At 35.0% G+C, this 57671-nt stretch carries 38 protein-coding genes and 1 pseudogene (1 of these 39 running past the window's edge); 3 read left to right on the forward strand and 36 right to left on the reverse strand.

Translation table 11 applies throughout. The annotated features are described in order from the left end of the window. Positions 1–308: 308 nt before the first annotated feature. From ACZ0AH_RS12525 to ACZ0AH_RS12585, 13 genes are all read right to left on the reverse strand, one after another. Positions 309–1106, reverse strand: coding sequence for a carbohydrate kinase family protein (locus ACZ0AH_RS12525; protein ID WP_463476130.1), 798 nt, complete (start codon positions 1104–1106; stop codon positions 309–311). A gap of 129 nt (positions 1107–1235) precedes the next feature. After that, positions 1236–2792, reverse strand: a complete 1557-nt coding sequence (locus tag ACZ0AH_RS12530) for a glycoside hydrolase domain-containing protein (RefSeq protein WP_463476131.1) — start codon at positions 2790–2792, stop codon at positions 1236–1238. A gap of 21 nt (positions 2793–2813) precedes the next feature. After that, positions 2814–4211 (reverse strand): DUF4960 domain-containing protein, encoded by a 1398-nt coding sequence (locus ACZ0AH_RS12535; protein ID WP_463476132.1) that lies wholly within the window; start codon positions 4209–4211, stop codon positions 2814–2816. A 20-nt stretch (positions 4212–4231) separates the two neighbouring features. Further along, a complete protein-coding gene (locus tag ACZ0AH_RS12540; RefSeq protein WP_463476133.1) occupies positions 4232–5923 on the reverse strand; it encodes a RagB/SusD family nutrient uptake outer membrane protein in 1692 nt (563 codons plus the stop codon). Positions 5924–5943: 20 nt separating this feature from the next. Continuing rightward, complete coding sequence (locus ACZ0AH_RS12545) at positions 5944–9048, reverse strand: SusC/RagA family TonB-linked outer membrane protein (protein ID WP_463476134.1); 3105 nt, start codon at positions 9046–9048, stop codon at positions 5944–5946. An 18-nt stretch (positions 9049–9066) separates the two neighbouring features. After that, positions 9067–10674 carry a glycoside hydrolase family 32 protein gene (locus tag ACZ0AH_RS12550; RefSeq protein ID WP_463476135.1) on the reverse strand — a complete coding sequence of 536 codons (1608 nt, stop codon included), beginning with the start codon at positions 10672–10674 and terminating at the stop codon, positions 9067–9069. Continuing rightward, positions 10637–11995, reverse strand: coding sequence for a sugar porter family MFS transporter (locus ACZ0AH_RS12555; protein WP_463476136.1), 1359 nt, complete (start codon positions 11993–11995; stop codon positions 10637–10639). The genes ACZ0AH_RS12550 and ACZ0AH_RS12555 overlap by 38 nt, the downstream gene beginning before the upstream one ends. 230 nt (positions 11996–12225) lie before the next feature. After that, complete coding sequence (locus ACZ0AH_RS12560) at positions 12226–14964, reverse strand: substrate-binding domain-containing protein (protein WP_463476137.1); 2739 nt, start codon at positions 14962–14964, stop codon at positions 12226–12228. 424 nt (positions 14965–15388) lie between these two features. Next, positions 15389–16915 (reverse strand): alkaline phosphatase family protein, encoded by a 1527-nt coding sequence (locus ACZ0AH_RS12565; protein WP_463476138.1) that lies wholly within the window; start codon positions 16913–16915, stop codon positions 15389–15391. A gap of 37 nt (positions 16916–16952) precedes the next feature. Then, positions 16953–18014 (reverse strand): deoxyribonuclease II family protein, encoded by a 1062-nt coding sequence (locus ACZ0AH_RS12570; protein ID WP_463476139.1) that lies wholly within the window; start codon positions 18012–18014, stop codon positions 16953–16955. A gap of 105 nt (positions 18015–18119) precedes the next feature. Beyond that, positions 18120–19556, reverse strand: coding sequence for a hypothetical protein (locus ACZ0AH_RS12575; protein WP_463476140.1), 1437 nt, complete (start codon positions 19554–19556; stop codon positions 18120–18122). Between the two features lie 35 nt (positions 19557–19591). Then, entirely contained in the window at positions 19592–24181 is a 4590-nt protein-coding gene (locus tag ACZ0AH_RS12580) for a molybdopterin cofactor-binding domain-containing protein (RefSeq protein WP_463476141.1), read from the reverse strand. Positions 24182–24512: 331 nt separating this feature from the next. Continuing rightward, positions 24513–25076 (reverse strand): hypothetical protein, encoded by a 564-nt coding sequence (locus ACZ0AH_RS12585; protein WP_463476142.1) that lies wholly within the window; start codon positions 25074–25076, stop codon positions 24513–24515. A 179-nt stretch (positions 25077–25255) separates the two neighbouring features. Here ACZ0AH_RS12585 and ACZ0AH_RS12590 point away from each other — a divergent pair, with 179 nt between their 5' ends. Continuing rightward, positions 25256–25660, forward strand: coding sequence for a helix-turn-helix domain-containing protein (locus tag ACZ0AH_RS12590; protein ID WP_463478109.1), 405 nt, complete (start codon positions 25256–25258; stop codon positions 25658–25660). Positions 25661–25735: 75 nt separating this feature from the next. Here ACZ0AH_RS12590 and ACZ0AH_RS12595 read toward each other — a convergent pair whose 3' ends face one another. The 13 genes from ACZ0AH_RS12595 to ACZ0AH_RS12655 form a co-directional block, all read right to left on the reverse strand. Further along, a complete protein-coding gene (locus tag ACZ0AH_RS12595) occupies positions 25736–26563 on the reverse strand; it encodes a hypothetical protein (RefSeq protein WP_463476143.1) in 828 nt (275 codons plus the stop codon). A 304-nt stretch (positions 26564–26867) separates the two neighbouring features. Further along, the gene (locus ACZ0AH_RS12600) at positions 26868–27674 is read right to left on the reverse strand and encodes a DUF2490 domain-containing protein (RefSeq protein ID WP_463476144.1); all 807 of its coding nucleotides are present in this window, start codon (positions 27672–27674) and stop codon (positions 26868–26870) included. 135 nt (positions 27675–27809) lie between these two features. Then, positions 27810–29810 carry an alkyl/aryl-sulfatase gene (locus tag ACZ0AH_RS12605; RefSeq protein ID WP_463476145.1) on the reverse strand — a complete coding sequence of 667 codons (2001 nt, stop codon included), beginning with the start codon at positions 29808–29810 and terminating at the stop codon, positions 27810–27812. Positions 29811–30069: 259 nt separating this feature from the next. Continuing rightward, positions 30070–30780 (reverse strand): DUF1826 domain-containing protein, encoded by a 711-nt coding sequence (locus ACZ0AH_RS12610; protein WP_463476146.1) that lies wholly within the window; start codon positions 30778–30780, stop codon positions 30070–30072. Between the two features lie 155 nt (positions 30781–30935). After that, positions 30936–31442, reverse strand: coding sequence for a PRC-barrel domain-containing protein (locus ACZ0AH_RS12615; protein ID WP_463476147.1), 507 nt, complete (start codon positions 31440–31442; stop codon positions 30936–30938). Between the two features lie 27 nt (positions 31443–31469). Continuing rightward, entirely contained in the window at positions 31470–31703 is a 234-nt protein-coding gene (locus ACZ0AH_RS12620) for a hypothetical protein (protein ID WP_463476148.1), read from the reverse strand. A gap of 288 nt (positions 31704–31991) precedes the next feature. Continuing rightward, the gene (locus tag ACZ0AH_RS12625; RefSeq protein ID WP_463476149.1) at positions 31992–32375 is read right to left on the reverse strand and encodes a nuclear transport factor 2 family protein; all 384 of its coding nucleotides are present in this window, start codon (positions 32373–32375) and stop codon (positions 31992–31994) included. A gap of 156 nt (positions 32376–32531) precedes the next feature. Beyond that, a complete protein-coding gene (locus ACZ0AH_RS12630; protein WP_463476150.1) occupies positions 32532–34151 on the reverse strand; it encodes a sensor histidine kinase in 1620 nt (539 codons plus the stop codon). A 5-nt stretch (positions 34152–34156) separates the two neighbouring features. Beyond that, positions 34157–35170: a SpoIIE family protein phosphatase gene (locus ACZ0AH_RS12635; protein ID WP_463476151.1), complete on the reverse strand. Its 1014-nt coding sequence runs from the start codon at positions 35168–35170 to the stop codon at positions 34157–34159. Then, the gene (locus tag ACZ0AH_RS12640; protein WP_463476152.1) at positions 35163–35594 is read right to left on the reverse strand and encodes an anti-sigma regulatory factor; all 432 of its coding nucleotides are present in this window, start codon (positions 35592–35594) and stop codon (positions 35163–35165) included. The genes ACZ0AH_RS12635 and ACZ0AH_RS12640 overlap by 8 nt, the downstream gene beginning before the upstream one ends. Next, a complete protein-coding gene (locus ACZ0AH_RS12645) occupies positions 35560–35958 on the reverse strand; it encodes an STAS domain-containing protein (RefSeq protein WP_463476153.1) in 399 nt (132 codons plus the stop codon). Before ACZ0AH_RS12645 ends, ACZ0AH_RS12640 begins: the two co-directional genes overlap by 35 nt. 15 nt (positions 35959–35973) lie before the next feature. Then, positions 35974–36810: an STAS domain-containing protein gene (locus ACZ0AH_RS12650; RefSeq protein ID WP_463476154.1), complete on the reverse strand. Its 837-nt coding sequence runs from the start codon at positions 36808–36810 to the stop codon at positions 35974–35976. Between the two features lie 320 nt (positions 36811–37130). Further along, on the reverse strand, positions 37131–37964 hold the full coding sequence (locus ACZ0AH_RS12655) for a M57 family metalloprotease (protein ID WP_463476155.1): 834 nt from the start codon (positions 37962–37964) through the stop codon (positions 37131–37133). Positions 37965–38521: 557 nt separating this feature from the next. Between ACZ0AH_RS12655 and ACZ0AH_RS12660 the strand changes: the two genes are divergently transcribed. Then, the gene (locus tag ACZ0AH_RS12660) at positions 38522–41236 is read left to right on the forward strand and encodes a S8 family serine peptidase (RefSeq protein WP_463476156.1); all 2715 of its coding nucleotides are present in this window, start codon (positions 38522–38524) and stop codon (positions 41234–41236) included. Positions 41237–41338: 102 nt separating this feature from the next. Then, a complete protein-coding gene (locus ACZ0AH_RS12665) occupies positions 41339–41842 on the forward strand; it encodes a hypothetical protein (RefSeq protein WP_463476157.1) in 504 nt (167 codons plus the stop codon). Positions 41843–41949: 107 nt separating this feature from the next. On the opposite strand, the gene ACZ0AH_RS12670 is transcribed toward ACZ0AH_RS12665, so the two are convergent. The 10 genes and pseudogenes from ACZ0AH_RS12670 to ACZ0AH_RS12715 all read right to left on the reverse strand — a co-directional run. Next, complete coding sequence (locus ACZ0AH_RS12670) at positions 41950–42141, reverse strand: cold-shock protein (protein WP_056194237.1); 192 nt, start codon at positions 42139–42141, stop codon at positions 41950–41952. Between the two features lie 316 nt (positions 42142–42457). Further along, positions 42458–43882 (reverse strand): SusD/RagB family nutrient-binding outer membrane lipoprotein, encoded by a 1425-nt coding sequence (locus ACZ0AH_RS12675; RefSeq protein ID WP_463476158.1) that lies wholly within the window; start codon positions 43880–43882, stop codon positions 42458–42460. Between the two features lie 12 nt (positions 43883–43894). Next, on the reverse strand, positions 43895–47086 hold the full coding sequence (locus tag ACZ0AH_RS12680) for a SusC/RagA family TonB-linked outer membrane protein (RefSeq protein WP_463476159.1): 3192 nt from the start codon (positions 47084–47086) through the stop codon (positions 43895–43897). Between the two features lie 766 nt (positions 47087–47852). After that, positions 47853–49100 carry a crotonyl-CoA carboxylase/reductase gene (gene ccrA, locus ACZ0AH_RS12685; RefSeq protein ID WP_463476160.1) on the reverse strand — a complete coding sequence of 416 codons (1248 nt, stop codon included), beginning with the start codon at positions 49098–49100 and terminating at the stop codon, positions 47853–47855. Between the two features lie 38 nt (positions 49101–49138). Next, positions 49139–49837 carry a 4'-phosphopantetheinyl transferase family protein gene (locus tag ACZ0AH_RS12690; RefSeq protein WP_463476161.1) on the reverse strand — a complete coding sequence of 233 codons (699 nt, stop codon included), beginning with the start codon at positions 49835–49837 and terminating at the stop codon, positions 49139–49141. Positions 49838–49985: 148 nt separating this feature from the next. Then, complete coding sequence (locus tag ACZ0AH_RS12695; protein ID WP_463476162.1) at positions 49986–50165, reverse strand: hypothetical protein; 180 nt, start codon at positions 50163–50165, stop codon at positions 49986–49988. A gap of 535 nt (positions 50166–50700) precedes the next feature. After that, entirely contained in the window at positions 50701–53082 is a 2382-nt protein-coding gene (locus ACZ0AH_RS12700) for a penicillin acylase family protein (RefSeq protein ID WP_463476163.1), read from the reverse strand. 163 nt (positions 53083–53245) lie between these two features. Next, positions 53246–54898: a cyclic peptide export ABC transporter gene (locus ACZ0AH_RS12705; RefSeq protein WP_463476164.1), complete on the reverse strand. Its 1653-nt coding sequence runs from the start codon at positions 54896–54898 to the stop codon at positions 53246–53248. A gap of 124 nt (positions 54899–55022) precedes the next feature. Beyond that, complete coding sequence (locus ACZ0AH_RS12710; RefSeq protein ID WP_463476165.1) at positions 55023–55745, reverse strand: thioesterase II family protein; 723 nt, start codon at positions 55743–55745, stop codon at positions 55023–55025. 31 nt (positions 55746–55776) lie between these two features. After that, positions 55777–57671, reverse strand: a pseudogene (locus ACZ0AH_RS12715) (TonB-dependent receptor) (it continues 480 nt past the right edge of the window).

The following is a 57671-nucleotide window of genomic DNA, read 5'->3' on the forward strand; positions in this document are numbered from 1 at the left end:
TCAAACATACAAAACACTGACAGTAATAATCTTACATAATATTTAGAGTTCGTTACAGCATTTTAAGAATGCTTTGGTTTTTTGATGCCTTTTTTTTATTATTCTTAATATTCTAATTCCCAAAATAATGGTTGAATCTAAAATCCAAACCAATATTTTGGTAATAATCATGTAAATGAACTCTGAAAATAATTTAAAACCTTTTCATTTATAATTAAAAAGCCCAATACCAAAAAGGTATCAGGCTTCACTTCAAAAAAACAAATTATTCAATTTTTGAATAATATGAATTCTTCCTTAAAACAAAATTAATTTTTAATTCCAGACATTAACTTTTCAATTTTAGAATACGAAATTTCAGGATTAGCTCCTGGTGCCTCGGCTACTAAAGCTCCTATTGCACAGGCAAAGTCGATAGCATATTGAGGTTCTTTTCCGGTAAGCAATGACGTAATCAAAGCTGCTAAAAATGAATCTCCTGCACCTACTGTATCGGCAACTTTAACAGGATAGCCTGCATTTTCAAAGATCTGGCCATTCCACATTAACAAAGCTCCATGTTTGCCTCTGGTAACGCACATTGCCGTTACTTGGGTTCTTTTTGCAATAAAATGCATATTGTCTTCTAAACTGGTAAACGGTGACTTCATCGTTGCGGTAATCTCTAATAATTCTTCATCATTAAACTTAATGAAATCCGAAGAGTGCATTAATTGCTCCAGCATTTCATAAGAATAATGCGGCTTTCTTAAATTAACATCAAAAACCTTATAGGCTTTTGTCTGCAGCAATTCTTCCAAAGATTCCCTTGAAACTTTGTCTCTGCAAACCAGGCTTCCATAAATTAGAACATCGTTATCCAATGCTGTTTTCTTTGCAAAATCATTTAATACAATCTTATCCCAAGCCGATGGATAATTAATTTCATAACTTGCTGAGCCGCGTTCGTTTACGGTTACGTTTACCAAACCAGTTGGGAATTCCTCTGATTTTATAATTGCAGCTGTTTCAAGACCTAATTTTTTTACCTGATCTATAATTGCATTTCCATCTTCATCATTTCCTACACAGCTAATCATGGCTACTTCACAGCCTAATGTTTTCATGCGCAGTGCTACATTGAGCGGTGCGCCGCCAATCTTTTTTTATTGGCAAAAACATCCCAAAGCACTTCTCCGTAGGCCACCGCCTTAAGGTTTTTTCCGTTATTCATTCTAAAATTATTTATATTAATGTTATTCTGGTGTTGTAATCTGAAGATTAGAAAAAGTACTGTTTTGCCCTTCTGCAATTAATCCCCATTTGTTTTGATCTCTCCCGTAAATACGATTCGTTAAAGCTGCTATTCCGTTTATGTAAACTACTGCAACGCTTCCTTCGGTAATTATTTCAATCGCATATTTGGTATTGGTCTGAAATTGAAATGGCATTCTCGTTACTTCCTGTGCCGCTGAATTATACCCTGTAATTTTACCTTTTGCGATATCAAAAACAATCTTATAATAACTTCCGGAATCATTGGTATTGAAAACAAATCCTGTGGTTCCTGTATTATTTGAGAATGTGACTTCTGTTTTTATTTTGGCTTTTTTACCTAACGATTTAAAAGTCACTATTGCTTTTTCTGTTGTGCCTGACAAAATATAAGTTCCATTATTTGCTGTTACATTTGCTGTCATTGCATCAACTTCAAAATTACCGCTTTTTTTAGAAAATAAATCTTTAACAGATTGTGGTGCATGAGTTCCTAATGTTCCATCGGTATTCTGAAGTAGTTCATGAATCACCATATTCCCTGCCCAATCTTTATTTCCTAAATCATTTTCGGGTGTTTTTCTGGCATTCCATCCAAAAACATATCTTTTGTTTCCGTCAGATGCGGTTTTACCGGCGTAAAAGTACTCTCCGTCAATCTTATCATTTTGCGGTTTGATCCAAGGTCCGTTAATAGAAGTTGCCATTCTGTAATGCGTTCCTTTATCAGTACTCCAGTTTTCAGAGAAAATCAGATACCAATAATTACCCATTTTAAAGATATCGGCACATTCCATCATCAAATAATTATCCTCTGGTGTTGTCGTATAAATTGGTGCCTGCACATCCCATTTTCCTGATGCCGGATCAGCACTTATAAAATGCAGTAAAACCGCTTTTCTTCCTGGTTCAGTTTGTGTGCTTACTAGCATTGAATACTTTTTCAACTCATCATTATAAAACACATGCGGATCTCTAAAATCATAATTATAATATCCAGTTGGAGCTGTAATTTTGAATGAAGAGACTTTTGTCCAGTTTTTTAAATCAGGACTTGTGGCGCACAAAACACTTTCTCTCGCATTTGATTGTACAAAAGCAGGCGTTTCATTATGTCCTGTATAATAAAAATAGTAAAGAGAACCCACTTTTACAACTGATCCTGTGCCAATGGCAAAATCAGGATCAGTCGTTTTTCCGTATGGAATCATTTGCCCTTCATAGGTAAAATGTGCCAAATCGGTGCTTAAATATTCATGGATATCGTGAAAACCTTTCCCTGCAGGTTTGTTCTGTGCATCATGAAGAAAATAAATATGAAATTTTCCGTTGTCGAAAAAAGGCATAATATCTCCTGTATAACCCGCACTGTAATACGGATCACTTGCCCCCATCCATTGAGCGGGCGGAACGGGAAAGATGCTTGAGATCTCAGAATTTCCTCCTGAAACAGAACCTCCAATATAGGCGTCATCCTGACTGCAGGAAACAAGCGAAAAGAAAACGGAAGCTACAGTTATTATATTTCTATATTTCATTTTTGTTGAATTCAAGGTAAATTAATTTTTAGCCAAATAGTTGATACTGTTTTGCGTCAGGAGCTTGATATTATTGATAAATTCATTGGCCTGACTTGGCACACCGCTGCTATTGGTTTCATTATACCAATCATAGGCTCCCATCGAAATTACTACCACATTTTTATTGGTTGCGGTGTTTGGAAATTCTGCAATGGTAACTCTTCCGTCAAGATTATCATCCCAGGCCTCACTGGCTAAATTAGTTCCTCCGGTTTGGTTTCTCCAGCCTTCTCCGTTAACATAACCTCCCCATTCCGGCACAAACCACCATCCGGTATGATTTAATCTAAAAGTTCCGCCTTGCAGTAAATTAGCTTTACCAGTTTCATAAGTTGTTAAACCTTCAAAAATGGGATGATTTTCATGCCCTTTAAAAGACATTCCCCAAGAGTTTGCATCTACAAATCCGTTTGGAGGAAAATCTCCAAAAACATTATTTGGGCCTTTTCCTGAAGGAACAATTCCTAAAGCATCTACATATTGAGAGGCAAAAGACGTTAAAAGTAAATTTCCACCGTTCGCTCTAAAATTCTTTAAAGCGGTAGTAACAGCAGGTTTGTAGGCAATTGCAGGTAAATTAGCAGCCGAATCAAAATGCCACCAGATTACATCAACATCGCTTAAATTGGCACCGTTTTCAACACTGCTGAATGAAATGTATTTCGCTCCGCTAAAAGTAGAAAAGAACCAATTGGCAGCTGTAATTTCATCCATATTGGTGATTTCGGCTCTCGTTGCAGCAGTTCCTAAAAAAGCAACCACTAAACCTGTTACGGGAACTCCAATATTCGCGGTATAATTCACACTTTTTCCGTTAGAGGTTATTACAAAAGTTACGGCATTTGTAAAATCAATTGTCGCACCGGAAGCAGGCGAAACAGAAACTCCTTCTGTTACTTCGATAACTGGTTTTAAGGCGGTTAAATTAGTGTCTTCCGGTAAGGTCATGGTAATGGTTTTATTAGCATCGTTTATGGTTGCTGCAACTCCATTAATGGTAAAACTCTTAATTGGACTCAAAACGACTGTCGTAACGGTGTAGTCTTTGTACAAATTGCCATTTACAACTCTAAACTTTACAGGATTTGCAAAATTAGCCGGGACTGTTATATCTAGATTTGATGTTGCGCCTTGTTCCAGTATCATTTCAGGTTTTACTGCTGTGATATCAGATCCATAAGGCATCGTGATATTAATTTTTCCTGTTTTCTGATCAATTTGACCCGCTACTCCATTTATTTTAAAAGAAGTAACATTAGATGGTGAATTGACATCAAAACCGCCATTCTCAAAACTGTTTTCGCAGGCCGTGATCATAAAAAACACTGGCAGTATCAAAGACGCTTTGGTCCAATTTTTATATATAAATTTTCTCATGTTGATGTTCTTAAAATTGATTAATAACCAGGATTTTGTTTGTATAATCCCTGACTGAAATTAATTTGCTTCAACGGAATTGGACAGTACTCTTCTTTATGTGCATCAAAAAAGGCATCCTGATAATAGGTACGTTTTGTTTTTTCGCCTGCATAAAAGTCATTCAGTACCTGATCTGTTACTCCCCAGCGAACTAAATCAAAGAAGCGGTTTCCTTCCATCGCTAACTCTAAACGACGTTCAAAGCGCATGGCTTTACGGGCAAAATCCTGTGTCCAATTGCAATTAACCCCATCTACATAAGTATTGATTTTAAAGTTATTTACATACGGAAGTCGTCCTGTGCTTTGAGCAGCTCGTTCTCTAATTTGATTGATTAAAGGCAAAGCTTCGGCTTGTCTTCCTAATTCAATCAGGGCTTCGGCACGCATTAAAATCACATCGGCATAACGAATCTGGATTCTGTTTTTTGAATTTCCGTAAAACGGATCAATATTTACCACGCAACTGCAGCTTGGCGCCACGTTTTCTTTTAAGGATGCAAAATAGCCGTAAGTTCCCGGAGATCTAACCCAAGCTTCCACGTATAAAAATTCCGGATCATATTTATAAGGTAATCCCGGCATGGCAACGGTATGATACAATCTTGGATCAACCGTATTAGCATCTATATTTTTATAATCAAAATCCTGATTGTTATAAGTGTCAAATTCCGGTAAGCCGTTTGTGCCTGTTTTAAAGGCATTTACCAGGTTTTGACTTGGTTTATGAAAATCACAGCATCCTAAACCTTGTGGTGTCGACAATACATCTGAAAAATTTAATCTTCCGTATAAAGTTCCGTCGTTATCTGAAAATTGAATAGAAAAAATCGACTCAACTCCATTTTCATAAGTTCCCGGTAAAAAGTTATTTGCAAAATCTGGCTCTAAGCTTGCTTTGCCAATTACTTTATCGGTCGCATCCATTACTTCCTGCAAATGCTGCTGATTGATTCCTGTTACTTTATATGTTTCATCCTGCGTATAAGCCTGATACAAACGTGTTTTTGCCAGATAAGCATAGGCTGCTTTTTTAGTCGCACGGCCAACTTGTGGCTGCGTTTCCGGCAATGCATCGGCGGCAGCCTGAAAATCTTCCGCAATTTTATTCCAAAGTTCTTCGTTTGAAAGTGCTTTGTTTGAGATGGTTTTATAATCTTCAATCGCGATATCTTCTGTGATGTAAGGAACATTTCTAAACATAATTTTCAGCATAAAATAAAAATGCCCTCTTAAAAAACGCATTTCGGCCATGCGGGTTTTCTTTAGCGGATAATCGGCTTCTGAAATTTGTTCTAATGCTTTCAAAGCTTTATTGGCTCTGGAAACCCCAACATAACTGATGTACCAAAAAGAGTCTAATTCACCAAAATCAGGTCTGATATTATTAGAAACTTCAAAAAAGTGAAAATCCTGAATATCATTAGTTCCGCTTCCGCCTTTGTAGGCATCGTCAGAACGAACATTTCCAAAAGGCCACAAACTATAAGGCGAATCATAATGATCATTTCCTAACTGTGCATAAGCTGCATTCATAAATCCTTCTACCGACTGAGGCGTTACAATATCTTCTTCAGACAACACACCACGCGGATCATTTTCAAGAAAATCAGAACAGGATGCCATTATTCCCAGCACTAAAAACCCTGTTATATATAGTATTTTTTTCATTTTTTTTGATTTAATCTTTATTATAAAGTAAAATTAAGACCAGCCGTGAAAGTCGTTGGCTGCGGATATCCAAATCCTGCATTTTCCGGATCTACACCCGTGAAATTTTTGGCATCAAGGATCAGTAAATTTTGTCCGCTGATGTACAATCTAAAGCTGTCAAAATTCATTTTTTTCAACAAATCTTTTGGCAGGCTGTATCCAAATTGTAAAACACGCAGTTTAAGATAGTTTCCGTTTTCTACATAATAAGTTGAAAATCTTGACTCTGCATTTCTATCGACTGTAGTTAAAGCCGGAATAGTAGAATTTGGATTATCCAAAGACCAGGCATTAAGCAAACGTGTTCCTTTGTTAGAACCTACGTCGTCAACACTCCAAAAATCGGTTTGATATTTGGTATTGTTAATCACATCAACATCACTTGCTCCTTCCCAGAAAGTGGTGAAATCCCAATTTTTATATCCTAAGCCCAGATTAAATCCGTAAGTCAGTCCCGGGTTTGGATTTCCAATCCAGGTACGGTCTTTATCAGTTATAGTTCCGTCGCCGTTTAAATCTTTGTAGCGAATTCTTCCAAGTCCTTTTCCTTCCTGAATAGCCGAGTTGTCAACTTCGTCCTGACTTTTAAATAAGCCATCCGTTACATAACCGTACATCGAATTAATTGGGCGTCCTAAAATATTATCATTTAATCCGTCTCCTCCGTAATTATTTTTCACTTCATCCGGCAACTGTGTAATCTTGTTTTTGTTTGCCGAAATATTAGCCGAAATGTCATATTTTAATCCAAATGAGGTTTCATCATGATATCCTAAAGAAACTTCCCATCCTTTATTTTCCATCGAAGCACCGTTTACCCAACGATTTCCACCTTCGCCAATTACGCCTAAATAAGGAGGTAAAACCAAAATATCTTCTGTTTTCTTGATATAATAATCAACAGAACCGCTTAACTTTTGTTTGAATAATCCGAAATCTAAACCAATGTTGGTTTGCGTAGTAGTTTCCCATTTTAAATCATCATTTCCGGATTGCGTTGCGATAAAACCTGACGGAAGCAATCCGTTTCCGTTTCCTGCAATATCATACGCGGTTCCGTAAGACGTTGCCCAGGTTGGACTTCCTCCTGCATAACTTGCCAAATACAAACTATAAACAGCCGTATTGCTAATTTCCTGATTTCCGGTTTGTCCCCATCCTGCACGAAGTTTTAGATCCGAAAAAACAGGTGCGTTATTTTTGATGAAATTTTCATTAGAAATTCTCCATCCTGCTGAAACTGCAGGAAAAGTTCCGAATTGATTGTTTTTTCCAAATCGCGAAGAACCGTCACGACGAATGGTAGCCGAAACCAAATAACGATTATCAAATTCATAATCCGCTTTTCCAAAATAAGAAAGCAATGAATATACGGTTGAAGTTCCGCTTGTAAACGATTCTCCTGTTCCCGCATCCGGATACATATAATCCGGCGTTTCGATCAAAAAGTCGTTTTTACGTAAAGTTGTAGTATCAAAAGCATCTTTATACATCTCGGTTCCTGCCATTAAATTCAAATTGCTTTTTCCGAAATTAAGGCTGTAAATTGCTGTATTAGTCCACGTCCACTTATCACTTAATGACTGGTCAATTGTAACCGATGTCTGATCGTTTTGCAGATATCCGGACTTGTAACTTCTTTGAAGCGTACGTTTTTTATAAGACCCGTAATCAATACCAAAACTACTTTTGATATGCAGGTTTTTGATAATCTCTAAATCCGCATACATATTTCCAAAAAGACGTAAATAATCGTATTTATTGTCTTTGTTATATTCTAAAAGACGAACCGGATTTTGTCTGTCATTCATTCCTCCAACAGGTCCGCCCCAGCCTTTTCCGTCAACAGTTCGTACCGGAATAATTGGCAAAGCACGAAGCGCAGGATCTAAAACTCCTGGATCTGTAACTTCATTAGTACGTGTCATGGAGAAATTTTCTCCGATAACCAGTTTTCCTTCAAAATATTTATATGAACTGTTCATTCTGGCAGAAATTCTTTCGAAATCAGTTGTTTTTACGACACCTTCATTTCCATAGTAGCCCAAAGAAAAAACATAATTTCCTCTCTCTGATGCATTCGAAACGGACAAATCATAAGATTCTGCAATTCCGGTTTGCGAAATCGCGTCGTACCAGTCTGTATTGGATGCTTTCAGCGTTTGATCTGCATCCAAATATTCAGGAACCAAAACTTTGTTTAATTGTGGTTTATTATTGTTAACTGACCAATCAAATTGATAGCGCAGGTTATTATTATTCGGATTTAATCCGTCGTTGATATTCGCCTGCCATAAAGCCTGACCAAATTGATTTGCATTTAGCACTTCCTGTTTTCTTGAATAATCAGAAATTGAAGTATAAGTGCTAAAATTGATTCTCATTTTACCTTCTTTTCCTTTTTTGGTAGTGATGATAATTACTCCATTTGAAGCACGCGAACCATAAATACTTGCCGAAGAAGCATCTTTTAAAACCTGAATACTCTCAATATCATTCGGGTTCAATTCGTGCATTCCAGATTTAGTCGGCATTCCGTCAATAACATACAAAGGATCTGTATTGTTTAACGTTCCTACTCCTCGAATTACCACTTTTGTGTTTGATCCGCTTGGAGAACCGTCAGACGAAACTTTCACTCCGGCTACCCTTCCTTGTAACGCTTTAATTGGATTTGGTTCAGGTTGTTTCATGACTTCCTTCATGTTTACAACAGCAACTGCTCCGGTAATATCTGTTTTCTTTTGTTTCGAATATCCTGTTACAACCACTTCATTTAGTTGATTGTTGTCTACTTTTAAAATTACATTGAATGTTTTTTGCCCTTTTACGGAAATGGATTGTGGCGCATATCCAATAAAAGAAACAACAATTACAGCATCTGAATTTATATTTCCAAAGGAAAAATTGCCGTCAAAATCTGTAACTGTACTGGTATTTGTACCCGATATAAGCACGGTTGCTCCCGGAAGCGGCATTCCGTCATCTGACGAGATTACAGTTCCTTTAATTCCGCTTTCCTGCGCTGTCAAAATCAGCATTGGAAAGAAGAAAAATAGAAAATAAATAATTTTACTTTTCATGAGGTTAGTGGTTTTTAGTTAGTTTATATTTAGTTGGTTAATTACGAGGTTGCTCATTTCAACTCCTTCGATTGAAGAGACTGACAGAGATGTAAAGGGCTGGTTTGTGAAAAAGATTTCGGTGATTACTTTTTCGCCATTGTTGTAAAATATTTCAATGGATGTTTTGTCTAAAATGATTTTAAAAACTCCCTCGTTTTGATTTCCTTCTAAAGCTGCTTTGGTAATTGTTGAAGCAAATTTTTCTGAGAAATCATTTTTTCCTGCTTTCGAACGATCCAGAAATAAATAATGGTCTTTATTATTTAATCCGAAACTTAAAGATTCACCGGCTGCATTTGAAAGTGTAAAAGTATACATGTCCTCTTTTAAGTTTTTTACATTAAAACTGACAATTGCCTGAGTCAAATCGATTTTCTCTGCTTCCGGAATTGAAATTTTTCCTTTTCCTTTCAGATTTTTTCTTTTGATGGTTTTAGCAACATATTTGTTAATTTCTTTTACAGGATTACTGATCAGACTATAATTATTTCCTTTTTTTATCAACTGAATTTCGCGGGCAATTGTAGTGCTGCTTCTCCATGCAAATGTTGGAACATCTTGCGCGTATTCCCAATTAGACATCCACCCGATAAATAATCGTCTTCCGTCAGCACTTGGAACATTATTCCAGGTCACTCCGGCATAATTATCTTTTCCGTAATCGATCCAAACGGCTTTTTCCTGTTCTACTTTTTTTGCAAAATTAGGATCCATCGTAAACGTTTTTCCATCAAAATCGCCAATAAAATATTGTGTCCCGGAACCGCCGTTTGCTCCACCGGGATTTAAACTCTGAATTAAAACCCATTTGGTTTCATTGGTTCCTTTAACTTTTATTGGAAAGAAATCCGGACATTCCCAAACGCCTCCGTGAGCTCCGATATTCTTTCCAAAATCAGATAAATATTCCCAGTTTTTAAGGTCATTCGATTTATAGAACTGCGCTCTGTCCTGGGCGGCTAAGACTAATATCCATTGTTTGTGGGTTTCATCCCAGGTCATTTTTGGGTCACGGAAATCACGAATCCCAGGGTTTTTTATGACAGGATTTCCTTCCTGAAATTTCTGCCATGTAAAACCATTGTCGTTCGAATAGGCAATATCCTGCTGTTCTACATCAATTTTGTTTTCTTTTTCCTTTGTCATATTATGCAAAGTATAAATTGCAACAATTGGGACAGTTTTTCCCTTTCCTAAACCCGAAGTATTGTTTGGATCTGCAACAGCACTTCCTGAAAAAATATATTTGTCGTTATCCGGATAAATCGCAATTGGCTGTTCCTCCCATTTGATTAAATCTTTGCTGACTGCGTGTCCCCAATGCATTGGTCCCCATTTATTTCCGTCAGGATAATGCTGATAGAATAAATGATAATATCCGTTTGCGTAGAACATTCCGTTGGGATCATTCATCCATCCTTTTTTTGGTGTAAAATGAAAATTAGGACGGTACATTTGTTCTTCTGAAGGAATTGAAACTGAAACAGAAGTATTTTGTGCAACAGCTGAATATGGTTTACAGCCTGCTATTGATATTAATAGTGCGCTATAAAATGCCAGCGGCAGATGTTTCTTTGATTTCATTTTTTTTGATATTTTTTTTGGTTAGATTTTCACTTAAAACTTCTAATGATATTCCTTTGGTTTCCGGCATTATAAAAATGACAAACAGTAATTGCAGGACCATCATAAGGGTAAAAATTAAGAATACGACTTCTGGACCTATTTCTGAAAATAACATCGGAATTAAAGATGGAATTATTGCTGCCAAAACCCAATGTACGGAACTCCCAAATGCCTGACCCGATGCGCGAATGTGGTTTGGAAAAATTTCTGAAATAAAAACCCAGATCACGGCTCCCTGACCAATCGCGTGAGAAGCAATAAATAAGAAAAGGAAAATAGGTACTGATAATCCTCCCCAATTGAAATAAAATGCAGCAGAAACCAATCCTAAAGAAATAATATATCCAACTGAACCAATGTACATTAACAACTTTCTTCCTAATTTGTCAATTAATGCTACTCCGATTAAGGTAAAGATAAGATTGGTAATCCCGATTCCGATACTGCTCAATAAAGCGGTGTTTTGTCCTAAACCTGCTTCTTCAAAAATTCTTGGTGCATAATATAAAAAGGCGTTGATTCCTGAAAACTGATTGAAAAAGGCAATTAAAAACGCCAATATTAACGGGAAACGGTATTTTTTCATGAAAATGTTTTCATGTTTGGTAATGCCATTTTCTCTCGAATCGTCCATTATATCTGTAAGATTTGCTGTCGGATCAATTTTGAATAATACTTTACGTGCTTCTTCATCACGGTTTTTAGACAGTAACCATCTTGGACTTTCCGGAATTGTAAGTATAAAAAGTATATAAATAAAAGATGGAATAGCCTGAACTCCAACCATCCAACGCCACGCATTTTCTCCAATATCTTTTAAAAAGTAGTTTGAGATAAAGGCAATTAAAATTCCCAGTACAATATTAAACTGGTACAACGCTACCAGACGACCGCGTTTGGCTGCCGGGGCAATTTCAGAAACATAAGCGGGTGCGGCAATTGTAGAAGCACCAACTCCTAAACCACCAATAAATCTAAAGGCAGCAAATACAAATGGATCATTTGCAAAAGAAGCGCCTACAGCCGAAATGAAATATAAAATCCCAATCCAGAATAGTGTTTTTTTACGACCTATTTTATTGGTTGGGATTCCTCCAAAAATAGCACCTACAACTGTTCCCCAAAGTGCCATTGCCATAACAACAGATCCATGAAAAGCATCAGATGAATGCCATAGAAGCTGTAATTGTTTATCAGCTCCAGAAATAACTACGGTATCAAAACCGAATAGAAAACCTGCCAGTGCAGCAGTAACAGACCAAATCAATATCTTGTTCATTGTAGATGTATTAAAAACTTATCGCTAAGATATCCGCAAAAAAAACAACTTATTTTTAATGATGTTACAATTTAATTCTATAAATACTGATAGTTTGATATTTAAACAACAAAAGCCTTATTTACAAGGCTTTAGACAATTTAAAATTTATTTACGAAAACCGTGTAGTTTCGATTTTGTTACATTAAGTTCAAAATTGATACCTGGTTTGTATCAATTTTGAACCAATATTAATTGGAAGATTTGTATTCCTTTGGTGAAATTCCAAATTTATTCTTAAAAGCTGTAGAAAAATAGTTGGGAGAAGAGAATCCCAGCGAGTACGCAATTTCTGAAATATTCATGTTATTGGACTTTAAAAGCTCTGCCGCTTTCTCTAATTTTACATTATTAATATGATCACTAATATTGATTCCGATAATGGCTTTTACCTTTCGGTATAGCTGAACTCTTGAAACCCCGAGTTTATCGGCTAAATCTTCAACCGAGAATTTGGGATTTTCAACATTTCTCTTGATAATATCATTCATTTTCGTAATAAAGGACTGTTCCTGATTGCCAAATTTAGACTCAGGCTCAATTCGATAAATGTTATTGGTGTAATAATAACGAAGTTTTTCTCTGTTGAAAAGCAAACCCGAAATAGATTGTTTTAAAATCGAAAGGCTGAAGGGCTTGGTAAGATATTGGTCAACACCGCTTTGCAATCCTTTTAAAACAGATTCTTTATTACTTTGAGCCGTTAAAATAATAATCGGAATATGTGACGAACGTAAATCCTTTTTCAATTCTTTACTAATTTCATAACCGTCTTTGTCAACCAAATTTATGTCACAAATGATAATATCGGGAACAATTTCCATTGCTTTTTCTGTCGCGTCACTTCCGTCAGAAGTATGCACTACATATTCATTTGATAGTTTCGCTTTCAAAAATGTGACCAAATCGATATTGTCTTCTATTACTAAAAGCGTATGTTTTTCTGATTCAGAAACTATATTTACGGTGTTTGATTCAGTCTCGATATCTAAATTATCTGCTATTAAATTTGGTGTTACATCCAGATTCTCCCCTTTATTAATCATTTCAGAAGGTTGTAAATGACTGACTCCTTTTAATAAAGTAATTACAAATTCGCTTCCTTGTTTTGATTTTAATTCGATTGTTCCGTGATGCAAAAGCACAAATTCTTTGGAGAGATGAAGCCCAATTCCTGAACTGTTTTTATTATTATTTGAAGCCCTGAAAAACGGATTAAAAACATTCGATAATTCATTTTCGGGTATTCCAATTCCGGAATCTTTAAAACTAATTTTAACGGTATTGTCCTGATTTTCTGCAATCGAAATCGTGATTTTGCCGTTATCCGGCGTAAATTTAAAGGCATTAGAAAGCAAATTAAAATACACTTTATCCATCAATCCTTTATCGATAAACAATTCGAGGTTTTTATTTTTGCAGGTCAGCTGAAAATCAATATTTCTGCGCGCAGCTTCGCCTTTAAAGTTGGTCATTACTTCGTTTGTAAAATCATAGAGTTTAGTATTTGAAGCTCTCAAGGTAAATTTTTGTTCTTCAATTTTTCTAAAATCCAGCAATTGAATTATTAATCTGAGTAATCGGTTTGAATTTTTATGAATTAGTTTTACTTCATCAATAAGGGCACTGCCTTTAATTTTTTCATTTTCAATTAATGATTCCACATAACTCATAATCAACGTTATGGGTGTTTTAAATTCATGTGAAAGTCCGGTAAAGAAATTCAATTTTGCTTCATTGCTTCTTTGGGCAATTTTAGACATTTCCTGAATCTCATTATTCTGATCAATTACGGTTTGATTGATTCTTTCAAGTTGTTTTTTCTTTCTTGAAATAGAAATAGTCGAATAAATACTATAGATGGTTAAACTCAAAATAATCACTAAGAAAAAACTCAATAAACGAACGAGATTATTTTGCGAAGCATATTCTCTTTCCTGTACATTTATTGCTCCTTGTTGTGATTCGATAACGGCTTGCTGCTGATCGACCTTATCCATTTGATTTTCGATAATTTCAGCATTATTCTGATCAATCACAATGGTATTCAGTATATTATTTTTGGCGACAGGTTCTTTATTGTATATTTTCAATGCTAATTTCAACGCTTCATTTCCCCCCGTGGGATATAAAATTGTTCCGGCTAAAACATCACTCTTTACGAGGTCTATTCCGCCATTTAGCGTATTTAATCCGTCAACACCAATAAATTTTATTTTATTTTCTAATCCTACAGTTTTAGCTGTTTCCCAAGCGCTTAAAGCCATACGGTCGTTATGTGAAAAAATATATTCAACGTTAGGGTTTTGTAAAAGAAATGCTTTTAAAGGTGCTTTAACCGATTCTCCTTCCCAATCGCCCTGAATTGTGTTTTCTATTTTGAAGCGTTTGTTTTCACTTATAATCTGACTAAATCCCAGACTGCGCTCATACGCGGGTGATGAACCTTTTGCTCCTGTAATTTCGATAATTTTGCCTGAACCTTTGCTGTGTGAAATGATATATCGTGCGGCGATTCTGCCAATTTCGATATTATCGGCGCCAAGATATGCCGTATAATTTTCGCCATCAATTTTTCGATCTACAACAAGTACCGGTATTCCTGCTTTTATTGATTTTTCGACAACGGCAGTTAAAGGTTTAGACTGGATTGGAGATACAATAATAACATTTACTTTATTAGAGATGAATCTTTCGATATCTTCTATTTGTTTTTCGACATTATTATTGGCATCACTAATTTTTAAATCAACTTCAGGTCTTAAAGAAGCTTCAATCTTTATAGAACTGTTCATTTGCTTGCGCCAGTCGTCAGTCGTCATAGCCTGAGAAAATCCTACTTTTATTTTGTCGCCCTGTTTTTGTTTACAGGATACTAAACTTAAGGATGCCAAAAGAAGCATCAAAATATATTTTACAAATTGATACATGAAAATTTTGAGTTATGTAAATAAAAAATAAGCACTTAAAATGCATTCTTTATCGCGTTTGTCTAAATAATTAGGAAGGATTATTTTAAAATGACAAGCAAGAAAGCTGTATAGTTTAAAAAGTAAAATTAAACTTTTATTTCATGTACACAAATGAGCAAATGATATATCTGATGTAAAATAATGAAAATACGCATATTCATTTACGAAAAATTGTTAGTATAACTATTTTTACCATTTAAGATTTAAAAATCTTACCAGACAAAAAGTTAAAAAAAATCGTAAATAAATCGGGTATTATTTTGATTTTAAAATACTTAAAATCATAAACAGGGAATGTTATTTGTAGAAAAAGAGTCTATATCTACCTATAGTTTAAGGAATTCTATTCATTAAAATGCTGCAATTAAGCATTCGGGAATAATCAATTATTCCCGAAAAGCTTTTTATAGTTTATTTGAATATATTCCAAAATTTGACTGGATGAAGGTTTTGGATTACCAGTCATGTCTTCGAGAACATCTGCTATTAAATGATGCAAGTCATTTACATGCAATTCACCTGCTTTCAAATTCCATTCTAATGGTTTTACTGTTGGAATATCATCTTTACGGGCATATTCCAATTCTAATAACGATGAAAAATCTGGTGCCGCTTTATCTCTTTCAGTAAGATAACCTTCAAGATTAAAACAATTTTGAACAGTTTTAATAATAGAGGAATGATCAAATGGAGTATAGCCATCTGGTCTTGCTATAAGCCCTTTTTTGATGTATGGATTAATGACTACACAGGGAACACGAACACCAAATCGATTGAAAAGAAATCCATCCTGGCCGGCACGCTCATCCTCGTAAGGATTTTTTGCTCCACTAGGCGGAGAAACATGATCATAGGTTCCGCCATGCTCATCATAAGTAATAATAAACATAGTTTTATCAAAGGCTGATGACGATTTTATCATATTATAAATGTCAGCAATAAGCTTTTCGCCAGCTCTGATATCGGTAGGCGGATGTTGGTCATTCTGTCCTTCTCCACCATAATTTGGTTCTAAGAAAGAGTAGCTTGGCAGGTTTCCGCTTTTGCATTTTGCTTCAAAATCAGTCAGTGTTCCAAAATTATTGTCGAATTTTGAATCATGCAATTGAGTCATAATAAGTCGGGTAAGCGAAAAATGATCATTTCCAAATTCTCCGTCCTGATCTTTAGAACTGGCAAAATCATTGTTGCCAAAAATCCCCCAGCTAAGATCGTTTCTTCCACTGTCGATAGCATCCTGCAGCTGATTAAAGATGGTTTTTGCATCACATTGCGCAATTGGATTGTTATTGACATGTCCTGTAGAAGTTGCGGCGTGAACAAAGTCCCGATTAGGAATAGTCTGGCTTGGTACAGAGCAATGATAATGATCACAAACAGCAAAACTCTTAGCTAATTCGCTTAATACAGGGGTTTGTTCAGGAGTATAACACTTCATTATAGCGCGTGGGTTTGTTGGGTCATCACCATAACTAAAGGTTCCGTACAACATTGCATTTTGATAATTTTGAACAAATCCCATATTAATAGCCGGCGGAGCATATTGCTGTGCCACATCATATTTTAAATATAACTGGTGATTGGTATCTTTAAAACCTTCTCCCGGATCTGGGTTTGGAAGGGTAAAATCTACTGGATTTGGGATAAATTCGTCTCTCTTTTTTTTGGCCTGACCATTTTTTTCAATCATCACTTTCTCAATAAATGGAATACCATCTGAATCTATATTGTCGAGCGGATTCCACAGGTCTTTTGTTAGCCCTTCAAATTGCTGATTATGAGGCGGAATTTCATCAGCGTACAACCAACCTAATAGATTATCAAAAGATCTGTTTTCTAACATTAACACCACGATGTGCTTAATTGTATTTTGTAACTTTTCTTTATCAGAAGTGAGATATTGGTTCATATGGGTTAGGTTTTTTTGATAAAAAATCAGGTGTTGTTTAGTGTGTTGCCTTGATTAAGTTCTGTGCATCAACTCTTGAGTGTCCTGGTGGTGCAACAATAAGGTCTGTTTTTGATAAAGCAGTCCATAATATATTGTCCTGAAATGCGATTGTAGCGCCTCCTCGTTTTTCCTGAGAAACCATACGATTGATATCTCCTACGCAAACCCAGTCTGAGTCAACAGTAATCGCCCATTTAGCATGGTCGTGTGTTTCCGGCCAGTTCCAGGGAACTCCAAGCGGACTCAGGTCAATATATTTTACATCGAAGGTTTTGTGAATACCGTCACTGTCTAATGTTGGCGGAATTTTGCCTCTAATCCAGGTTTCTACATTAATATCTGCTCCAAGTGTAGGCCCAACTAAATCATTCCAGAAATCCTTGTTCCATTTTTCATTTTTTGCGATGACTTTAAAGTCAAATCCACCTCGTGATTGATAAGACAATACGTCTGAATCTCCTACCGGATTTGGATTTAAAGGCTGACTTAAAACATAAAGCGGATCGTTTTTATCTAATGAATCAGGTATACGGGGTATATATACTTGCGGAACCTGATGGTTTGACATCTGAGCTGCAATTTTGCTTGCTGTTTCAATGTCTATCGAGATACAAAGATACGTTTGCCCATAATCTGGTGTAGGCATCGATGTTGCTCCTGCATCTGCATATTTAGGCCAGGAATGAAGTACCCATAAAGCTGTTTTCGAATCAGTATCAAAAGCAAGTACTCCTTTGGTATGACCAAATGTACTGCTGTCCGTTCTATTGGCATCTGCAGGCATTTCGTCATTGTAAAGAATCCATCCTGTGTTTGGCGATGGATTATCGAAAATGGCCTTTAATGTTAGATCAAGTGCTCCTTTTCCATCGGTTAGTAAATTAGGAGACTGGACCACTTTTTTAATATTAGGGTCATAATAAATATATTCGTAGCCAGTAGCTGTAGGGTCGTTTACTGTTTTTGCAAGTTTAGGAACTTTATAAGCAAACCACCAGTCAACCGGCTGTCCGCTTTCATCTAATGCCGAAATTCTATTATTGATCGTATTTTCCATTTTTTATTTTAAAGTTTTGGTATAGGTGTAGCTGATAGTTATACCGATTCAAATTTTGATCACTTGAATCGGCATACTATTTATGAAGTTTGGTGTTGCTAAAGATTATTTATTAGGAGCAATATCCCCACGTCTGATAGGTACTCTGACAACTTTGTATTCGGAAGCAAAACTTCCTTTTTCTTCTGCTTCTTTAGCTGTAAAAAAGTTTTGTAAAGCAATTGCGACCTGGAAAGAAAAATCAGTTGAATACACCGTTGGATCCATAGAGGTACCGCAATCTAAGTTTTGAAACCATTTCATCCATTCTGCATTACCACCGCCTACTGGAGGAGCTTGTCCGCCATCTGGTGCTGCGTTTGGCGGAACAAGAGATGTTTTTGCCGGATATTCTGCAGCATTATGACATGACATACATGAAACTGTATTTAAATCGGCTGGACCATCTAATCGGCCATTCCATCCAAGATGTTGAGGAGGAAGATTTGGGCCTTCAAAAATTACTGTTTCTTTAAGGTCTTTGTTTACTTCGGTTTTAACCGGAGGATATGGCGATGTTTTGTTGATTTTGTTTTCCGGATCATTGCCCCATGTCAGACCCACAGGTACAAGGTTCATTAATTTGTTTTTCTTATTTAATTTTCCATTGTAACAAAAAGTTCCAAATATCCAGCCAGTTCCCTGAGGATTGCTAGGGCTTCTGTCTGCTCTTGAATCGCGAACAGAAATATCCATTTGTAATAAATGCACATCTGAAACCACTCTTTTGTTTGATTTCCAGAAATTTTCAGTAATGTAGGCTTTCCATGTCAATGGATTTACAAGATAATCTACAAAGTCTGTTCCTTTAGGAGCATCTGTAAAGAGTAATTTAACAAAAACAGTTCCTACTGGAAATCCACCATTGTTATAACGTTTATCCAATACTTCTATATTAGGATTTTGTGGATCTTTCCACATTTTTCCCATTGCATAACCGGCTTTATCGTTAATCAAAGTAATTGCATATACAGAATAATCACCATCAACTCCTTTAAGTCCTGGCCCTAATTGAAAAGGTCCAACCGGAGCTTCTTTAATAAGACCGTGAAAACCTTCTGTTCCCCCGTTTGGCGGATAGGCACCTTCTCCTTCAACGCTTGGATGCAGCCATGGAATATGATACCAATTGCGGATTTTATTTTTAAAAGGATCCCATTCTTCTGTATTTCCCTCAAAACCATAATCACGAACGGCTTCAATATATTTTAAAGGTTCTTTTTTGAAGTCAATATCAAGAAAAGCAGGCATGTCTTTAGGCATTTCTGTTGGAAAATCAGCTTTTAGACGAAATATGGGCTGGTCAGAATATTTTTCCTGATATTCTTGGGCACTTACCATATAACCGAAGTCAGGAAATCCGTTTTCCTCAAAGTTTTGGCTCTCTAATGCAGCTAAAGCATTGGGCATTTTTTGGGCAGCCGGAGTTTCATTTTCATTTTTTTCCTTGCAGGAAACAACAAAAATGGAAGTTGCAATAATAAGTAGTTTTAAATGTTTCATTGGTAGCTTTATTTTTGGTTAGTATATATTTGTTATTATTTTCCAAGATCTTTGACGCTAACTTCACACGCTCTTCGCACTTCCTGAACTGTTGCAGGAGCATCTAATTGAAACAAAGCTGATAACCCGCGTTCTTTTCTTGAAGCACGTATTGCTGCCTTGATCGCAAAAAAGACACTATTGGCTAATACCAAAGGCGGTTCACCAACTTCTTTTGCTGAAAATATTTGGTTCGAATCCTCCGGAATGCTTTGCACCGATTCCTCATCTCTCGGAAAAAGGAAAGTGTTCATTTGTAACGGAATAGTAGTTATAGCAGGAATTTTATAACGCCATGTATTAGTAGAATTTAATCGACCGATATTTGGACCATCCGTTTCTGATACTAGTTTTTCAGTCAGCAAGTATCCGATTCCCTGAACAAATGCACCTTCTATTTGCCCTATGTCGATAGCCGGATTCAAACTCCATCCCATGTCATAGATAATATCAGAACTAATAATTTTAACTTCTCCGGTAAGAATATCAACTTCTGTAACCGAGCACGCTACGGAATAAGTAAAGCCTACAAACGAATCAACACCACCGCCAAGTTTTGCATCTTTCATACGGTCTATGCCCGGAATATTAGGCTGATCTGCTTCCGTTTTAAATGTCATGGCTGGTATTTGAGCTTCTCCGCCTTTTATTTTAGCATTAAAAGAAGCAATAAGATTAACTCTTTGTGATGCGGCTAAACTCACTAAATGCTGCCAGACCATTAATTCATTTCCTTCACTGATTTTGATTTTTTTTGCCCAGCCTTTATTTTCTCCGGCGCCATAATTCCAAAAGTCTATGTTTTTGGCTTTGCACCAGTCTTCGCCATATTCTTTCAACATTTGGTAGCCAAATTCCATAAGTCTGGCACGCATTTCTTCACAGGTTTGTTTTACTGCTTCACATGAATAAGGTGTACCTGTAGACCCGCCCGTACTTGTTGGGTTTGGAGTAACACTCGTATTTACATTGTCAATGAATATCATTTCCATTGGTATTCCTAAAACGTAGGATGCCACTTGTTGCGCCTGGGTAACTAAGCCTTGCCCAATTTCAACTCCGCCCTGATGAATCACAACAGTACCGTCATTTGGATTTATAACCACAATAGCAGCCGATTGTTCTAATGCAAGTAAATTGTATCCTGAACCATATTTTACGGGTATCATAGAAATACCTCTTTTATGCCATTTGTTTTCTGTATTGAATTTTTCAACTTCCAGATACTTAGCTTCGAAATTCGAAACTTTTTTTGCATAAGCCCATACTTGCTTCATATAACAATAAGTAAGCGCTTGTCCAAAAGGAGTAACATCTCCCCGATCGTAAAGGTTTTTTTCACGCAAGTCTTCTGGTCTCATATCTAACGAGATAGCAGCATCATCGATAGAATTTTCTACAATATTCTTACCTTGTACATCTCCAAAGGCACGCATTGCGGTACTTGGAGCCGTATTGGTTCTGCATACATCTATCTGGCTTTGAAAATTTTTGATTTTGTATGCGTTGTCTGTTCGGAGTTGAATACAATTGGATACGATAAACGAGCAGTCATAGAAAGCACCGCCATCTCCCCACATTTTCAGTTGAAATCCGTGAATAATTCCTTTGTTTTTTTCATTATGCAAACCAGTGTCAACGGCAATTTGATATTCGCCATAATAAGCATGACGTTTTCCAATCATTGCAGTATCCTCATCGCGTGGAACAACAAGTCGAACAGGCCTTTTGGTTGCTTTTGCAGCAACAGCAGTTGGTCCGGCAATAAAGCGGGTTTGTTCTGTTTTTCCTCCAAATCCTCCGCCTACCGGTGGTACTTCGACTTCTATTTGATGATGATACATCCCTAATGCCGAAGCAACAGTATCGTGCATTCCTCCCGGACTTTGCACAGATGGCTGTACCTTCATACGATGTTCATCTACAGGAGTTACGATACAGGCTTGTGGTTCCATATAAAAATGGGCCTGACCGCCACAAAGCTGTGAGGAAGTAACCACAACACAAGGAACGCTTTCAACGGTAACTTTTTCAGTATTTATTTTGCCTCGTAAAAGATCTTTCGGAGTTGGCGTATCATCATTCTTTGCCCAATCAAATTGGCTGCCCGGACGGGTTATTTTCCAAATATGAGAAGCAAAAGAAGCCGAAACCGGCGCATCAGGAAAAATACTTCCTTTTTTGATGGCATCAAGAAAATCGATAATGGGTTCACTCCATTTTCCTGTCCATGGGGTTCCTGGTTTTGTGTAATGAACGCATTTTTTAGAAACGTAAGCCGCAATTTTGATTGCATCCTGCTCGTTTGATGCAAGTATCATCGCGATAGACTGCCCTACATAACTAACCAATTCTTCTGCAAAAAGGGGCTGGTCACTTCCCATTCCCTGATAATTACGACCTCCGTTTTTAATGCTTTCAGCAGTAATAATATCAGTAAAGGCCGGAAAATTATTTTTTAGGAATATTTTTAATTTCGGTATTGAAATATTGCTTTTATCCTCTGGATTAATAAAGGAGTAATTCATAAGTGCTTTTTCACTTTGTACAAATGCCCCGTTTAAAGTAAGCGGCGGTACAGAAAGCTCATGCGTATAATGCGTTTGCCCTGATGTTTGGTACATGGCCGTAACCTTGATATAAGGCTGTGCAACAGGAGATTTGTAATCTTGTGTTTTATAATTTTGAACTCCATCGCTTACAGGCCAGTTGCCCCATTTGTTTTCTGTTATTGAATTCAGGTTTTCCGGAACAGAAACTCCTTTAGCCACTAAAGCATTTACAATTGATTTGTAAAAAAAAGTAACTGCCAGCTGTATGCGATATTCGGAAGTAAAACCTTCATCAGGAACTTCTTTCATACGTTTTGCCTGAGCCTTAAGTTCTTCAGAGACTTCTTTTTTTAGAATTGTTGAAAGATTATCGACATCTTTTAATGTCAATTTGATGTTTTTCATTGCTTTTTCAGTTGCTATTGCTCGCCACGGATACGGAGCAATACCACCAAATACAATTATTGCGGATTTAACGGTACAATCATCGTTAATATTAAAATTTGTAGTTGCATTTACGATACTATGAGCATTTACTTCACGAAGGGCAACTTTTTGGGCAAATGCCACAGCATTAGAATCTTTTAATGAAATATCATAAGAAACAAGGATAATTTTGTCTGCCAGTTTAGGATCAGCTATAATTGCTGCGACAAGTTCCTGAGCTGTATTTATGTTTTGTTTAAAACTGTCGTTTTTGTCCAGTACTAAATATGTAATTTCTGCTTCTACAGCAAACAGAACCGTAAAAAGATCTGATGGAAAAGGCTCTCCTTCGCCTATTGGAATATGCTTGAGCACCAACATCGTGTTACCGCCAATTGTTGCAGCATTACGAACAATACGACCAGCAGTCCGGCGCGCCATATAGTCTAATGCTTCTAAAATTGTAATATCTGATTTAGGTACTTTTTTAGTATTTAATTTGGCATTCTTAATACCTGTGGCAAGTGTCTCAATTAATTCACTATAGGTACTGCCGGCGGATATTTGAAGGTGATCCTTTGTAACTATATTTTTTGTATTCAGCTCTGGTATAAGGCGAATATCAGCATAAAAAGTGGTGTCTAAAAACTCATCTTTGTAAATTCCGTAAGAAGTGTTTCCGTGTACAAGCCTAACATTTTTGTTGTTTTTAAAAATTTTGGCCAGTTCTGTTAGTGTTTCCGGAGCCACCCAACGATCTGTAGAAACACCGGAAGGAGATTGTTGTGCTTCTTTAGGAAACGGGATTTCAACATTGGCCGGAAGCTGGGCTTTTCCAACAGGATCCAGTTTACAAGGCATTCTGTTTTTTTCATCTGTAGCATTCCAGTCAGATGCAAAGGTTTTCATTCCGGTAAGTATAGATCGATAACCTGTACAACGGCATAAGTTCCCGTCAAATGCTTCTTCTATTTCTTTTTTAGTTGCTTTTGGTTTATTATGTATAAACTCAGACATATTCATTACAAATCCCACACTGCAATATCCGCACTGGCTTCCGTTGTTTAGTGCCAGCTGATAGGCTATCGGATTCATACCCAAATGCGTTTCTTCTGACGGAAACTCTGAGACTTCTTCTATAATTTTTAATTCAGCGGAACAATTTCCGGTTTGAACATTTTTAGCAATTGCTTTCTGAACCGCCACTAACTTATGTCCGGCTTCTTTCATTGCAACATCCAATACCGGAGATTTGTCATCTTCAATAGGAACATAAGCGCGGGTCGAACTGGTTTTTTGTAAAAGAAATTCAGCATCAGGTTTACGGGCTGCACCCGTTCCTTCAACCGTAGTAACCGAAAGTCCGCCTATGGCACATACTGGTCTTAGGCACGAATTAATAGCCAAATGACTGGCTTTATTTTCTTTATCGTTCCATTCAGATAAAATAACGGTGCAACCGCCGCAGCCACCTTGTCCACATGGTTTTTTGGGACCGGAAAGACCCACTTCCGGTGATCGTAAATAATCAATTAAAAGTAAATCAGGCGAAGGATTTTCTATGGTCGTAGCTTTTCCGTTTAGAAAGAAATTTACAGTATTTTTCATATTAGTAAGTGGGAATTGATTTTTGTTTTTATTTTTCTTTAACTTTTACAGAATAAATTGATCGTTATTCAATTTATCAAATAATTGCAGAGTTGTAAAAGCTTGCGATACACAAAACAGCTATCTTTCTTAGCTTACATTTTAATCCTTCTTCTAAGATTTACTAAATCTGTCTTTTTGAAAGATTACAACATATCCGGCTTACTTTAAAACATCACGTTCTAGAACTACTACATAACAAATATAATGTGGTATTTTAAACCGATACCACGTAATAATACCTGTTTTTAAGATTAACCTTATGAAAAATATTCTTTTTTAAGAATATCAATTATCTCATTTCTAAGTTAATAGCAATCTGTCGGGTTTTCTTGATTTTCTCCACACCCCTTTCTCTGATTAATTCCGCTGCATCGAGCATTTTGATTACATGAATATATGGCGTCAGGTCCGCATCAGGATTTCCGGTAAAGGGAGACAAGGAAAACTCTACAATTTGACATAGAAATAATTCAAATTCTTCAGGCGTTTTTGCATCAAATGCTTTCTGAAAAACCATAAAAGGATCATCATATTCTTCTTTCGTCAGTGAAGAAAGATGAAATACGCTTTCAGAGCGCAAAGACGGTGTAACTTTCCATTTTTTGCTTTTCTTTTGCAGGCCGTAACAGACTTTTAAAAAAGAATTCATAGCAGTATAAAGTACAAAAGCATTAGAGGGATTATCGTGTTGGCAAACTTTTGTTTTATAGCTGTAAAGTACCGCTTCGGTTAAATTTTGTTTATAATAATCGAGAGGTGCAAAGTCAAAAAAAGCATCGATTGCCTTAAAGGGATTTCCTGCCGCAAACTCTGCCCAAAATTTAGTTTCGCAGGATATTTTATTCTTTTTCATTGTACGGAAATTTAAATTCACAAGCTAAATTCCATTCTTTGCAAAGGATAATCTATTCAGAATACGGATATAATATTCTGACAAAAGGATGTTTTACGGGATATTTTTTTATCTTTGAAATTCAGGATTTTTATCCAAATGGCTTTATCTTTGAGCCTTTAGAAAAATTGATATTCATTATGGAACAGAAAATACATCAGGGAAGAAACGTAAAACGCTTCAGAGAAATGCTTGGCATCAAACAAGAAGCATTAGCTTTTGATCTCGGAAATGACTGGAATCAGAAGAAAATTTCTATGCTGGAGCAAAAAGATATAATTGAAGATGATATACTTAATCAAATCTCACATGCGTTAAAAATTCCTGTTGAAGCTTTTCAGAATTTTGATGAGGAACAGGCGGTGAATATTATTTCTAATACTTTTGATAATGGTGCTATTGGTTATCAAAAGAATGATAGTTGCACATTTAATCAAATTGATCAATTGGTTAAACTACACGAAGAAAAAATTGCGTTGTATGAGCGTATGTTGAAAGAGAAAGATGAAATGATGGTTAGGCTTGAAAAATTATTTGGGAAATAATTATTTATAAAGATATATTAATTTTAAAAAGAGACTTTCGAGTCTCTTTTTTGTTTGATGTATTGTAGGACAGTTTTACTCTTCTAGAATTTTTTTAATTTTTCCTCTAAAAGATTTGTTACTACTTGAAGGAATAATTCCGTAACCTAGCATTGTTCCATTCCCGAATCTAATTTTACGTTTGTAAAGTTCAAAAATTTCTGTGGCAAATAAATTTTGACGTTTTGAAAGTTTAGCTTCAAAATAATCTTTTATAGAACCAATTATTAAGTCACTGAATTGTAAAAGTGGACTGTGATTACATTTTGCAAACAGAAGTGAATGAAAAAAATTACAATCCGACAATTTACCACATCTGACTGGAGTTCCAGCAGAAGATTTTCCTTGATGAAACAATCGATAATACGCTTGTACTAATGGTTGAGGATTTCCGTCTGGTGGCCAATCTACAATAACATAAGTTTCGTAATCCTTGTTCATAGCATCAATTCCGATACGCATTAAAAGATTTTCAAATGAATATTTTAGAAATTCAGGTTTGTTTTTTTTTGCCAATTTCGTATCATCTGAAAAACTTTCAATGATTCCACAAACTATTGTATAATCTAATTCAAGAGAATTTTTAATTATTTCTTTGCGCCAAGAATTTGAGTCGGCCAGCATAACTTTATATTCATCAAGTCTCTTGAATTCCTGGAATTTATCTTTTATTACCGTGTCCTTAAAATTCCATTTCATCGGTAGATTTGGATGCGTATATTTGGATTTAGCATTGCTTATGATTTCAAGCAACCTAGTTTCGTCACTTTTGCTAATTAAAATGCCACCGAAAAGATGAATCCGATGGGTTTTATCGGATTTGTCCGATTTGCAGTATGTGTCATCAGCATAAAATGTTTTCATATATCCAGATAATTGCTACTAATGTCGATTTAGCTTAATATTTCTCAATACTACACTAAAAAACAGAGATAAAATTACGGTTTTCCATAAAAAATCTTAAAGTTTAATAGTGAAATTTGTTTATGACATAATTTAAACCGACTTACGGATTTGTAATCTGTGACCATAAAGTATAACCCAACATATAAAAAAAGAAAATCCAGTTTTTATTAATATTTGGAACGGGCACGAAAGAATTTCCGCGCTATTGTTATGCATATATGAGCGATTGGGTTTCAGGTCTTTTACTTCTTTAAGTTTAACCTTAATCTGCTCCACCATCAACACTATCAAATGTCTCTCGTTCCTTTGGTTTTATCGTATATTTTACCGACACCATTGGACCGTAATAAATATCAAATTGAGTTCCATTTGTACGCAGCTGCATCTGTCCAATAACGCCTGCCAAAAAATGAATATTTGGTGTAATTCCTGCTGTATAATATGCAGAAAGCCTAAAAATATCAAAATTTTCCTTGGCATAATCTTTAGAAGCAAATTTCAGCATTAACTCTGCATAATAGCCAATATTTGGAGCCAGAAAAATCGGTTTGCTTTTACTTTGAGTAAGAAAATGGTTTACACCAAACCTCATTCTGATTCTGGGTACGGTTTGATGAACTCCATTGCGATCATCAAAAAATTTAGTTTCAAAACGAACTTGTTCAAAAATATTTCCTTTGGGCATATTCTGAGAAAATGTACCCATTATGATTAATCTGTTTTCTAAAGTCTCATAATTACCCATTTCTGCTACTGCATACTTTTGATTGTGTGCATATCCCAACCATAATTTAATATTTTTAAAACCAGAATATACAAGCCACGGCCTAATAACAACACGCTGTGTATATTCAAAAGGATTTTTGGTGTCATAAGATCCCTGAGTTACTAATTGTACATCGGCCTGACCGCTTAAGTTCCATTTTTCATATATAGGGAAAGCAATATCTCCTTCTGATATAGAAGCCGGAATAAAACCAACCGCATAAGGAGGATCTAACTGCGCTCTCGCCACTTGTACAACTAATATAGTACATAAGGAGATTAAAATTTTCTTGAATGGGTTCATAATTAAAGTAGGTGTAAAAAACAGATGAAAAGAAAAAATCTGTTACATTATTTTACGATCGGATAAGTAAAAAGAGACTAAATTATTGGTTCAGTCTCTTTTGTATTTATTTCTGTAGACCAGATTTGATAAAAATCAAGGTTCAACTATATTAAACCAGAAATTGAAACTGTCTATTTTTCCTAAAAATGTTGTAAAAGCATTTTGATCTCCATCAATTTTTATTGCTTTTGATTTTAATAAATCAGCAAAAGAGGCTTCTTTCAAACTTACTTTATTCAGGTCACTTCTGTTAATCGTAATAGTTGCAGTAACATTGTCTTTTACACTTCCTCCAATTCGGGGATTTACAACTCCATTTTCTACAATTAAAGCCACTTTTTCGTTCACATCCGGAAGAACAATATTAAAATTGTATTTCATAGCCGCGGCATCAGCATCTGTTCCTTTAAATTTCATGGCCAGGAAATTAAAGAATAAATCTGTGCTCATACCTCTCACCATATCAGGACCTGCCGTATCAGGAGAAGGCAATACTTTAACCCCATTTCTCAATTCTGTGGCTCCCGATAAGTAAAAGTTTCTCCACGGACCAGATTCAGCTACATAACCAAGCTGTTCGTAAGCATCTGCCAAAAGATTTCTTCCATCCTGATTTTTTGGGTCTGCAAAAACTAAATGGCTCACAACCTCGGCCACCCAGCGATATTCGCCTTTATCATACGATTTTTTAGCATTTGACAACAAATTTTCTGCTCCGCCCATAAATTCAACATATTTTTTTCCGGCATCTACAGGTGTCAGTTTATTTAAATTTGAAGGATTTCCATCAAACCAGCCAAAATATAATTGATATTGTGCACGTACATCATGACTTAAAGTTCCGTAATAGCCTCTACTGTAAAACTCTTTATCCAATGATTCAGGAAGTTTTAACATCTCGGCAATCTCAATTGGAGTATAGCCTTCATTGGCTAGTCTTAAAGTCTGGTCATGAATAAAACGATATAAATCGCGTTGCTTTTCCCAATATGGTTTTATGTTTTTATTGTCCCAGGTTGGCCAGTGATGCGAAGCAAAAGAAAACTCGACATCATCCCCCCATTTGGCAAGAGCCAAATCAATATAAGCACTCCATTTTTGACCGTTGCGCACCTGTGCCCCTCTCAAAGTATAAAGATTGTGAAGGGTATGTGTTATATCCTCAGACTGGCAAAATGCTTTGAGTTCAGGAAAATAGAACATCATCTCCGCAGGTGCTTCAGATTCTGGAGTATAAATAAACTCCACTTTTAGGCCATCTACCGTTTTCTGTTCACCGGAAAGTTTACTAATCTTAACCGTACCATCGAGAATTCCGGCCAAACCGGTAGAAGTGGTCTGACCTAAACCTGTTCCTAATGTTCCTTTTGGATCTTTTGGAAGTAAATTTCCGTACATATAAGATGCTCTTCTTCCCATTGTATTTCCTCCCATTACGTTTTCACTGATAGAATGATCGAAAAAACCTTCTGGTACAAAAATTGGAACTTTTCCACTTTTGACGTCTTTTTCATCCACAACACCTCTTATGCCTCCAAAGTGATCGATGTGACTGTGTGTTATGATAACTGCAGCAACTGGTCTCTTTCCTACCTTTTCATTTGCTAATTCTAATCCGGCTTTAGCTGTTTCCGGAGATAAAAGAGGATCAATAATAATCCATCCTGTTTTACCTGCGATTAAAGTCATGTTAGCAAGATCTAAACCTCTGATTTGATAAATGGATTCCTTTTTTACTTCAAATAAACCATTGATACTATTTAATTCACTCTGACGCCATAAACTTGGATTTGTCGTTGCCGGTGCAGTACCTTTTATAAAATCATACTGTTTCATATCATACACTACATTTCCTTTCGCGTCCTTTATATTTCCTTCGGGAATTGTAGCAATAAAACCTCTTTTTGCATTCTCATAATCTGTTTTGTCTGCAAAAGGCAGATAGGATAACAAATCATTATTTGCTTTCTGGGTAAAACTAGTTGCATCTTTTTGATTTTTATCTGTTTGTATTTTTTGTGAATATGTTTTTGCCACAGCAAATAAACTTATTAATGATAAAAACCTGACTGTTGTTTTTGATACTCTTTTCATAATTTTAGATTTAAAGTTAAATACAGGTAATTTAAAATTAAGTCTATTTTAAAAACAGAGAAATTTCGTAAAGAGAAAAGCTGTTTCATATTATAATTTGCAACCAAAAAAATAGAGTATTACTGTATTTTTTAACTTTTAATATATTATAAATTAAAAATTCTTTAAAAATTAATTAATTTTAACAATTAATCTTTAATATCAACGGTATACAAGATATCTTATTATTAAATTCCGATCACACCGATTGGCATTCCCCTCAACAAATCAACAACAACCGATACTCCCCTTCATTTTCTATTGGAGCTCTGTGAATACAAGGCATTACTTGTTGTTTTGGATGATCTACGGCAAGTCGCCAAAGATGCCCTAAACCTAAATTAACAGGTTCTGCATCTTTATGTAGCTGATAATGCAAATCAAAATAATTTTCCTTCAAAAAATCTTCGAATTCTTCCGGTGGTCCTTCATGCAGTTCTTTTAGCTTTGCCCGGATTTCCGGAATCAGGATTTTTTGCTTTGCCTGCGCATTAGCAATAATATCACTTGCGGCTCCGTGATACGTACATAAAAAAGTATCTGTTGCAATGGGCGAACGATCAACATGAAACGAATACACATCGGTCGAAATGAAATCAAATTCATCGTCACGTTCATAACATTTCAGTAAATTAAGAGCCGGCGAAGCGCCAAAATCTGTTAATAATTGTAAATCATTCAGGATTATTTCTCGTGCTATATTTCCCTTTTCGGATAGTTTTAGTGCGATTAGATCTTCAGGATGAATTTCTGTTATATTTTCTGCTAAATTTTCTTTTATACTGAGTTGGGTTACAATCTCGTTAAAATCACCATCTAAATTTCTGTACCAGCATATGGCATTCATTTCTCCTTTAAAATCGGTATGTACAAGATCAGAAAAAGTAGATACTGTTGCGATTTGGCTGTTGTCAGAAAATGTATTGTTCATGTTGTAATTTAAGAAACTGGTTAATTCGTGCGTTACAAAATTATGTAATAGTAGTTAGTTTCGGGAGATTACTCAAAAAAAAAGATCAAACCGTATGAAACGTTTGATCTTTATATAGTGCTTATCCCTGGTTTAAGATATTCCAATCGCTAATATTAGCGGTTTTCAAATTCTCTGCGGTTGTAAAAAGCATCGTCATTACTGTCATAATTTGGATCGTTTTCGGGATAATATGATTTCATTACCCTTCTTTCATATTCTCTGTCAAAATTATGCTGAGTATTGTATCTGCTTGTGTTTCTAAAGGTATCATAGCCTATACTGTTTGCCATAACAATTTTGGTATCTGTATTTATGTTCACAGATCCAATTGGAATAATAATATGGCTGTCTCCTTCTTTATAAACAAACTCTTTTCCGCTGTCGTTTGCTATAACGTCACGCACTTCATTATGATGGTCTTCAATTAATTTTTTATCTAATTTTACATCCAGATAAACCACGCGCTGCATGTCTTTATTTACCCAAAGGTTATCAATTTTACCAATAGTATGGTTTTCTGAGTCTACTATCTTCCATCCTCTTACATCAGAATAATTTGATGCTACTTTGTAATCAGAAAGCTCGTCCAGTCTGTATAAGTTTTTGTCTCTATTTTCCATAATTTTTTTAATTAATGTTTATTTACTTTATACAATAGCAACACTTTTATAAGCTCTGGCAATCGTGCCGTTACTTTCTGTAATTGTCTTATTATTGGGTATTGTATTTGCAGCACCATTCGTATTTTCGATTTTTGTATCGGTTTGGTTATCATGCGTATTATCTCTGAAATAGATAAAATATATAACGGCTGCTATGAGCAGTATAGCGATAATCCAAGGCCATACCACTTTCTTTTTCTCAATTTTAATCTCTGCCATAACGTAATTTTTTTTGATTATAAAATAGTTTTAAAATACAATTAAAGATACAAATGAGAAAAAGACTAAGAAGTATTTAATTTCGGCAGGATGTTACACAATTCCCAGTAGATTGATTTGGAAGATTATTTATGATTATACATTTTCTGGTAATAAAAAAATGCTTAACCTATCTTCATATCATCGCAACGAGTGTGCTTTAACCAAAAAGTTCGCAAAGCTTTTATGATTTAGCTTTGCGAACCTTATGTTTTCTGAGTTACGAAATTGTCCGGTTCCTCTTATTATTTAATTGGATTGCCGGGACAATTCAGCTTCGGTATGCAGTACACAAACCCAATTATTATTTTCTTTAATCCAGGTAGAAGTGCAGGCACATTTCATAGGGGCTTTTTGTTCATCATCCGTTATTCCTAATTCTATTGCGTATGCTATTACTGCAGTATTTTCGGCAATTAATTGCGATTCGACATCAGAAAAATTCAATACTTTTATTTTATTGCCATCACCTGATTCAAACATTTTTTTAAAACTTGCCTCATCTACAGTTTGTACTCCATTTTTGCCAGCGATTATACAAGGAAAACGAGTAAGATTTTTTACTGTTTCATAATCGTGATTTTCCATTCCCTGCCAATATTTTTTTTCCAGTTCAATAATTTGCCTTTCCATAATCATCAATTTATTAATTAAACATTTTTTACAAAGTTCAAATTAATATTAAAATGAAGGAACATTTTTAACATAGATTTAATTATCAGCATATTAAGAAAACATACTTTTCCTGAATTTGATTAAAACTATTGTTTTTGTCTGAATTATAATTTCTTATTTCCTGGGTAAATAAATCCAAAAAGTAGTTCCTTCTCCCAGTTTGCTTGTAAAATCAATAATCCCGTTATGGTTTTCAATAATGCGTCGGCATAAAGCGAGGCCTATTCCGTTTCCTCCGTATTGATCGCGTTCGTGCAGGCGCTGGAACATATTAAAGATACGGCTTGAATATTGGCTTTCTATCCCAATACCATTATCCGTAATAGAGATAATATCGTAATTGCCTGACGAAGCCAATTGATTGTTGCCATCAGGCATAAGAGTTGCAGAAATGGTTACAGACGGTAAAGAAGTATTAAATTTAAGTGCATTATTAACAAGATTATAAAACAATTGACGCAACTGCGCGCTTAGTCCTAAAACTTGCGGTAATGGTTCTATATTTATTACAGCATTTTTTTCTTCAATAATCATGCTTAAATCACCCAGAATTTCGGCCGTTATTTCATTAAGGTCTACTTCTTCAAAAAATTGCTTGTTATTGTCTATTCTGGAATAATTAAGAACATCTGTAATTAAATCTGATAATCGTGTTGCTGATAATATAATCCTGTCAAAATAATAATCCTTTTTTTGCTCTTCGGATAAATGCTGACTGGCGCGTGAAATCATGATCATAATTTTACGGAGCGGCTCCTGAAGATCATGACTGGCAATATAAGCAAACTGCTCTAACTCTTTATTTTTAAAGACTAATTTGGAATTGGCACTTTCTAATTCGCTTTGGATGATTTTTAATTCCGAATTATCTTTCAGTGCTTCAACGATCATTTTTTGCGCATTTATATCTATAAAATAAACGAGCCAGCTGTTAAAAGAACCGTCTTCTGATTTATTCGGAATCATAGTAACAAGATGCCAAACATACGAGGAATTATTCTGAACACGGATTTCTCCCGAAAAAGAAGATCGGTTTAATTTTGCTTTATCCCACCCTTCCAGAATTATTTCAATATCTTCCGGATGAATAAAATTCATCAGATTTTTTCTTTCGAAAGTTGGAGGCGGTACTTTTAAATAATTCAATAATGATTCATTATATAAAAGTACTTTATTGCGTTCATTGACTTCGCAAATCAAAATCGGAATTGTATTGGCTAATTTTCTGTATCTGTTTTCGCTTTCGGTTAATTTTTCTGAAAGTGCAATCAATTCAATATTTTTCTTTCTGATCTCATCATATGGCGATAACGGCGGCTCAAACTTAAAATAATCAATGAGCGATTTTATCTTTGTTTCTGACAGAAGTCCGGGAGATGGAACTGGCTGACTTATCTTGGTAATAGATTGATTTCCTTTAAAACTATATTCTATATCGCCGGAGATTTTAGAGGCATAATTATACGCTTCCGGATTGTAGCTTTTTAAATCGACACTATCTGTAATTATGGCTACAATTTCTTTTTGCGTTGCCTTAATACTGTTAATGCAGAGCACGAGCAGTGAGTTTTTGCCTTTTGCGATCGAACATCTGGCAATTTCAGAAACTGCTGTAGAAAATCTTGTTTGAAAAGACGATTGCATACCACACATTTCGGCAATTTTCATGGAGCGCTTGTGGGCAAGAATCAAATCCATTTCATTATCAAGATTTATTTTTATGATCTCTTTCATCGCGCTTACATTATTTTACCTACAAGAATAGATGCATCATCAGTTCCTCTAATATTTTCCTTAAAGATAGCTGATGCAATTATACCAGAATGTTGTTTTACTATTGAGGTCATTTCATTTAAATTCCATCTTGTGCGCAATCCGTCACTGTGCATTACAATAATCTGATGTTTTTTGTAAGGAACAGTTGTGCTGTTTAAAGTGCGGGGGATATTATGGCCTATGATTCCGTTATACGGCGTATAGGTTTTATTATCTAATCCGTCATAAATACGTGTACTTATATTGCCAATACCGCATATAGTCCATGTTTCTGACTGATAATCGACAGTTGCTATAGTTCCAACAAGTCCTCTGCTCTTTTTTACTTTTGCATGGATGTCCCTTAGAATTTCAGCAGGTTCTGTTTCTATTGACTGTCGAAAAGCTTTAATGGCTAATTCTACTGCTTCATTAGCATTTTGACCATGACCTAAACCATCTCCTAAAAAAATTTGAAAACCTTTTCTTGATGATTTAACATGATAGCCGTCTCCACAAATTTTTTCGCCAGGATAGTTAACTGCAATTGCGGCATAATTTAAACCACTTTGCAAAGAAGGCAAAGACAAATCAGACTTTTCCCCAATTTTGATGTACTGGACACATCCCCAATTTTTCATGGAATAAATCTGAAAATCATTGCTAAGCCTTTTTATAGAGCCTAATCCGTGTCCTAGTGTATTGGATGAAGAATAGCCGTCATTCATTATTTTTGCAAGGTTTTCGAACCCAACACCTTTATCCAGACAATATATTTCGATTATATTATGTTCATCCTCTGCATTAGCTCTGTATAAAAGCTCTCCTCCTTTTGCATATTTAATAAGATTAGAAGTTAATTCTGCCACTATAATGTCAGTTTCGGCAGCTCGATGTGGTGAAAATCCTATATGAAGTGCAAGGTTGTGTATTTCTCTTTTTATAAAAGCGATCAAACTGCGATCGTCAATTTTATAGCTGGAAAACGTATTATCCATTTTTCCATTTTGTTATAGTAACGGTTGTACCGTTGCCAAGTTCTGTTTTAATATCAAATTCATTGACGAGTCTTTTGGTTCCCGGGAGTCCTAAACCTAAACTTTTTCCGGTGCTGTATCCGTCTTTCATAGCCAATGATACATCGGCTATTCCGGGGCCTTTATCAATAAAAGTTACGCGCACGCCATTATCACGGCCATTACTGACCGACTCAATGATGACTTTGCCGCCACCGCCATATTTAAGGAGATTACGAACAAGTTCGCTTGTTGCCGTAATTAATTTGGTTTGATTTAAAATGCTCATTCCAATTTTTACGCCATACTCTTTTACGCGGTTGCGTAACGGCACTACATCTTGTTCTCTTATAATTAAGGCTTCTTCTTTACTATTCGTTATCGTCGTCATAATCCTGCTCTTCATTATCGCTAGTTTGCATTTTTGAGCGCAGTAGATCCATGCCTTTTTCAACATTCAGGGCACTTATAACTCCGTTTAAGGACAATCCAAGTTCAACAAGTGTAATGGCTACCGCAGGCTGCATTCCTACAACAACTGTTTGTGCATCCATTATTTTAGACATCACGGCTATATTTCCTAAAATCCTTCCCATAAAGGAATCGATAATAGAAACAGCCGATATATCAATTAACACTCCTTTTGAACTATTTTTGCTTATGGTGTTAATTAAATCCGATTCAAGATTTTCTGCAAGTTGGTCGTACAAATCTACTTGTATGGTAACAAGCAAAAAATCGCCCATTTTTAGTATAGGAATTCTTTCCATATCAATTATAAAATCTTAAACTAATTTTCTTTTAACAACAGTAAGCTGCAGCATATCAAATGCTGTTTTAAGAGCACTCGCAAGTGATGCTTTTGTAATAATACCTGTAAGATCTATCCCTAAATGTACTACTGTTTGTGCAATTTCCGGACGAATACCGCTAATGATACATTCAGCTCCCATTAAACGCGTTGCGCTAACAGTTTTGATAAGATGCTGCGCTACAAGCGAATCTACAGCCGGAACACCAGAAATATCAAGAATAGCAATAGAGCTCCCTGTATCAACGATTTGCTGTAATAAATTTTCCATTACAATCTGTGTTCTTGAACTGTCTAAAGTTCCAATAATTGGTAATGCTACGATACCTTCCCATACTGTAATAACAGGAGTCGAAATTTCGCTGATTTCATCCACTTGTCTTGATATAACATCTTCTCTGCCTCTCATGAAGGCCTCAAATGTCATAATAGTCATGTTATCTATAATTGCATTCAGTTCTAAATTAGCCTGATACAAATGCTCAGAATCTGTAATTAGTTCAGAAAGAATTTGCGAAGAAGCTTGTTTGAAAGTTGTAAGATATTGTGCGTTTTCTCTTGGCGAAAATCCGCGTTTTCCTCTTGAAGTTGAAATTCCAACAATAAGGTCCTCAACTTTTTCAAATTCAGGAGAATCCTGAAATCTGCCATTTAATGTTGTCAGTGCGCTTAAAAAGAGAGAAGCAAATTCTTTAGATTCTTCTTCTTCAACTGCCCCATCATCAGAACCACTTTCGATAAGAAGTTGTGACCATATTTTTAGTAATTTATTTTCGTGCTCTTTTAAGCCCCCTAGGAAGTTGTCTTGCATGTGGTATGATTTTGTAATTTCTCTAACAAATATAGGATTTAAAATTTGAAAATGAGAAATGAAGTATTAAAATAGAAAAATAGCTGATTTTAAAAAGTTTTTCTAACAAAACAGCTTTGATTTTGAAATTATTTGCGGATTTATTAAGAAATTAAAAAAATAAATATAAAAAATTCCGGCAATTCAAAAATTCGAAAAAAGTACCATTGGATTTGATATGTAAATAAAGTTTAAAATAAAAACAGAGGCTGTTTCACAATTGTGAAACAGCCTCTTATATTTTGTAAAGAGCACACTAATTTTTATTCAGCTTCTAATTTCTAATATAAATAATTAAGAGCTGTAATATCATTTGCATTAAAAGCTCCAGTTTCGCTTCCGCTGAAACATGCTCTCATGTATGAAGTAGCATCATATCCTGAAGGTGTTCCCGGAATTTGGATTGCTCCAACGCCAGCTGTTCCTTCGCTAGAATTTTGTCCACAGCTTTGACGGCTAAACCAATCTGTATGGCGTAAACCAATACAGTGACCAATTTCGTGTGCAGCTACGTGTGCGTTTACTCCAGTTGAATACGTATCTAATCCAGAATATAAAGTAACTGAATTAAAAGGATTTCCTCCTGAAGGAAAACCTGCTACCCCACCGGCAGACCCGGATTGTCTCCGGACAACGATGTTTGCACCAGAAGTACTTGAACTAAAAGTCAGCGTAAAATTAATAGACAATCCCATGTTATTGTATCTATTAATTGCAGCTTGCAATCCAGCACGCATATTTGTAGACAGCGCTGTTGTGCCAGTTCCTGTTAATCCAACAACTTTAATCGTTTTTGGAGTAGAAACTAAATTAGTAGTACGGTATTGTTCTGTAGTAATACCTCCGTGAAGATCCATTTTGTTTAATTGATCCTGAGTAATAATAATATCACCTTCTACCAAAAATGCATCTTCAATAGTACCATCTGTTTTAGTATTCTTAATTACCTGAACATCTGTATTATTTAGTGAAAGCGCACTAAGTTTATTTAACACTTCTTGTGTTACTTTAAGAGATCCCTGATCGGATTGAGTTGTTGTCTCTTCTTCTTTATTACAAGAAAATAGCGTTAGCGCTATGAAGGACAAGGCCATAATTGATTTGATTGTTTTCATAATAATAGGTTTTTTGGTTGTAAAAATTAGCTGATAAATTAGAGGCTTTCACAAAATATTGTAATATTTGTAACCAAATTTATATAATTTTTAATCTTAAAATACTTATAAAATAATTATTTAACAAATTTAACATTTTTTGTTATATTATTTTATATCAGTTTTTAGTTACAATTATCAGTGCGCCCAGTAAAATCAATAACTCAATACAAATCAATCTATTAAGTATAATATTTACTATTTAAATATTTTATTTGTTTTGCAGCTGTTAAGAAATGATTTAGAAACTTATATGAGATTTAAAAACAAATACAGTTATAAAAAAAGAATACTCTAAAAGGTTTTGAAGATTTTGCAGGAAATAAAAAATCATATTTTTTTTACAAATAATTTAATAACTTTGACTTTACCTACAACGCATAAATATTTCAAATAGAAATTATTAAGCATAAATTTCAACTTTTGATGGATCTGATTTAAGAAGTAAAAAAAGCTGTAATAGTCAATTTTTAAATCATTAATAAGAATGTTTATAATAGCCCTAACATCTGCAGTAAATGAAGAAACGAATTACTTTTCTCCTTTTTATAATAACGACAATCAGTTTCTCACAAAATTCTGAGAAATGGAAACTATACATCAAAAAAGAAAACGTAACAAAATTTGAGAAATACTATTTTACATCTTTAGAAAATGCACATCACAACAACTACAAAATTGTAAAAAAACTGGACAATACTTTTTGTATTGTCGAAAATGAAAGTTCAAAATCCAATCGGGTTTCAAAAAATATTCAGCCAGTAAATAGTTTATGGAAATTACCATCCAATTTTTCAAATCATTCCGAAGACAAACCCTATATAATCTCAACTGATACGATCCAAACCTTACTTACAGATTTAAAATCCATACACATTTCTGACATCAAAATATTGGATAATCATCTTGTAATGATAAAAAGTGATTCCAAAAAAATTAGGGATGAAATTATTCCTTTAAACAGCGTAACTTCTGTTTCCCAGGAATCGTTTCAGCCAAAAGCGGAATCTAAAATAACAGATCAAAATTTTACGATCAATTTCATCAATAAAGCCCATACTAATTTTCCGCTTGCAACAGGCGAAAATCAAATTGTGGCAATCAAAGATGATTTTTTTGATGTAAATGATATTGATTTATTGAATAAACACATTCCTTCACAAACAGAATCGGCTGTAGTATCAAGCCACGCAACGGCTATGGCAACTATAGTTTCCGGATTGGGAAATAGTTCTGCATTAGGAAAAGGTGTCGCGCAAAAAGCTAAAATCCATTCCTCTGACTTCTTGAATATTTATCCTGACGAAATCGCAACTTTGCAGGGCGTTTTTACTCAAAATCATTCTTACGGTACCGAAATTGAGAATTTTTATGGTTCGCTCGCAAATGCTTATGATTCCCAATTATTCTCAAATCCTGATTTAACGCACTGTTTTTCGTCTGGCAACACCGGACTTAACGGTTATAAATCGATTACAGGTAATTTCAAACAATCCAAAAATAGTATTGTAATAGGCTGCATCGACCAAAATGAAGTAATTATGCCTTTTTCTTCAAAAGGTCCGGCGTTTGACGGCCGAATAAAACCGGAGTTAGTCGCTTTTAGTACACAAGGAACTTCAAATGCTGCAGCAGTTGCCACAGGAATTATTACGCTTATGAAACAGCATTATAAAACAATAAACAATATCGCCTTGAGTAATACACTGACAAAAGCAATTTTAATAAATAGTGCCAAAGATTTAGGCAACGCAGGTCCTGATTTTACCTATGGTTATGGCAATATCAATGCTGATAAATGTTTAAAAACGATCAGCGAAAACAGAATTATATCCGGCAATTTGACCTCTGGACAGACAAATTCTCATACTATTATGCTTCCTGCAAATGCAAAAAACTTAAAAATCACCTTAGTCTGGAACGATTTGCCCGCTGCAATCAATAGTAATATCAGTTTGGTAAACGATTTGGATCTGGAAGTTATTTCGGTTGATAATACCGCTTTTTTACCCTGGATTCTTAATCCGGAATCTCCTGAACAGCAAGCTTTAAGAGGAAAAGATAAAATAAATACCGTAGAACAGGTCACTATCGAAAACTTAGCATCCGGATCTTATACCGTTAATGTTATGGGTTCGTATATTTCGAATGCTTCTCAGGAATACAGCATCGCTTACGAATATGAATTGGAAAATCAATTTGAATGGAATTACCCAATCAATACTGATAATTTTCCTTACGACGGCAAAACTATTTCGCCTTTCAAATGGAATTCTTCGTTTTCTGGTATTTCCGGACAATTGTCTATTAGTTATAATAATGGACAAACCTGGGAAGTTATTGGAAATGAGATAAATCTCCAGAATGAACAATTTACTTACAATCCTTTGGAACAAAAATTTTCAAAAGCAAAATTAAAAATGACCATCAATAATGTCGATTATATCTCTGATTCTTTTACGATTTCTTATGATTTAAATATCAGCACGAGTTTAGTTTGCGATGGCACAACAGAAATTAATTGGGACAAACCTGCCGATGTTTCTTCTTTTAATATTTATCAGCTTACAGGAGATTATTTGGAATTTAAAGAGCAAACCACAAACACAAACTATATTTATAATGATGGGAAAATTTACACGATTACTCCTGTTTTTGATACTAACGAAGGAATAAAAAGCGAGTCAACATTACAATATGCCCAAAACTCAAATTGCTATTTTGAGTTGGCTTTTGCCGAAGTTTTTGAAGAGGATAAAGTAAAGATTGATGCGAGTCTTTTCAGCTTATATAACATCAAAAGAATTGAGTTAATCAAAATAAATAATAATGGCGAAAGTGTTATTAACACTATAAATAATCTCAATTCAAAAACATTTTCTTTTGTAGATTTAGATCCTGTAAAGGGCAGCAATACCTATAAAATCAATATCATTTTAGAAAGCAATATTATAATAGGTTCTTCGATTCTTAATGCTAATTATTTAGGCGATGATTTGTTTTTTGTTTATCCCACATTATTAAGCAAAAATGAGGAATTAAATATTGAAGCAAAAAAAGAAGGAAACGCTACTTTTTATTTGTACAACATTAGCGGACAAAATACGCTTACTTCGCCTTTGCTTTCTAAAACGAATAATATCAACCTAAAAAATACTGCTTCGGGAATTTATATCTATAAAATAATTACAAGTTCAGGTGAAATGCAAACTGGGAAAATTGCCGTTTTTTAAATGACTATTCAGATCCGGATCCTGCAAAATCAAAATATTATTATGTAATAGAATAGGCGAACAGAAAACCTAAATTTGAGTTGATCTTATAAAAAAACAGTTATGAAAAATTTCTCAATCCTTCTACTATCGATTTTCTTTTTCTCATGTCAACAAAAAGAAAATACTAAAACTGCTGTTGATGTTGCCTCAGATACAACGCTCACAACGAAAAGCACAACAAAAACTACAGAAGAAAGCAAACCAGAAAACATAGAAGAGAACAAACAAACAGGCGACACTATCGTCATGAATTATACAGATGAAAAAGGCCTGTTTACAGCTCAGGGTACTATAGATTCGATTCATTCGAGAGTATATGTCAAATTTAAAAATGAAAATATAGGCGAATTAAAAGGAAATATTGTTCCAACTACAGGAAAAGGAAACATTCGTTTTAATCAAGTTATTTTTCCCGATAAATCTTCAGACGGACCTTTTGGAATGGATTTAAAAATTCCCCTTAAACAAAAAGGAGATTATATCTTAGTAATTGGACATTCTCAAATGGCTGATAATCCTTATGTTGGTGAATTTAAGGTTCAATTGGAAAATAAAAAACAATAATGATGACGCTTCATAATTTGATTTCAATTCAACCAAATTAGCATCCCGATATAACAAAAAAACACCTGCAATTTGCAGGTGTTTTTATATACATTCATTTAAGTATATTAAGCTACTACTACGTTAACAGCGTTCGGGCCTTTTTTGCCTTCTGCCACATCGTAACGTACTTCATCGTTCTCACGAATGTTTTCTGATAAACCTGAAACGTGAACAAAAATTTCACTTCCACCGTTTTTTGGAGTAATAAATCCAAAACCTTTTTCTTCATTGAAGAATTTTACTGTACCTTCTTGCATATTATAATTATTTGTTGAAATTCAAATGTAAGACTTTTATTTATATTTTACTGGAAAAGAACAACTTATATTTAAAATTTCTGTTATTTTATTAAATTATTAAAAATCAGACATTTCACATCCGGCAAACAAAACTTAATTATAGCGTTAAATATACTGTAATTTAGTCTGTTTTAACCTGAAATTACTTTTCTATTTCACCGTTATTTCCAATGCAAATAATTAATATTTATCAAGTTAGTGAATGATTTCAAATAATATGAATTTGAATTTATAAAGGGCAAATTCAAAATTAAATGCCTTTTTCTAAATTCATCTATTTTACATCAAACCATAGTTTTGTAGTCAGCAAATCTTTCCCCTGAGCAGTTACTGCAGCCTGATAACTAATTCCGTTCAACGATTGTTCTGTTCCCGGATAAAAGAAACGCGAAGGTATCTGCCCGTCTAAAACTGTTGCCGGACCAGCCGTTAATACCGGATAATCCAGTCTTCTCCACTCTACAAAAGCATCAAGACCTTGTCCGTAAAATGCGATCCATTTTTGCGTACCTATCGATTTGGCATAATTTGTTGCATCATACTTCACAGTTGCCTGATTAAGATAATTCGCAATAACTGTCGCATCTGTAATACCAAATTGATTCAGCGATGCCGTAATGGCATTTTTATAAAACTGTTCTGCATCTCCAGCAATATAACCTCGCGCCACAGCTTCTGAAAGATTGAATAATGTTTCTGAATAAGAAGCAATTACAGCCGGCGATGTTGAGGTCAGGAAGTATTTGCCCGGTTTTGATGTTTTCGCAAAACCCTGACTATTAGCATCACTGTTTGATAATCCGTTAGCTGCACCAACATATTTATTTACACTTGTATCTGATGGTAATTGTGCAAATACAGGCAAACGCGGATCTGATAATGCATATAATTTATCGACCAAAGTTTTTGAAATACGATAATCATCACGGGTTTCAAACCATGCCGAAGCCGGATTTTGCTGAGGTGAACTGATGTAATTAAACTGAAAAGTATCGCTATTGCTGCTCAATACTCCTGCAGCATCAGTCGTTGCTTCGATCGCAGCTTGTTTTGCCAAAGCAGGTTCTCTGTCTGAAATTCTCAATGCAATACGCAAACGAAGCGAGTTTACTAGTTTTTTCCATTTTAAAATATCGCCTTTATAAACCAAATCACCGGTTACAGCGCCGCCTGTTGTATTTAGCAAAGTCTGCGCTTGTTTTAAATCTTCCAATAATCCTGTGTAAACTTCTTTTTGGGTATTATAGGCCGGCGTTACTTTTTGACCTGCTTCTTTATACGGAATATTTCCGTAAGCATCTGTCAGCAATAAAAATGTCCATGAGCGCAAAGTCAATGCAATTCCTTTATAATTGGAGTTTGCCTGATCTGCAGGGAAATTAAGAATCGTGTTCAAATCTGTAATCAAAGTGGCATATCCCGTATTCCACAAAGTCGTGAAAGACGTGTTCGAAACATCGTATCTGTCCGGTTCTGTATATTGAATTTTTGCCCAATGCTGCACAAATAATAAAGACGAATCAAAATTATTTGTTGATCCCCAATATAAATCAGCACCTTGTTTTAGCGATCCGGTTAACAGATAAGGCGCTAATGGTGTTTCGGTTGCATTTGGATTTTTATTAATTTCATCCAGATCGTTGCTGCAAGAAGTCAGTGACAATGCAAACAGCGTTATATAAGCTATTTTTTTTAGCATGATTTCGTGTTTTTAAAATTTAAGATTAACATTAAGGCTGAAATTTCTGGTTGTTGGCAAAGTCAAACTCTCCAATCCTTGTGCATTTCCAGTATTAAAAGCCGATTCCGGATCGATATTTGGCACGTCTTTGTAAATAAAGAACAAGTTACGGCTTGCCGCAGTAATACTTGCTCCTGCCAATCCCAGTTTTTTAACTAGTTTTTTATCAGCATTATAAGTAAGTCTTACTTCTCTCAGTTTTACATAAGTTGAACTGTAAATGTAGGCTTCACTAATATTGTAGGACGCTTTGTAATATTCCTGTGCACTAAGAACTGTAGTATTTGGAGTTCCGTCAGCATAAACGCCTTTAAAAATCATTCCGTCATCATAAACCGGCACTCCGCCAGGAGCAGTTGTACCTGTTAACAAGGTTTTTGGATTAGAAGTATTGTTGCCTGGATAATAGTAATTTAAACCGCCATTTTCTGCATCACGACCCGGAAGCGTTTGCGCCAATACACCTGTATAATTACCTGTTCTGTTTGTTCCTGAAAAAATCTGTCCGCCTACACTTGCATCAATAAGAAATGAAAGTTCAAGGTTTTTATACGTTAATGTATTCGTAACACCACCAATATAATCTGGTGTATAATGTCCTAATACTTTTTTTGTCGGATCTGCTTTTGGCAATCCATTTGCACCAACAACAATGTTTCCGCTTGCGTCACGCAAATACGCTGTTCCGTAAAGTGCTCCATAAGCTTGTCCTACAGATGCTAATACATCAACTCCTCCAGAAGTACCAATCGTGTAGTTTTGAATTTGTTTGTCATAATCAAGAATCTCTACCTTGCTCGTATTCTTTGAATAATTTACTCCAACATTCCATTTGAAATTTTCAGTTTGAACAGGATTTCCGTCCAATTGAATTTCGATACCATGATTGTTTATTTTTCCTGCATTGATTAATTGTGAATTATAACCACTTGCTGCAGTTGTTTTTATTTCCAAAATCTGGTCTAAACTATTGGTATTGTAATACGCAACATCAAAATGAAGTCTGTTTTTCCAGAAAGAAGCTTCTAAACCAACTTCGGTAGAACGTGTCGTTTCCGGTTTCAGGTTATCATTCAATTTCTTTTGTGAAGAAGTTTGAATCGGATTTCCGTCGAATGCTGTCTGAAAATTATAAACCGTAGACAATTGATACGGATCTGCATCGTTCCCAACTTCAGACCATCCGCCACGAATCTTTAAGAAATCAAGTGTATTGCTTTTCAGATTAAAGGCATCAGATAAAATCAAACTACCATTAACAGAAGGATAAAAGTAAGAACGGTTATTGCTTGGCAATGTTGATGACCAATCGTTACGCGCCGTTAAATTTAAAAAAGCATAGTTTCTAAAACCCAATTGTGCAGATGCATATCCACTGTAAACCTTTAATCTTGAATAGGAATTTGATGACGTTAACGGATCTCTGGAATTTGTTAATGTATACAAATCAGGAACAGCCAAACGTGGTGCTTTTTGATAATTGTTTGCATCGCTATGCGTACGAACATTGAATCCGGCAAGGGCATCTAAACTAAAATCTTCACCCAGTTTTTTGGTATACGTAAAAATACCTTCTGTATTTTGTTCGCTTACTGTATAAGCATCTTCCGCATATGATCCGAAAGGAGTTCCGTTTGTACCATATTTAATCGTGTATTTTCTGCGATCGTTATAATAATCCACTCCGGTACGGAATTTAAAATTAAGTCCATCCGCAAGTTTTGCATCCAAATGGATATCACCAATCAAACGGTTGCGCTGCTGGCTGGTCGTATTATAATAAGCATTCCAATATGGATTGCTATAATAGCTGTTGTTCCAGTTTACATCTCTGTTATTTTCAAGTTCATGCGTATCAACCTGACGTCCGAACCAAAGAAACTGAAGCATAACACCCGCAGCACGGTTACCCGATGGACCACCCGGAAGTGCCGGAGCATCTGTAACAATATAATTGGCATTTACACCTACTTTTATACTTTGAGATAATTGGTAATTCGTGTTAATGGTAAAGTTTGTTTTGTTTACTTCACTATTTGGTACTGTTCCCAATTGTTTTTGATTGTTTACTCCTAAACGGAAATCTGATTTATCATCTGATTTTGCTACAGAAATACTATTATCATATGTAAGACCCGTATTAAAAAAGTCCTTCACATTATCAGGATGCGCTATAAAAGGCACTGCCACACCATTTGAATTAAATTGCGGAATAAGACGTCCGTCTAATTTTGGTCCCCAGCTTTCATCAACTCCATCATTAATTCCGCCTCCTTTTCCATCAACATAACTGAATTTTCCGTTTGAACCTTGTCCAAATGAATTTTGAAAAGTTGGTAAAGTAGTCACTTGAGAAGCTGTTATCCCAGTACTAAAACTTATACCAAGACCTTTTTGATTTTTCCCTGATTTTGTAGTAATCAAAACCACACCATGCGCTGCACGTGATCCGTAAAGCGCAGCAGCATTTGGACCTTTTAATACCGTTAAAGTTTCGATATCCTGCGGATTTATATCTGCAATTGCATTTTTGAAATCGCGGGTTGCTCCGCCAACGCTTCCTAACTGCGAGTTGTCTACAGGAACTCCGTCTACCACAAATAACGGCTGGTTATTTCCGGCAATAGAAGTTTCACCGCGAATAACGATACGGGAAGATCCCATATCACCCTGAGAATTGGTAATGCGTACACCTGCCAATTTACCCGTAAGGCCATTCAAAAAGTTCGTTTCTTTTGTTTCTCCTAAATCCTTGCCTTTGAGCGCCTGAGTTGTATATCCCAGCGATTTTTTTTCTTTTGAAATTCCAAGTGCGGTAACTACTACTTCTGACAACGCGTTTTGTTCCTGGGTAATTTCAATGACAACTGAATTTTTATCTACTACAGTTTCTGATCTTTTATAACCCAGAAAACTTACGATTAAAGTATAAGGAAATTTTTGTCCGGTCTGGAAATAAAACTTCCCGTCAAAATCAGTTACAACGCCGTGTGTCGTGCCTTTTATGTTTATCGAAGCTCCAATTACAGGTTCTTTTGTAACCGCATCGATCACTATTCCTTCGAGTCTGGATTGTATTAACGGCTTCGTCTCTTGGGCTTTTATTCCTATGGAAATCAACAAAATGCATAGCCATGCATATCTATTTAATTTTTTTTTCATTACTTTGTTTTGGTTTAATACATAAGGCGAGCCGAAAACGGATTCACTCCATTCTCGCTTCCTTATAGAAGAGATGTACAATTTCTTTAAGCTTCGCCATTTCTGCTGCAACAGAAATGGTTTTTTTTTAACTGCAACACATTCGCTTTTTCATTTTTTTTATTTTGGATTACTATTTATTTGAATTGCTTTTTTCAGGATTTCAACCCTAACATTCAGGCTTCCTCTTTTTAAAAATTAATATGAATTAAAGATTGATGAATTTTCAACAGCCATAACTCTTAAAATATAAATTACTAAATGGTTTTAGCTGTTCAAAAACGACAATGTATTTTATGGGCTTTAATCGGTTTTGCGTTAATTTGTTTTAAATACTACTAATTTGATAGAACAAAAGTATATTAAAAATATTAACCTCAAAATTTTAATCGCTTTTTTTACAAAAAAAATGTTAATTAAATTAAGTGTCAAATTTTAAATTACTTAAAACAAAAGAGTTAATGCGGAATATTATTTTTACAAAGCGTAAGATTTTTACTAAAATTAATCAACATAATGTGAAAATATTAATTGTTTTCAAAAATCTGTATTCTTCGTGAAAGCGCGTTATCATTGAAAAAATAATAAAACAAAAAAGGCGGCTAAGAAAAAATTGCTTTTAACTTAGTCGCCTTTAGATATATTTAAATCAGGATATTTTTAGTCTTTTTCTATTGATGAAATTAAATTGTTACTATTCGTTTTTACTTCTTTATAATTTGAAATTTTAAGTTAAATTGATGACCACATTTCCATATTCAATACTATTATCGAGCATTTTTTGATGTGCCAATGGCAATTCCTCCCAACTAAATTCCTGCGATATTACCGGATGAAATTTTTTCTGTAAAATAAGCTGATTGGCATTGTACAATTCTGATAATGATGAAAAATGAGATCCCTGAATTCTTTTTTGTCGCATCCAGACAAACGAAGCATCAAAAGACATATTAAATCCTGACGTAGCACCGCAGAAAACAACCATTCCACCTGATTTTACAACATATGTACTTACCGGAAAAGTTTGAGAACCAATATGATCCAGAACAATATCAGGATTCACTTTTTTGCCTAAGATATCCCAAATTGCACTTCCAAATTTTCTAACTTCTTTCAAATATTCCTTGTATTCTTCCTTTTTATTAATGTCCGGCAAAGTGCCCCAGCAATTAAACTTTTGTCGGTTAATATAGCCAACCGCACCTAGTTCCAAACATTTTTCTCCTCGTTCATCGCTCGATGTAACGGCAACAGCATTTCCGCCTGCCAATTTAATTAACTGAATCGCGGTTGCTCCCAAACCTCCGCTTCCGCCCCACACCAATACATTTGTTCCCGGTTTTAAATCATTCGGCGCAAAGCCATAAAGCATTCTCCAGACCGTCGCATACGTCAGCATATATCCGCCGGCTTCTCCCCATGTTAAGTGTTTTGGTTTTTGAAGCAATTGCTGCGCGCGAACTTTGGTATACTGCGCAAAAGATCCATACGGAGTTTCATATCCCCATATTTTTTGCGATTCGCAAAGCATCGGATTTCCACCGTTGCATTCCTGACATATGCCACAGGTTTGACCACAGTGCACGATAACTTCATCACCAATTTTAAATTTAAATTCCGGATTGTTTTTCAATCCCTCTCCTACTTCCCATATAATCCCGGACGCATCGCTTCCGGCAATATGAAAATCTTTTCCATGAAATGCAGTTGGCGAAGCCGGTTCTCCTAATCCGGCCCAAAGACCGTTATAATTTACTCCTGCAGCCATTACTTTGACTAAAACTTCGTTAAATCCAAGTTTTGGAGTTGCAATAATTTCGCGTTGAAAGGCCTGATCCGGAGTACCGTGATTTTCCGGTCTTATAACATAAGCATGCATTAGGGCTGGTGTATGGCCTAAAGGCGGACATTCATCCATTTCGTATAAATCTTTTACAACTAATTCATTTGAAAGTTCAAGTACTAATTTTTCCATAATTTTAATTGTTAACTTTTATTTTTAATTGTCTTTTTCTAAAATATAATGTGCGTTTCCTGAACTCTTACAAGGTCACGTTTTGCGGTGATTGAACAGTATTTGTTGTCAATTTTAAAGCTTTTTGTATACCACGTATCTTCTCCGTAATTGGTATAACCTTTATCTATTTCGATTTTGGTAAGCGGAATCGACATTCCTTTTCCTATCGCTTTAATAACAGATTCTTTCTTGGTCCAGAATTCATAAAACTTATCTAATCCTTCTTTATTTATAGCTTCAAATTCGCGGGATGAAAAAACATTTTCGAACAAAGAATAATCTATTTCATTGATTTCTTCAATGTCAATCCCTACATCTTGTTTGCTAAAAACACATACAACGGTATTGCCGCTGTGAGAAATATTAAAGTTAAAACCACTGTCAAGCATATAAGGTTTGCCATAACTGTCTTTCATGATTTTCTCAAATTCAAATGAATTATATCCCAAAATATAAGATCCCATGCATACCATTAGTTTTCCGAACAAGCAATTGTATCTGTCATTCAACTTTCTGTATTTAAGTACTTCCTGCTTAAATTTTTGAGGCAAAAATTCCAGGTAATATTTTAGAATATCCTGATCCGGATTGCTGTCATTTGAATATTGAAATAAATAATATTCATCTTCTTTTAAATCTATTCTGGGAATGGATTTAAAATCACTAAAGGCTAAGTAATGTATCGAATTTTGCATAATTCTTTGAATGTGTATAAAAATATACGATGAAGTTTTTCACTATATATTTTGCATTAGACTTTACCAATATTTTATTTTTTTTCATTTCGATACTAAAATTTCTATTATCGAATAGTGTTTTTTATTCTGGTTATTCTGATGTTTTTTAGACTGCTTTAGCTTTATTTCCAGCCAATGAAATCTCAGCAAGCAAAGCCCTTAACGGACATACTTCGTTTTTTGTATTATTAGCATCAGATGCCAGTTTTCCTTGTTTTATTAAACTTAATTCACGTCCGCACATTCCATTTTTAGCACAGTTACATTTTGGTTTACGATCTTTCATCTTATGTGATTATTTTAAGTTATCGATAGTTTTAAAAAAGTAAAGGAACGCTCCGCCCAATATCATCGGGTTTCAGGGTTTGGGTAATTCATAAAAGCCATATGAAACACATAAAAACATAGTATTTGCGGGTAAAAAAACGCTATGTTTCTATGTGTTGAAATTAATTTGGATTAATTATGTACCAGTTTTCTGTTGTTGAATAATTGTCCTGTTTTATAGCCAAAAAAGAAGAGAATTGCCGTGTTTAAGGCGCTAAATATTGGAAACAAAACGTATATGAATAAGCTGGATAATCCCAGATTTATCAGAAGACCATTTACATAATCCACGCGTGATTGATAGATCAGAAATACAGTTGTAAATACGATAAGCCCAAGTATAAAAGACTTTAAGAATACTTTATTGTTTTCTATTAAAAAAGAAGACACAAAGCCTGTTAAAATCGTAAATATCAATATTATGGTATAGTTGTTTATTAAAAATTGTGGTATTAATACAACTATAAATGGCAGGTAATTCAGTATGTTTTTCATTAGTTAAATTTTATAATGTTTTTAATATTTGTAAGTTTCTCAGGATTATCGGCATATTGCACGGTTTTGTACTGGCCTTTGCTCCAGGATGCAATTTGATCTTTGTAATGTTTTGAATTTATCATACCGCTTTGACCTCCGGCCAGAATGGTATGCGCCTGCATTTTTCCGTCTTTTACTTCATAAACGGCACGAAAAACCGGGTGAAATGTCTGTGTATTGATATTAATGGTATTGATGTTTCCGCCAGCGTTTTCAATTTTTTCTCCTAAGCCCGGAATGAACAAAATGTTATTGATATCAAATTGAGAGATCTTTTTGTAGGTAACATTTTTCCATTTATCACCATATTGTTTGGTTAAAGTGTCCAGTGTTTTCTCGAAAATCGCATCTACAATTTTTTGCTTGTTATCAGCCGGAATCGTGTATTTTTTATCATTTAAATATTTTACAAAATACTCTAACGAAGGTTCTTGTTTGACCTGAAGTTTGGTTTTCGCAAATTGCTTCGCTTCTGCTATCGATACATTTCGTAATGTTTCATAAACCAAAGCCTGATTTTCCTGACCGTTCATGTTTCCGTCCCAGTTTTTTAATTCTTTTGCGATATCATTATACTTGCTTTTCAGGGTATAATTATTCATTAATGTTTTAAAATCATTAAGAGAAATATCCACTTCATCGCTTTGCATTTTCTGAATTTCGGCAACCGTCCAGTTTTTATTTTCTTCTAATAAAGTATAAATACGTTTTGCCCTGTAATTGTCTTTTGAACCGTGTGCGCCAAAATAAACGTTGTTCTGAATTGGCTGCTGATTTGCCGAAAACAAAAATCCTTTCTCCGGATTATAAGCAGACCAAAAAGAATTTAAAGGTTTTGAAGGAATATATTTTTTTGTTCCATCAAGCAACTGACCAACATATCCGGTACTTCTTTCCGGCAATTGTCCTGCACAAACAATCCCGATATTATCATTTACATCACTATAAGCAAAGTTTTGCGGCGGATAACTATAGTCTTTTAATGCTGTTGAAAATCCATCCCAATTTTGACTTTTCATTACTTCGTACATGGCTTTTACAGAGTTGCTTTTTTCTGCTGCATACCAATGCTGTGCATAATACTGACCATCCTCTTCTTTTATAACTTTACCTTGTAATGTACTTTTGTATTTTTCGATATAATCAGATTTGCCTTTTACTTTGATTGTATAATTTTTAACAATAAACGGAATCCATTTTCCTTCATAAAGGTATAAACTGTCATTTTTTACCTGAAGTTTGTATCGGTCAACCAGATCCCATTCTCCATTTGTAATTCCCCACGAAAGTTTATCATTATGTCCGCTTACCACCACGGGAACGCCGGGAACTGTAAAACCATACACTTTAAAATTATCGGTTACGATCTGAGCTTCATAAAAAGCTTCCGGAAGTGTCAAAAACAAATGCGGATCATTAGCCAGAATGTTCTTTTTACTTTTTGTTTTGGTATTATTTACAACCCAGTTATTACTTCCAATTCCCTGATAGAATTTATGGCTCGTCATTAATTTAGATCCTAAATCAAATATGGATTCTTCTTTTTTCTGAGTTTCTGCAGCAGTAATATCTGAAGATTGTACTTCTAATTTTGGCGCTTTTATTGTTGATGGAACTGAATTTGAAGGCAAAATCGTATTGATCCCATCCGGTTTTAAAGGATAAAAATAGTTTCTGACATCTGCCGGTAATTCCTGATAAATTTCCTGCTGATCGATATGATGATCAAAAAAAGTCAGGGTATAACTCATATACCAGGTAAATAACAAAGAATATTCGGTTTTCCATTTTCTTGGCGCAGTTCCTAACGCTTTATAGATAGGATCTGTATTTTCATTTTTATCCAAATAAGCATTTACTCCATCTGAATAGGCTTGTAAATAAGCATAAAATTCAGGGTTTTCGCGCTTGTAAGTTGCCAGAAGTTCTACTGATTTTTGTTCAAATTCATACGGTTTCCAAAATTTATCCGATTTTAAAGTTCCTGCCCATAAAAGTTCAGATAATCTTCCTTGTACAATTCTGGACACCATTTCCATCTGAAAATACCTGTCTTTTGCATGCATATATCCCAATCCGTAGGCTGATGCATTTTTTGTAGAACCATATATGTGTGGAATTCCAACATTATCGACATAGATATCTAGTTTCTGTTTGCTCTGAATTTCCTGAGTTCCATTGCTTTCTAACGGCACCGATAACAAACCTGTTTTATAGGTCGTTAATTTGCCCAATGAACCAAACGGCCCTAAATTAAAAGTAGTAACAAATATCCAGGCTAGAAATAACAAGCCTCCAAGTACTACTTTGATTACTTTAATTGTTTTTTTCTTTTTCATTTTTTTGAGATTATATCTTTAAATAATAAATTTTGTATGATGTGTAATTTGGTTTCATCCCGCTATTTAAAAGGCATAACGCGTTACCTCTTTTTACCCCCTGAAGTATCAAGAAACTTGCGAAATGCCAATAAATAGAACGGTTATTTTGTTTTTTGAATGCCTAAAAGATTTCGGCAAGTTCTGCGATGTTTGTTTTTTCTAACTTGCCATACTCCATTTTAAGCAAAGTATCTGCGGTATTATAATATCTGTCGTCGTGCGTGATTGCGATGATTGTTTTATCCTCATCTTCAACCAGTATCGGAATAATTTCAGTATAAAATTTATGTCTGAAATGCGGGTCCTGATCTGCAGCCCATTCGTCGAGCACAATTATAGGTCTGTCTTCTAAAAGTGTATTGATTAAAGCGATTCGTTTGCGTTGTCCGGTAGATAAATGCGTGGTCGAAAAATAGCCGTCTTTTATATGAACTTTCCCTTCTAATTCAAATAATTTCAGGTATTTATTTATTTTATCATAATCCAGGTTTGTGATTCCGTAAAACTCATCAAACAAATAAAAATCACTAAAAACCGGGGCAAAAAGGTTTTTTATTTTCTCTAATTCTTCCAGCGGAACTAATTCTCCATCAATATAAGCTTCTCCTTTATCGAGATTATAAAGATTTAAAACCGTATTGATAAAAGTCGTTTTTCCTTCGCCGTTTCCGCCATATACATACACAACTTCATTTCGTTTAATATCAAAATTAATTGGCCCGACAGAAAACTGGTCTTCACCAAAAGAAAAGGAATAATTGCGTATTTTCAGGTTCGAAAAATTTCTGTATTGTCCCTTATTATCAACCTGCTGCATTTTTTCCATTTTTGTGAGATCTTTTCTAAGTTTCTTCATTTTTTTAAGCGAAACCAATGCCCTGTTCATAACCGGAATAATCGTCATTACGCTTACAATTGGTCCCATTAAATACAATAAAACAAACGTAAAACTCACTTTGATCGCAACTGGAGTTTGAAACACGGATCCTGAAAATACCAGAATAAACGAAATCAAACCGTAGAATAATAACTGACTTATAATCTCGCTGTTCAGGTATTTTAAAAGTGCTGTTACATATTTAGTTTCTCCGGTTGTAGCGACTTTCATTAGTTTCTGATCGTAAATCTGAGTTCCTTTATCGGCATTTATATTAATTTCTTTTGCTCCGTTAAGAATGCTGTTAAAAATCGCTATAAATGTTTTTTCGAGATCTCTTACTTCTTTTAATTGCTTATTACTGGACTTGGACCTAAAGGCGTAAATTAATACGCCAAGCGCTATAACAACCGCGCTGACCGCTAATAATTTTAAGGATAAAAAAGCCATATAAACCAAACACGCCAGAATAAGAATAATCGAAGAAAAGAAGGTAATTATCATTAATGATGCATTCGAAATATTGTTTACATCTGTGGTTAATGTGGCGTAAACTTCTTCTTTATATTCCTGAAGTTTTCTGTAAGGCGCTTTCAGAATGAGTTTTATGACATCTTTTCTCATGTCCCAGTATATTTTTTGGGATAACCTGATAATCCCGGCTGCGAGCCATCTGCGCGAAATAAAAAAGACAACTATTGTACCCATAAATAAATACAGATAGTTTTCCGGCGTTAGGGTTTCTGTTGCAGTAATCGAATTGCTTATGATTTTATTAATAATTGTTATAAAGGCAAATCCTGATAATCCTGAAATTATAGCCAGTAGAGAATATCCTATTAAGGGTCTTAAAGGTATAAGTTTAGAATTGCTAATTTCTGATATATTATTTTCCATGTCTATTGTTTAAAAATTTACAAATAATCCCCTGCCCCACAACGCAGCGTTCTTATTTATTTGATTTAATTTCAGGTGGGATAATGTCGCTTTCGCGGAAGTATAACAAGAATATAATTTCTGTTTAGAAGTCGACCAATGAATAAACAGCGCATTCGTTAATGATTTTTGCGACTGCTTTTACCTGACGGTGAATAAAGAAATGGTTTCCGGGCAAGATCCTGTAATCGAATCTTTTACTGGTATAATTTTTCCAGTTTGCGATCTGCGTTACGGTTTCTTCCTGATCGCCCATTACGGCCAGAATTGGCGTATTTATGACAAGTCCAATCTCCGAATGTTTGTATTTTTCCAGAATTTCAAAATCGGCTCTCATAATCGGACTGAAATAATTATACAGTTCTTCATCTTCGAGTATTTCTTCGGGAACACCACCTAAAGATCTCAGTTCTTTTTTCAAATCATGATCGCTTAAGGCGTGTCTTTCTTTGTCATTATAGGAAACGCCCGGTCCCGGATTACCGGAAACAATTAACATATTGGGCGCATCCAGCTGTTCTTCCATTTCTTTTACGACTGATAATCCTAAAGTCGCGCCCATACTATGTCCGTAGATAATATAAGGCTGATTGGTGTTTCTTAGTTTTTTAATTTGAGAAACATAATCCTGAACGGCAGCTGTTTTTTTAAAAAGGTGTGATTCCTGATTTCTTTTGCCTCTTCCGGGAAGTTCTAAGGCCTGAAATTCAAAATTATGCTGAATTTCTGGTCTTAAAAAATCAAAAGAGTAGCAGCTTCCTCCTGCAAAATGCAATAAAAATATCTGTATTTTTTGATTTGAATACATAGCTTTATTTTTTTAAGATGTTACAATAATCTTATTGTCTGTTACTTTGATGTTCTTTTCTGTTTTTTATTTTGTTAAACCTGTAGTTGAAATTAAGGTTCCATCTTGCTGCGTTAAAATTGACCATTTGTCTTACTACAAAATCATCAGCAACAGTTGTTTCGGTTGTTTTTCTGGTGTTAAAAATATTACTTACACCAAGTGTTAATGTCGCATTGTTGCTAAATAATGATTTCCCTAAAGCCATATTCAGATAATAATACGATTTGGTGCTGGTTTGCGCATTGCTTACCGGTGCCTGATATTCGAATTTACTCTGAAACGTAAAATCCTTCGGAAACTTAATCTGGCTTAATAATGTTGCAGTCCAGGTTTCGTTAGAATAATCCATATTGGTGTTTTCTATAGTTCCTTCCTGACTAAAGCTGTATGCATTAATTTCTGCATTAAGAGAAAGCCATTTTACAGGTGCATACTGAGCCGAGATTTCTAGGCCATAACGTGTTTCCTGATCCAGATTTACGATGACAGTTTCAAAAACACCTTCACTATTTTGTGAAGTAAAGTATTGAAAATTATTTCTGGTTTTCGAATAGTATAACGACGGATTCAGAACCAATCCTTTTATTTTACTTAAAATTCCTAACTCCACACCATCTGTCAAAGAAGGCAAAAGACGAATGTTTCCGAAAATTCGGGAGTTAAAATCCTGCAATTCCGGAAAAGGATTTAACTGATCTAAATTGGGTCTGTTGATTCTCTGGCTGTAATTTAACTGAGCCGTTGTTTTTCGGATACCGGATAACTTAAATTCACAGACGGAAACAATCTTGTATACGTACTATCTCTTAAAACACCGCCTGTATTCTGGTTTTTAATTTCGATTTTTGTGTACTCCGTTCTTAATCCCAACTGATAACTTAATTTGCTGATTTTATTCCCATATTGAATATAGCCGCCTACGATTTGTTCTTTATAATCCAAACCATTGTTAAAACCGTCGATTGGCGTTATGGTTCCTCCATCATCTTCATTTGCTGCAAAATCTGTAGAAACTAATCTGTTTTCGACTTTAACCCCGGCTTCAAAATTGGCTGTTTCGCTTAAAGGCGTAACATAATCAGCTTGTACGACAATATCATCGCTTGATCTATTTGATTTTGTGTTTATTACAGATAGATCATCCGTATCAGGAACAACTGTTCTTCTTTCAATATCAAAATATTTTGTACTGTTCCAAAAATCATATTGAAAATCTACTGTAAATTTTCTTTGCGGTTTTTTGAAGGTTTTGGTATAATTAAATTCCAATTGATTGTAGCTTCTGTCCTCTTTCGAATCTGCAATCGTCTGAATTTGTGAATCCTGAATACCTTGTCCTGAAAATTTATAGTTTAACGTATTCTTGTCTAAATCTTTTGTACCATTACTGTAAAATGCTGCTGTAATCGAATTGTTATCATTTATAAAATAATCCATTCCCACATACGCTAATCGGCCGTCATCATGTCTTTTCTGATCTTCTCGCTGATCTAAGAAAATTTCGCTTCCGCTTGACGTACTTACCTGATTTCTGGTATTAAGTCCTACATAATCTGTATAACGAATTCCAAAATTGGAAAACAAATTGAATTTTCCTTTTTTATAATTAATACTTCCCAATACACGGCTGTCAAAAGGAACTCCTCCTACCAAAGTCAAACTTCCGCTTAAATCCTGTTTTGTATTCTTTTTAAGAATAATATTTATAATTCCGGCAGATCCTGCGGCATCATAACGTGATGACGGATTTGTAATTACTTCTATGTTTTTTATTGATTCGGCTGGAATTTGCTGTAATCCCTGTATAGATGTTAAACCGGATTTTCGTCCGTTAATCAAAATAAGCACATTACTATTTCCTCTTAAACTTACCGCTCCGGAAGG

Source organism: Flavobacterium sp. AC105 (genome assembly GCF_979258495.1).

Coding starts and splice junctions, on each gene's coding strand:
- ACZ0AH_RS12615 (WP_463476147.1), bottom strand. CDS start 31,442: ATGGAAAATAGAGACAAAAACTTATACAGACTGGACGAGCTTTCTGAT.
- ACZ0AH_RS12605 (WP_463476145.1), bottom strand. CDS start 29,810: ATGAAAAGAGTATCAAAAACAACAGTCAGGTTTTTATCATTAATAAGT.
- ACZ0AH_RS12565 (WP_463476138.1), bottom strand. CDS start 16,915: ATGAACCAATATCTCACTTCTGATAAAGAAAAGTTACAAAATACAATT.
- ACZ0AH_RS12645 (WP_463476153.1), bottom strand. CDS start 35,958: ATGGAAAGAATTCCTATACTAAAAATGGGCGATTTTTTGCTTGTTACC.
- ACZ0AH_RS12660 (WP_463476156.1), top strand. CDS start 38,522: ATGAAGAAACGAATTACTTTTCTCCTTTTTATAATAACGACAATCAGT.
- ACZ0AH_RS12530 (WP_463476131.1), bottom strand. CDS start 2,792: ATGAAATATAGAAATATAATAACTGTAGCTTCCGTTTTCTTTTCGCTT.
- ACZ0AH_RS12525 (WP_463476130.1), bottom strand. CDS start 1,106: ATGAAAACATTAGGCTGTGAAGTAGCCATGATTAGCTGTGTAGGAAAT.
- ACZ0AH_RS12690 (WP_463476161.1), bottom strand. CDS start 49,837: ATGCAAAATTCGATACATTACTTAGCCTTTAGTGATTTTAAATCCATT.
- ACZ0AH_RS12550 (WP_463476135.1), bottom strand. CDS start 10,674: ATGAAATCAAAGAAACATCTGCCGCTGGCATTTTATAGCGCACTATTA.
- ACZ0AH_RS12700 (WP_463476163.1), bottom strand. CDS start 53,082: ATGAAAAAGAAAAAAACAATTAAAGTAATCAAAGTAGTACTTGGAGGC.
- ACZ0AH_RS12680 (WP_463476159.1), bottom strand. CDS start 47,086: ATGAAAAAAAAATTAAATAGATATGCATGGCTATGCATTTTGTTGATT.
- ACZ0AH_RS12655 (WP_463476155.1), bottom strand. CDS start 37,964: ATGAAAACAATCAAATCAATTATGGCCTTGTCCTTCATAGCGCTAACG.
- ACZ0AH_RS12600 (WP_463476144.1), bottom strand. CDS start 27,674: ATGAACCCATTCAAGAAAATTTTAATCTCCTTATGTACTATATTAGTT.
- ACZ0AH_RS12630 (WP_463476150.1), bottom strand. CDS start 34,151: ATGAAAGAGATCATAAAAATAAATCTTGATAATGAAATGGATTTGATT.
- ACZ0AH_RS12545 (WP_463476134.1), bottom strand. CDS start 9,048: ATGAAAAGTAAAATTATTTATTTTCTATTTTTCTTCTTTCCAATGCTG.
- ACZ0AH_RS12665 (WP_463476157.1), top strand. CDS start 41,339: ATGAAAAATTTCTCAATCCTTCTACTATCGATTTTCTTTTTCTCATGT.
- ACZ0AH_RS12535 (WP_463476132.1), bottom strand. CDS start 4,211: ATGAGAAAATTTATATATAAAAATTGGACCAAAGCGTCTTTGATACTG.
- ACZ0AH_RS12540 (WP_463476133.1), bottom strand. CDS start 5,923: ATGAAAAAAATACTATATATAACAGGGTTTTTAGTGCTGGGAATAATG.
- ACZ0AH_RS12635 (WP_463476151.1), bottom strand. CDS start 35,170: ATGGATAATACGTTTTCCAGCTATAAAATTGACGATCGCAGTTTGATC.
- ccrA (WP_463476160.1), bottom strand. CDS start 49,100: ATGGAAAAATTAGTACTTGAACTTTCAAATGAATTAGTTGTAAAAGAT.
- ACZ0AH_RS12620 (WP_463476148.1), bottom strand. CDS start 31,703: ATGGCAGAGATTAAAATTGAGAAAAAGAAAGTGGTATGGCCTTGGATT.
- ACZ0AH_RS12710 (WP_463476165.1), bottom strand. CDS start 55,745: ATGTATTCAAATCAAAAAATACAGATATTTTTATTGCATTTTGCAGGA.
- ACZ0AH_RS12595 (WP_463476143.1), bottom strand. CDS start 26,563: ATGAAAACATTTTATGCTGATGACACATACTGCAAATCGGACAAATCC.
- ACZ0AH_RS12580 (WP_463476141.1), bottom strand. CDS start 24,181: ATGAAAAATACTGTAAATTTCTTTCTAAACGGAAAAGCTACGACCATA.
- ACZ0AH_RS12650 (WP_463476154.1), bottom strand. CDS start 36,810: ATGCAAGACAACTTCCTAGGGGGCTTAAAAGAGCACGAAAATAAATTA.
- ACZ0AH_RS12695 (WP_463476162.1), bottom strand. CDS start 50,165: ATGAAAGATCGTAAACCAAAATGTAACTGTGCTAAAAATGGAATGTGC.
- ACZ0AH_RS12575 (WP_463476140.1), bottom strand. CDS start 19,556: ATGAAACATTTAAAACTACTTATTATTGCAACTTCCATTTTTGTTGTT.
- ACZ0AH_RS12560 (WP_463476137.1), bottom strand. CDS start 14,964: ATGTATCAATTTGTAAAATATATTTTGATGCTTCTTTTGGCATCCTTA.
- ACZ0AH_RS12670 (WP_056194237.1), bottom strand. CDS start 42,141: ATGCAAGAAGGTACAGTAAAATTCTTCAATGAAGAAAAAGGTTTTGGA.
- ACZ0AH_RS12705 (WP_463476164.1), bottom strand. CDS start 54,898: ATGGAAAATAATATATCAGAAATTAGCAATTCTAAACTTATACCTTTA.
- ACZ0AH_RS12625 (WP_463476149.1), bottom strand. CDS start 32,375: ATGGAAAGGCAAATTATTGAACTGGAAAAAAAATATTGGCAGGGAATG.
- ACZ0AH_RS12570 (WP_463476139.1), bottom strand. CDS start 18,014: ATGGAAAATACGATCAATAATAGAATTTCGGCATTAGATGAAAGCGGA.
- ACZ0AH_RS12675 (WP_463476158.1), bottom strand. CDS start 43,882: ATGCTAAAAAAAATAGCTTATATAACGCTGTTTGCATTGTCACTGACT.
- ACZ0AH_RS12590 (WP_463478109.1), top strand. CDS start 25,256: ATGGAACAGAAAATACATCAGGGAAGAAACGTAAAACGCTTCAGAGAA.
- ACZ0AH_RS12610 (WP_463476146.1), bottom strand. CDS start 30,780: ATGAACAATACATTTTCTGACAACAGCCAAATCGCAACAGTATCTACT.
- ACZ0AH_RS12585 (WP_463476142.1), bottom strand. CDS start 25,076: ATGAAAAAGAATAAAATATCCTGCGAAACTAAATTTTGGGCAGAGTTT.
- ACZ0AH_RS12555 (WP_463476136.1), bottom strand. CDS start 11,995: ATGAACAAGATATTGATTTGGTCTGTTACTGCTGCACTGGCAGGTTTT.
- ACZ0AH_RS12640 (WP_463476152.1), bottom strand. CDS start 35,594: ATGAAGAGCAGGATTATGACGACGATAACGAATAGTAAAGAAGAAGCC.